This is a genomic window from Brevibacillus laterosporus DSM 25, assembly GCF_002706795.1.
GTDB classification, from domain to species: Bacteria; Bacillota; Bacilli; order Brevibacillales; family Brevibacillaceae; genus Brevibacillus_B; species Brevibacillus_B laterosporus.
This window is the reverse complement of sequence record NZ_CP017705.1, coordinates 2,748,015-2,805,685: the sequence shown is the minus strand read 5'-3', so window position 1 is coordinate 2,805,685 and position 57,671 is coordinate 2,748,015. Positions and strand designations below refer to the sequence as shown.

Below are 57,671 nucleotides of genomic sequence, written 5' to 3'. Positions count from 1 at the left end.
TGATCCCTTTGGGTTTCAGCCTGTTTCTTCAAATAATTAACAGATTATTTTGATTTTTATAAAACCCCTTTACAAATTGGATAAATTAACTAAAATGAAAAGTGTATAATAACTATACTGACCAGTCAAACTAAAAAGAGAGAATTGAAAAGAGGGACTAACATGAAAAAAGCTATGTTGACTCTAGGAGTAGCTGCCGTAGGATCTTTACTGATGGTAAGCTCTGCATTTGCTGCAGAAGCAAATTATTTGTTCCAAGTACCTGCTAACCCAGCTCAGACTGTAGCTGATCCAGCAGTGGACAAATCTATCGAAAAGTATTTTCCAGCAATGATGCCCACTACTCAGCAACAAAGCAACGCAACAGATTCAAGCTTCAGTAAGTTTTTCCCGGCTATGTTACCTGTAGCACCTCAAGCCGACCAGCCAGCAGCAGATACCATTCAAAAGTTCTTTCCAGCAATGATGCCAACACTAGAAGTAGCTCCAGCATCTGATGATGCTGCCATTAAAAAGTTCTATCCAAATGTACTTCCAGTAACGACACAAGAAGCACCAACACAAAAACCAAGCCATATCATTTTTGGCTAATATAAATGAAAATGCCCGCGAATATGCGGGCTTTTTTCTTTACGAAAATAAGTACTATTTATTGTTGTCTTCTTCTCGTATTTTTCGAGCATTTAGTCTATCCACAATAGAGCGTCCTCGCTCACGTATCGATTCTTCCCGCACCTTTAGGGGGTTTTTTTTCATCATCCCATTTTTAGAGGTGTCCGGTCGTCGGTCTTCTGGTTTCAAGAGTACTTGCTACCTCCTTTTTTCTCGTAATCCTCTAAAAGCTCACCAAAGCTTTTATTTTTCTCTCGCTCTTCTAATTCTTTGCGGCGTTGTTCCGCTTCTTCACGTGCTTGTCTTTCTTTTCCTTCCTTCAATTCCTTTTCCATTTGCTTTAACTTACTTAAAGCATTTTCGCCCAAAAGCTCCTTTAAGCTATTTCCAGATTTATCCGAAGCCAAATCGTCTTGTGCTGGCTTCGTATGATTTTGTGTGCGATTCCCACGTTTTTTTGCCATAGTAAATACCAACCTTTCCAACTATATCTCTCATTTATTGTACCACTTTAGGTCATACTACAAGCGAGAAAATCATTGGAGGGATTCATATGGTGCGTAACAAATCTAAAGACTTTGGAAAAACCGCAGACACACGAGGCCCAAAATCACAATCCGAAGCGGTACGCTCTGATGGGTCTATTAACGCCGAGCCTCAAGAACGCCTAAAAGAAAATCGCTAACCCTTAGTTCTCGCACACATTACGTGGTCATAAAAGGGAGGTTATCTATGAAAAGCAAGCCTCCAGCTGATAGGAATCCACTTGCTATTGATCAAACGATGCCACATCAAATCAATGCACCTGATTTTAAGCAGGCTCGCATTAGCATGCAGGCTCCCTTTGTTAATCAATACGGAATTACTATTGGCGACAGCGCCTATGATTCTGCCGATTCCCCTATGAACAATTGGTCTCGTGACGTGGACCCTGCTATTATGGCAGGGCCTGAATGGGTACATCCGACCAATGACATAGGCTGGAATACCAGCGAAAATCGTGAGCTGTTGGAAAAACAACGGCTTCGTAAGAAAAAAGGCATGTTTACCCATTTGGATAAAGACGTAAGCTATCACACCGATTAGATAAATGCCAGCATCTCCTCCAACAAAGGAAAGATGCTGGTTTTTTATGCTACAATAATAAAAGCAACCGGAATGACAGAAAGGAACGATACCAATGCTACTTCAATTAATAATAACGCCTGAATTTTCTAAGGCGTATCAAAAATATGCTGGGTTTATCCCCGGTGAAACCATTCGTTTGTATGTGAGAACCTCGGGACCAGGTACTGGAGGTTTGTTTTATGCTGTAGAAAAGGATCAATTTCAATCCGATGATGCTCTCTATGAAGTAGCTGGTTTGCGCTTTGTGATTCGTCCTAGTGATTTCTGGTATTTTGATGGCGGTACTTTATCGTATGATGAACAGCTAGGAGAATACGGTTTTATGTTCACAAATCCGGGTTTGCAACCTTAGGAAACCATTCGACGTGTTAAATCGTATTAGTAAAGAAACCACGTATTTCCAGGAGGAATTAAAATCATGTCCGCCAAATCCAAAAATGCAAATCGCTCCATTTTAGTAGCGATTGGGCTATTTTTACTGACAAAGTTTAAGTTTATTTTTCTCTTTTTGAAAGGATTTAAATTCACAGGAACCATTATCAGCATGGGATTTGCTCTTTATTTTTATGCTCTTGTCTTTGGGTGGAAATTTGGAGTAGCTCTTATTTATTTGATTTTTATTCATGAACTAGGACATGTAATTGCCGCGCGAATCAAGGGAATTAATACTGGTTTGCCAATGTTTATTCCTTTTGTTGGAGCTTTTATTAATTTAAAAGAAATGCCGCGCGATGCAAAAACAGAAGCGTTTCTAGCATATGGTGGTCCATTCGCTGGGTTACTCTCCTTTTTACCTGCTATCCCACTATACATCTATACAGAAGACCCATTCTGGGCACTAGTAATTCATTTGGGGGCGATTATTAATCTATTTAATTTACTTCCGGTTTCCCCACTTGATGGAGGCCGTATCGTAGGGGTTTTATCCCCTAACATTTGGTTTTTAGGTTTACTTGCTTTAGGTGCCTTTCTATTCATTTCGCCAAGCCCTATGATCGTGCTTATTTTCATCTTTGGTATGTTTTCTTGGTGGTCTCATCTTACCAGCGATTACAGACATAAACAGCTCCAATATGAACGTGATAAATGGGAGCAGCTCCATCAGGAAATTTCGCGTTGGATCAATCAACCTCCCACATCGCAGGAAAGATATGATCTGCAACGTGTATACATGCAAGCTCAACAAGCTCAACCAAAAAAACCCTTTACTTTTCCTTTGTTTCAGGAGGAGAAAAAACTTGCTTACAAAAAACTCCTACTTGATCGCGAATTCATCCTAAAACGCTGGGAGTTATTGGTTGCTCATGAGCAAGAGCAATATCGGAATGCATGGAATCAATATGCTGATACTACCGCATCGACCACAGAGGCCCAAGTCTCTCCTCAACATACCCCAAGCTCTGAGGATCACATTCACTCGACAGAGCAGGATACCTATCAGTCTGAGCAGGGAATTTTGCGACAAACGATCTCCACTGCTGAAACGAAGCTGGCTGATATGAATACAGAACTGGAGCGCCATGCTGGTTACTATGAAACAAACGCTGCTACACGTTGGAAAGTGCTACTTGCTTATCTAGTGTTGGCTGGACTGCTAGCTGCTTTTTACTTCTATTCCGATCAAATGTTATTGGAATTAAGACAGGTAATGAAAGCAGCCTAAATCGACAGTAAAAAAGACAAAATCACCGCTTGTTCGCAAGCAGAGATTTTGTCTTTTTGTTTGGAGAATGACCGAGTAAAGCAATCGGTCTATTGTTTCTTTTTAATGTGCGGTTGCATTTTTTTGACTAGTTCTTCTTCATTATTCCCAATAAACCAACGTCCATTTGCATAAATAAAAGCCCGCTTTAAGCAATGACCGCACATATTTTGACAGCCGATTTCTACCTTCGCATCCGGAACCATCTCTTTTAATCGTTCCGCGAATTCTTCGGCGTTGTATCCTTTGCACTCATCACAGATGCGTAGATCATTTGACATTCTACATGTTCCTTTCTACAGACGAAAGCCCAGTGTATCAGTAAACACTATAGCTGTTTTTTGCAATTGTCGCAACATCCTCATGGACATTCCACCAAGTTCCTGACTATTTGTGCCAGCTGCTTCATGCCGAATTCCATTTGTTCGTAACTGGCATACGAGTAAGAGAGCCGTAAATGAGTATCATCCAGTGGATCATATAGATTGCCTGGGTTTAAGATGATGGATTGCTGTTGGGCTTTTTTAAACAAGGAGCGCAAGGATATCTTGTCATTTGAAAATCTGAGCCAAACGTAAAAACCCCCTACTGGAATAGACCAAGTAGCCAGATCTCTAAAATATTGTTCGAGCAAGGCCAGCATAAAATCCCTTCTCGCTCGCAGTTGCTCTCTAACATAAAGTAAATGCTGTTCGTACAATCCGCTTGCCAACCACTCATACACAGTCCATTGGGAGAGAGAGCTAGCTCCATAATCCGTCTGCATCTTTAAATCAGCCAGACGATCTATCACTGTTTCTGGTGCCACCAGCCATCCAATGCGCAGACCAGGGCTAATCGTTTTAGACATACTGCCTACATACAGTACGGTCCCTTTTTGATCTAGCGCTTTAATCGGTAAAGGTGGCTCTTCCTCCAACCACAACTCCGAATAAACATCGTCTTCTATTAAAGCAATGCGCTCTTTCTGACACAGCTCCAACAATTGTTTTCTACCACTCTCGCTCATTACCTTACCTGTTGGGTTTTGAAAAGTAGGAATGGTATACAACATGTGAGCCGTCTGTTGCTGGATACCTGCTAGTAAAGCTCGCTGGGATATTCCTTCCGCATTAAGCTCAAGCCCCTTCATCCGGATACCCGTAGAGGGAAGTAGGTTTAATGAATATAAGTACGAGGGTTTTTCCATCAGCATGGTTGCTCCAGGATGCATCAGGCCTAAAGAAATTAACTGTAGCCCCTGTAAAGCCCCTGAGACGATCAAAATACATGAGGGAGATACATCTATCCCCTTTTTAGCCAAATGCCTACTTACCTCCCTACGGAGCTTGTACAGTCCTTTGGATTCTTCATAGCCAAGAGAAGGGATTTTTTCAGCAACCTGGGCTAGTACCTGTTTCATTTTGGCATGAGGATATAGATCACTAGATGGCTCTCCCGTTCCTAGACGTATCATGTTGGGTACGAATTCTAATCGATTAATCTCCTGAATGGTAGGAAGATTAGGATGAAACATGCCAGCATTCACATAGCTCGGCCAATGAAGTGTAGTGAACGGATCTGGCTGCTGTACGACCATAGTGCCACTTCCGCTTTTGCCTTGGATTAAGCCCTCCGCGGTCAATTCCTGAACCGCAGCAACCACAGTACTACGATTCACTTCAAAGGCAAGAGCTAGCGTACGCTCCGGCGGAATTTTATAACCGATCGGCCATTCACCAGCACTAATTTTTTCACGTATATAAGAAGCAATTTGACGATAAAGAGGGACCGGATCGTCACGTTTTGGTCTCCACTCTCCCAAGCCTATTAACATGCTTGGCTTCCTTTTTTTCTTCACATAGTTCCTCCCTGCGTTCAAGTAAAATCTAAACTTGGTTGGGTTACTAACCAACCAATTGGATGCAGACATTAGAAATTCCTCTAGGTAAGATACAAATAAAGAAAAAAAGAGGTGATAACTATGGCACTCGCTTGGCTACATGGTATGGTGCTAGCATTTGGATTAATCTTGCCCTTAGGCGTACAAAACATTTTTATTTTTAATCAAGGGGCCGCTCATAAGCAGTTTACCCGAGCCCTACCTTCGATTATTACAGCCAGTATTTGCGATACGGTTCTGACCTTACTTGCAGTTCTTGGAGTATCCATGCTATTGTGGAAAATTGTATGGTTAAAAACGGCATTAGTAGTAGTGGGAGCTTGCTTCTTGCTATACTTGGGGTATATGACTTGGAGATCAACGACCAACGCGGCGAACGTGACAACCCATGCTTCGTTTACTTGGCGAAAGCAGGTCATGTTCGCAGCATCTGTCTCACTTTTAAATCCGCATGCCATTATGGATACCATTGGTGTAATTGGAACCAGTTCAACAGCCTATACTGGTAATGAGAAAGTGGCCTTCACGGTGGCATGTATTCTTATTTCGTGGATTTGGTTCTTATCTCTAGCGTGGGCAGGTAAGATAGTAGGCAAAGTAGATAACACTGGTCGAATCATGCATGTCATTAATAAAATGGCAGCTATCCTTATCTGGTTGGCCGCCGCCTATCTCATTTACTCCGGTCTTTCTCTCTAGTGCAACACAGCAAATAGAAGAAAGATCAATAGTTGCAACGAGCTTATTAAATAAAATAGAAACAAGGCTTCTTTTGCAAATGTACTCTTCTTATCATGGCGTATCTGATAGAGATGATGAACCATCCCAATTATGAATAGAATGAGTAGCAACCACCAAATACTGTTCATAACTCCTCCCCTATCAGTTGGACCATTTTCATTACATCGTTGATTGATAAACTCTTCATGTTTTATAGAATAGCAGAAGATTGCTATCCGTATTCATAAAATTGCATAAAAGGTTATTCAAAAAGGTTTAGGGAAGTGAGCTTTTCACCCATCCGCATTTGTATTTTAATGTTACCAAACAAAAAAGACCGTTTCATAGCGGTCTTTTTTGTTTGATGCACTCATATTTATTTCTTACATGAGCTTATTTTTTTATTTCACTGCTTTTGTCCTTCTCAAAATTACGCAGAATCGCCACTTCAACACGACGGTTCGTTGCGCGACCATCATTCGTCTGATTGGAAGCTACTGGTTGGAATTCACCATAAGCACGTGCGCTAAACTTACGTGGGTCTAGCTTCTTGTTTTCCAATAGGATGGTCATAAAATTCAAAGCACGCTGAGAACTGAGCTCCCAGTTGGATGAGAATTGACTGTTTCTGATCGGTACAGTATCCGTATGACCAGATACTGTTACTCGTCTTCCATCTGGCTCCAACAGCTTAGAAATCTCAAACGCCAAATTCCTTGCTTCCTCTTTCACCTTTGCACTGCCTGATGCAAAAAGAGCATTGTCCATAATTGTGATCAATAATCCCTCGTCGGTGACTTTTGTATGCAATTTGCCTGTAAGATTATTCGATTCCAAGTAACCATCCAACTGTTTTTTTAGTTGGTCAAGCTTCTCGGTTTCCTGCAGATATTTCATTTGTTGTTCATACTGATTCTTGTCAACAATCTGCTCATTTCCTCCAGGCTTCATGAGGGATTGCTCTTCTGAATCGATTGGCTCAACCGGTGAAGGGAAATCTAGTACACTGGCTCCACCATTTAGAGCTACATTAAACGATGCAGCCATTTGGCTAAATTTCTTGGCATCTACGGAGCTAGCCGCGAACAGTACGATAAAGAGGGCTAATAGCAAGGTTAGCAAATCCGAATAAGGAATGAGCCATGTTTCATCAATATGCTCTTCATGCTTCTTTTTGCGTTTAGCCATTAATGCCGACTCCCTCCTCGCTAGATCCCTCTTTCACTGCTTGGCGTTCAACAACTGGGATGTATACCAGTAGTTTTTGCTCGATAGCAGTCGGAGAAACCCCCGCCTGAATGGATAGTAATCCTTCAATCATGATTCGTCTTACTTCAACTTCTCGTTGTGATTTACGTTTTAATTTGTTAGCAAAGGGATGCCAAATAACGTAACCTGTGAAAATACCTAGCAATGTTGCCACAAAGGCAGCCGCGATAGAGTGTCCCAATGCCTCTACGTCAGCAAGATTTCCCAAGGCCGCGATCAAACCAATAACCGCACCTAGAACCCCTAGAGTTGGAGCATATGTACCTGCTTGGGTAAAGATAAGCGCACCGCTATGATGACGCTCTTCCATAGCACTGATTTCTTCATCAAGTACATCTCGTACAAATTCAGGCTCTCCACCATCAATAATCATCTTCATGCCATTGCGTAAAAACGGGTCCTGAATCTCATCTGCTGTATTTTCCAAAGCTAGCAATCCTTCACGTCTGGCAATACCTGCCCACGTCATGAATTGGCTTATCAGTTCACGCTTATCAGGCTCCTTCTGATTGGTAAAAAGGACCTTCATGATTTTGGGAATCCTTTTTATCTCTACCATAGGGAAGCCTACAAAAATAGTAGCAACCGTTCCAGCAATAATTATTAGAAAAGCAGCCGGGTTAACTAGAGCACTAATACTGGCTCCCTTTAAGACCATCCCAACAAAGACAGCCACAAACCCAAGAATAATTCCTATTACAGAAGACTTATCCATCAAGACACTCCCTATTCCCCGAAAATAATATCCCTATTTCTTATTTCGGTAATCAAGCCAGTAAGTATGAGTATAACTTGTTAGATAACCACATTTTTCCGTTATAAAATAAATTCATGTTCACGTTTCAGTCGTTTTTCCTCCTTTTCAGATGGAAAAACCCCAGGGATGTTTCATCATCCATCCTGGGGTTTTTAGGATTTTTTCTTATTTTAAGAATTGTACTGTCTTACTTGTTGGCTGCAAAGACTCGAACGTAAATCCTAACTTCTGCAAATCTGCAATTACCTGTGGCAAGGCTTTCAATGTACTCTCTTTTGCCTTGGTATCATGCATAAGGATAACAACCTCATGTTTGTTTGCACTGCCGTTCTTCACATTTCTGATGACTTCCTGAGGGGAATAGCTATTCGATCTGGCATCACCTGAACTAACATTCCAATCAAAATAGGAATACCCCTGATTTTTAGCTTCTTTCACAATATCATTCATAACCCATTTGTTGGCTCCATAGATAGTGGTGTCTTGCGCTTTCTTACTAACACCATTATTACTACCACCAGGGAAACGAATCATGCTTGGTTTTTCACCTGTAATTTTTTGAATTTCTACTTCAGCTTGCTTTAAATCAGTAAAGAATGCCTGCGGATTTTTATAAATTTTATTGTAGTCATGGGAATACGTATGGTTACCAATGGTATGTCCTTCCGCTATCATTCTCTGCAAAATCGCTTCATTCCCTTTAACATTGCGTCCTAAAACAAAGAATGTCGCCTTAATATTGTGTTGCTTCAAAACATCCAGAATTTGGACAGTAACATTTGACGGACCATCGTCAAAGGTAAGATGTGCTACCTTTTGAGCAGATACCGGTTTCGTTGTTGTCGTGTCTGGTTTTTGTTCTGGTGTCTTTATATCTGGTTTTGATTCTGTGCCTGGTACTGGTGTTGTTACATCAGGTTTCGTGGTCGGTTTTGTCACCGGTTTCGTTGTACTTGTTTCTGGTTTTGACTCTGGTTTTGATTCCGGTTTTGATTCCGGTTTCGTTGTATCTGGCTTTGGTTCTACCGTCACCCTTTTTCCTGAATCCACAATTGCTCCCATATATTCCTTGCCAATATCTTCGTAAATTAAATAAGGCAAGCGTTCCATTTTAAAGGAATTGACTACTGGTGCATACAATGCTTCGAGTTCTTCCGGAGATGCCTTGCGGGCTAACGCTTTTCGAAGATCAGTACTTCCTATTACCTTGTCAAATTGATCCGTATCTGGCGATTTATCTTGCTTTTTCATAACAGATGAAGTTAGTTGGTTTGCATATGCCAAGACATACATCCCTGTGCGTGCCGGATTAAAAGAATGGTAATCGATAATTTGCAAACGAACACCACCAGCAACCCCTTTCGTCTCAGGAACAAACACAACCCCCGGTAAATCTGCATCGTTTAGCATCTTAGCCAGCTGATCGGCATGAATACCTTCTGCGCCTACCCATTTAAAGTTATCACTATGCTGCAATCCTACTCCCTCTCCAAGCCCCGTTGCTAGATAGCCAAAGACAGAGGCTAGGCTAGGAACCTGTGGAGAGCTTTTCACCCACTTAAGACCCGTATCCTGAAAAATCATTCCTCTTGCGTAGTAATCCATAGGGATAATGGTAAGATGGACACCAATTTTTCTATTAAAAAATTGTGCCAGTTCTCCTATCGTCATTCCGTGTGCCATTGGTAGCTCGTCCACACCAACGATACTTAGGTAAGGAGTCTTCAGTACTGGACCATCCACAATTTTTCCTCCTAATGGATTAGGACGATCCAGAACAATTAGTGGTTTTTTATTTTCCCGAGCCGCTTCCATCACATCATGCAAAGTGGATATAGATGTGTAGCTTCTCGCTCCTATGTCTTGCAAGTCAAACACCAGGACATCAACATTTTTTAACATATTGGCGGTTGGCTTTCTAGTTTTACCATATAAACTGTAGACAGGAATATTCCAATCTTTATGTATATAAGATTCCACATAGGCATCAGCCCGAGCCTGCCCATCTATTCCATGCTCTGGTCCATATAAAGCCGCCAAGGTGGCATTATGGTATTTGGCCAGAACATCTATGATGCTTTGTCCCTGACTATTAATTCCTGTTTGGTTGGTAATCAACCCGATCCTTTTCCCATCAATGAGATGATGATACTTCGTTATTAATACATCATCGCCTAGCCTGATACTTGGTGGATTCGCATAGGAATTTCGATCTGAGACGAACATCAGCATAATCAGACACGTGAGAAAAAGTATACCTTTGCGCATAATTTATAAATTCCTTCCTACGAAATAATTGCGAAATATATAAATAAACTTCTATGATAAATGAGACTCTTTTTTTAACAAATAGTTTCATCCAGTGTGAAAAAATAAGTCGATTGCTGTAAAACTTGGGTAAAACGTATTATTTTGCTGATATATTCAATTAAAAACTAGTAACAAACGACTGATTTTGACATCATATTTCAGTCGTTTCTGCTAGTTACAGCCCGACGAAGCAGCACATGATCATTAAGACAATAATCGCAAATCTTTCATAACGTTCCGCTAACATTAAGAACACTCCTTTTTTGGAATAAACCAGTTTTTTTAGGTACCGACAACAGTGTTTCCCTTGGTAAAATATATGAAAGCAATGGCAATGTTGCTATTATTTTGGGCAGTTGCCACAGAGTCTCCTCTTCTTTCATCATTTTTTGTATAATTCACCTGTAATTACTTCTAATGGAAGATGACTGTATGCAACAAAACCCTTTCTTACGTCCTAAAGTTCGGAGCAGTTTACGTATTTGGCTTGGCACAGCCTATTACCGTTTCAGACGATGTCTTGAATGGGAACGTCGATATGTGGCTTCAACACAATAAAATTCATAACCTACGTTTGGCCGTCCAATCTTTAGATGGCATCATTATTCAACCTGAAGAGACTTTTTCTTACTGGAGATTATTGAAAAAACCAACAAAGAGACGAGGCTATGTTGAGGAAATGCAACTTACACTTATTGACGATCTTTTTGTCGTTAGCAATCATGCGTTGATGATGTATGAGCCTCTATTGCCTCCAGCAAAAAACCCGACTCCTGAAGAAGCAGACGGGTCTTAGTTAGGTTTAGGATTTTCCGATAATATAGAAGTTTTACACTTACAAAATCATTTTTTGTAAATGTAGATCTCGTCTGTTTCTCAAATCTAAATATTCTGTTCCTTTTCGCACTAATGGTCGCATAGGCTCGTCTGCATAAATGAGGACAATTTCTACTTCGTCACCATTACTAAGCAAAGCACGACTTCCGATATACATTGAAATAATCGACTGCATGAAGCTGGAGACAATTCTTGGATTTAGTTTTCCTTCACATGCATCGTTCCATAATAATTGGGCTGCTTCAAACGGTGATGTACGTTCTTTATAAATTCGATCAGAACAAATCGCATCAAACATATCAGCGACCGCTACGATCTGACAGGATAATGGTATTTCATCACCCCTACGTTTCTCAGGATATCCACTACCATCCATACGCTCATGGTGAAGTAAAGCAATCTGAGCAAAAACTTCAGGAAACTCTTCTGATTTCTTGAAAAGGTCATATCCGTGAACCGTATGTAACTTCATGATTTCAAACTCTTCCTCTGTCAGTCGATCTGGCTTCATTACGATTTCTGCGGGAACCAGCATTTTACCAATATCATGTAATAAACCGGCAACCCCCATCATTTGTACTTGTTCTTGGGGCATGCCCATTAAATTAGAAATAATAGCCGATAAAATGCCGACATTAATGGAATGTCGATATGTGTAATTTTCTGACCCTTCCAGTAAATACAACGAGCGAAATAAATCCCTTTGGCTTATTACTTGATCACGCAATGTTTCATATAATTGCTCAAATTCATTGATGGGCGGCATGTACTGGTGTGTAACTGAGGTATATAAGTTCTTTAAGGTTTGTGTGGCATCCATATAAGTTTCAACCAAGTGCTTATTAGCAGAAATCTGCTGGAATTGCTTGCGTAGGTAACGATCATCTTCTTGATTATGGGGAATCTCTTTTACGTTAACCGATTGAAAGCCGTTTCCTTTTAATTTAGCGATTTCTTTGGAGGTTAGCACTGTGCCTTTTGATAAAAGAAGCACACCATATGCGTTATAAATATCCTCCGCCAGCACTCTCCCCTCCAGACTAAAATCCATATGTACCTGAACCAACGCCCTTTCCCCCCCTTTTTTGTATCCTCTTTACAAATATCGGCAAAATATAGTAACTAGTGAAATATTTTTCTAATAAGTAGAATAATAAAAATAACAAAAAGCTGGACTCTTTTTACGAGTTTCCAGCTTTTTCCTATATATCGATGGATTTTTTTCTTATCTTTGAACATGCTTCTGTTCAGTTGAATCAGGCACACAGCATGCTGATGAGCATTTTTTCTCCTCGCTACATCCAGCACATTTCCCCTTTTTACTCTTCTGAACATATCGCCACAAGGTCCATGCTGCATAACCAAAAATAAACGTCCCAATAACAAAATTAAGTACCATGTTAAGCATCATTTCCACCCCTTCTGTGGCTACTATACTACCTAAATCCTAGCCATGTCCCCCCCTGATAGACAATGAACGATACTACGTATGCAATACACAGTCCATAAAACACAGAGAACCATGTCCATCTAGTAGAGCCTGTTTCTTTCTTAATAACAGCTACTGTTGCCAAGCATGGAACATACAAGAGAACAAAGACCATAAAGCTATAAGCGCTTAAACCAGAGTACTGTATTTGAATGACTGCCTGTAATGTATCATCATCTGGTGCTGCATAAATAATATTCATCGTAGATACCACTACTTCTTTTGCTAAGAAGCCTGTAATGAGGGCAGCCCCAGCTTGCCACGTTCCAAAGCCAAGCGGTATCATCAACGGCGCTAATACCCCACCAATAATAGCAAGGAAGCTATCATTGAGCTCTACATCAAGCCCTGCTGGTCCAGCATAGCTCAAGAACCAAATGACAATCGAACCTCCAAAAATGAAGGTTCCCGCTTTACGGATGAACCCCTTTCCTTTTTCCCACGTGCTACGCAATAGCGTACGGCCTTGTGGTATCCGATAAGGAGGTAGCTCAATGAGAAACATAGAACCCTCCTGCTTTAATACAGTAGAAGAAAATAATTTTGCTAATAAGAGCGATAAGACAATTCCTAATACATAGATAGACAATACAATAATCGCTTGATTATCTGCAAAGAACGTTCCAACAAACAGGCTATAGATTGGCAAGCGAGCTGAACATGACATAAGGGGCGTTAACAAAATGGTTAAGAGTCGTTCCTTTGGCTGTTCAATTGAACGTGCCGCCATGACTCCCGGTACGTTACAGCCAAAACCGATAATCATTGGAATAAAGGCTTTTCCATTTAACCCGATCATCTCCATAACTTTGTCCATGACCATGGCAACCCGTGCCATATAACCTGAATCCTCGATAAGTGAGATGAGAAAAAATAGCACAAAAATCTGTGGAACAAAAACAAGCACGCCTCCTACTCCGGCAATAACACCATCCAATAGAGCGGCTTGCAAAAATCCGGAAACTCCGGCTCCTTCCAAAGAAGCTCGTAGCCAATCCGTAAATGGCCCACCTAAGAAATCATTAAAGGCATCCGAAATCGGTGCCCCAATCCATTCAAATGTTAATTTAAAGGTGAGATACATAAACAATAAAAAAATAGGCAATCCTAAAAATTTATGTGTTAAAAAGTAGTCAATTCGATCTGTCCAGGTTTTCTCGACCAGCCTGACCTGTTCTCTACAGCAAGAGATAATTTCTTGAATGATGTTACTACGTACCTTGCGTATATATTGCTGAAGTGTCCGATTTTGGTAACCCTCACTCTTTTTTATGTTGGATTCCGCTTGCTTGTAGAGTTTTTCTAATTCGGCTTTTGAAACATATTTTGTCAATAATTCATATACTAATTGGTTGCCTTCTAAAAACTGAAGAGCTAACCAGCGCTTGGGAGGTAATGGTTCCATGCTTGTTGGCAATAACTCCACAAGTGTAGTGATCGTTTCCTCAAGAACTTCTCCATAATTTATATAGAATGGCCGATTGGGCTGTTGTCCTACTTGCTTAAAGCTATCAGCTAGTTGCTGGCATCCAGCTCCTGTACGGGCAACAATTGGCAAGACAGAACACTGTAGCTTCTCAGCTAGCTTTGTCTCATCAATGATAAAGCCTCTTGCTTTTGCAACATCAGTCATATTTAGTCCAATAACCATTGGTGTCCCATATTCTAATAGCTGTAAGGTTAAATACAGATTCCGCTCTAATTGTGAGGCATCTACAATATTTAAGAGTACATCTGGGTGCTGATCTACTAAATATTGAGTCGCCACACCCTCGTCCTTGGACAGAGGATTTAATGAATAGATTCCCGGTAAATCGATCAGGCGACCTTCTTTATTACGGAGCAATCCTACCTTTTTCTCAACAGTTACACCTGGCCAGTTTCCCACGTATTCATATGAACCAGTCAAGATGTTAAATAATGTGGTTTTCCCAGTATTCGGGTTACCTGCAAGAGCAATCGTAATCATTCACACACGACCTTTATCTGTTTGGCTTCATTTCGTCTAATCCCGATAATTTGACCTCCTGCTTCCAATGTATATGGTCCGCCAAACGGCAGGATTTTTTTTATACGTACAATCGTTCCTTCCATAATGTCCAAATCGACTAAGCGACGCCTCACTAGAGCACTCACTTGAGTAATATCTACGATTTGTGCAGAAGTCCCCGCTTTAATATCTGCTAGTACCATTACCTATCACCTCGTCCTTAAAGCTGTGTTTCCTATGAAGCTGAATTACGATCCGAAACGATAATCATTATCAATCTAGTTGTATTATAGTAGACATCTAGTAGATTTAATGTGAATTAAATCACTACATGTAACAGAATTTACTTTCCTAACAAGAAAGACTACTCTTCAGATAAAAGGCAGAATAGATATCTTGAAGGTGGATTTAAAAAAACTAGGCTTTACCAGCACGTAGGAGCTAGCAAACCTAGTTATATGTAGAGGGAAACAAGCTTATGATTTCTCATCCTGCGCATAGCGTTTTTGCAATTTTTCTCGATGAGACTGAAAAATATCCTCTAAGGAAATATCATACTTATTCGCAATGACGATGATGTTACCTAGCACATCGCCTAGCTCTTCTTTTAACTCTTGTTTTCTTTCTATCAATGTTCCTACCTTTTCATCAGGTCGATCTCTACCAATTTCTAAAGCTCTGATTGCTCTTGCTACCTCACCCATTTCTTCTGCAAGAAAACCTATGCGAATAAAGATATCTAGTTCTGACCATCCTCTTTCTTCATAATACTCCTTGACCCATTTCTGAAATTCTACGTTGTTCAATCTAGTACCCTCCTTACCTAAACTATTGCTTACGTTTCTCAAAAAATTCTATATAATGTTACATGACAATACAACCCTACGTAATTGGTACAAACTGAATGGAGGTACTTGCATTGAAACGTTTAGCTGTTTATTGTGGTTCAAGTAATGGAGCGTCATCTGCTTATAAAGAAGGGGCTGTCCAATTAGGAAAAGAATTAGCCAGACGAGACATTACGTTAGTTTACGGTGGGGCAAGCGTTGGGATTATGGGCACAGTAGCTGACACAGTTTTAGAAGAGGGCGGTAAGGTAATCGGTGTCATGCCCCAATTGCTGATAGATCGGGAAATCTCTCATCAGCATGTAACGGAGCTTTTAATCGTAGATTCCATGCATGAAAGAAAAGCCAAAATGGCAGATTTAGCAGATGGATTTATTGCGTTACCCGGAGGTCCTGGTACGTTAGAGGAATTTTTCGAGATATTTACATGGGCCCAAATCGGGATCCATCAAAAACCCATAGGTCTTCTCAATATTAATCACTACTATGATCCTCTACTTGCTCTATTTGATCACATGGTAACAGAGCAATTCTTACATGAAAAATACCGTTCTATGAGCATCGTAGATTCAGATGCGAAAGCTTTACTTGATCAGTTTGAATCTTATCAGGCTCCAACTGTTAAAACCTATTAGTTTCGAACCTTTAGTATCGAATCAATTGACACTCCCCATACCTAAACGCAGGGGATTCTTGGGTAGTCACTCCTAACGGAGTGAAATTTACCAAGCTATCCCTGTGTGTCCCACAGTTCAGTTGGTTATGCCAACAATCGAAGTCCTTCTTGCTCAATATTGATGGCAGCGTTTTTGTCACGATCATGTTGTACGCCGCAGTTCGGGCATGTCCAATTACGCAAATTGAGATTCTTTACCTCTTTATTTTGGTATCCACAACCAGAACACAACTGCGAAGACGGAAATTGTTTCCCCACAACGGAAATTGTTCTTCCATACCAAGCTGCTTTGTATTCCAGCATGGTTCTGAATGCCGACCATGACGCATCTGCAATGCTTTTCGCAAGCTTGTGGTTCTTGATCATGTTTTCCACACGTAAGTCTTCCAAGCAGATCGTTTGATTTTCACGAATCAGTTGAGTTGACAGTTTATGTAGAAAATCGTTTCGTGTGTTCGATATTCTTTCATGTAGACGAGCTACTTGTTTTCGTGATTTTTCTCGGTTCTGACCACCTTTTTTACGTCTGGACAGTTTCTGTTGCCAAGTAGCAAGCTTCTTTTCGTAGTAGCGAAGAACCTTGGGATTGGCTATTTTCTCACCTGTCGAAAGAATGGCAAAGTCTTTGATGCCAAGATCAACTCCAACAGTCTTTTCTGCTTGTAATAGGGGTTGAATCTCTGTTTCGCACAAAACAGATACAAAGTATGTGCCTGAAGGATTTTTTCTAACGGTAGCCGAGAGAATGCGTCCTTCGACTTCTCTTGACTTCGCAAATATAACCCATCCAAGTTTAGGTAGTTTAATGCGATCCCCTTCCACTTTGATGTTCATCTTGCATGTGTAGGATTGCTTTGGATTCTTCTTGCTCTTGAATTTAGGATATCCTTTCTTTTCCTTGTAAAACTTTTTGTACGAAGAATCCAAATCTTTCAAAGTGGATTGCAGGGCAGTGGAATCTACTTCTTTCAGCCACTCTATCTCTTTTTTGAGTTGTGTGAGCAGGGCAGAGCAATCGTTGTAGTTGAGTGTTTTCTGTTCTTGTTCGTAAGCATCCTTTCGCTTCGCAAGAAAGTGATTGAATACAAAGCGAGTGCATCCGATAGTTTTGTTGATGAGTGTCGCTTGTTCTCTGTTTGGATACAAACGAAATTTGTAAGCTCTGTGCATGCTCAATCACTCCTTTCTTTTTGAGACTCAATGTATTTTTTAATCACATCCAGTTGAACAGTCCCAACTGTGGCAACAAAGTAGGAGTTTGTCCAAAGTGAGGGGAGTCTACTTTTGAGATGTCTAAATTCCATCCGCAAAACTCTGGATGTATAGCCCTTCAAATGTTTCATTATTCGATGGATTCCGAATCGAGGATCGCATGTGATGAGCAAATGAACGTGATCGGGCATGATTTCCATCTCAACCACTTCAGCACGCAATTCCTGTGCTTTTTCAAGAAACAATTCCTTTAATCGAACATCTACTGGTTCAATCAAAACCTTTTTGCGATACTTTGGACAAAAGACAACGTGGTATTTACAATCAAATACGATATTGTGGTTACTTTCCACTGATCTACTCAAAGCCATCACCTATGGCTAATTATACCACATGCTGTTAGATATATTTAGCATATCTAACGTAAATTAGCGAAAAAAAAGTACTCAGAGTGTTGAAAAAGCCCCCTGTCGCAAAAAAGAGGGCTTTTCATCTGTTTTTATGGGGTACAAATATGGCTCCTCACCATCGAAAAGCTCCTTAGAAACGATTCTGGAAGGCCAAATTTTTTCTACCCAATCAGCGGAATTCGTAGAGGGGGTTTCTCGACAGCCTGAAGTACTCTTTTTTTGTTTGCTCTTAGCACCCTCTTTTGAGGATGCAGAGCAAATTGCCTTATATCCCCATAGCTAAAGCAAGGGGTTTTACGGCACGGTTGATAAAAAAGGGAGGGCTCAATCGCCTTCCCCTCTCCCTATATATCTATTCTTGATTTCCTTCCTACACTGCCTTCTTATTCCACTGTAATCTTCTTCATTACCGTTTCGTGCAGTTGTGGTGTATACACATGGACAGTAACATCGTACGTGCCAGGTTTAGAGAATTTTTGCTTTGCCGCATATACAGCCCTCTCACCCTGCTTGGCTTTAACTAGCTCACGAGTACGTTGCCCCTCCAATTTTAATTCAATATCCACGTACACTTCATCATAATTCTCTAGCCCACCCAATTTAGCAGTTAAAATCGTTTGCTCTCCTACCTTAGGTGGTGCTGGCTCACTACTAAATTCTGCTGTTATATCTGGTTTAGGCCCTCTTGCTCCACACCCAACTAGCGTTAATACGCATAGGCTGAGAATGAAGAGGGAAAGTAGGCTTCTTTTCCTCTTTTCAGGATGTCCCATCACTTTCAACCCTTTCATCCCTTCAGTACTCTTTCGCCGGAAAAGTGTGACTATCTTGGTTTTTTATCCTGCCCTACACGTTGTCCAAATGGAAAGATTTCTGCGAACGCTCCCTGTAAACCGAGAGTTCCATATTTTTGTTGAAAGTGCTCTACACTTCCTTGCTGTATAATGCGTCCTTTTTGTAAAAAGATAGCCCGATCACACGCCAGTTCGGCAATATTAAGCTGATGTGTTGAAAAAATAACGCTACTTCCTTCACGCTTAATTTGTTGAACTAATTGCACAAACTCTTCCATCCAATAAGGATCAAGTCCGTTGGTAGGTTCGTCTAGTACTACCAAGGCTGGTTTCGCTAAAATGGCCTGCGCAAATAACAAGCGCTGCTGCATACCTTTTGAAAATGTACTGACACGTTTGTCTTGTACATCCGTAAGCCCTACCAATTCGAGCACTTCTTCGGTTCGTGTCACATTAATTTTACGCAGGGAAGCATAGAATTGTAAAGTCTCCCGTGCTGTCAGTCCATTGCCAAAGTTGAACTGATCGGGCATATAGCCGATCTGGTTAGAATACTCAGTGCGGTTTTCCTTCCAGCTCATACCATTTACTGTAATGTCACCTTCAGAAGGTTGCGTAATACCAACGATCATACGTAAAACCGTGCTCTTGCCTGCTCCATTGCCGCCACATAGAGCCACGATCTCACCTGCATCCATCGAAAGCTCAAATGGCTCAACTAATGTTTGCTGTTTGATCCGTTTACTAATACCCTTAATAAGCAAACGTTCCTTAATCAATGCACGAGAATTTGAATCGTACGTATCTACCACTTTATCTACTGCTTCAGATCTGCTACCCACGGTATCGCCTTCTTTCCCAGGCCAAAATAGATCCCGCCATCATCAATACCACCCAAAGTAAGCAAAAAACAGCGAACAAAGTCGTACCCATACTGGTCTTTAACCAATCTACCCATTGATAATACTCTGGACCAAAAATAGAACCGCCACCCATTTTGATGACCATAAAAATACGAACTAACTCGGCTGGATTTAATATGGTTAAAATTTGTACCGCAGGATTAATCGCTTGATAAGGTAACCAGCCTAGGACGGAAATTAATAGAGTAGGCCAGGCTAAAATAAACAAAAACCAAATGCTAACACCAACCGTTAAAGCTTGCCAACGATTCTGGCAGAAGGTTCCGATCCATACTGCGATTCCTAAAAACAACAAGATTAATAAGATAGAAAAAAGGAAGAAAAAGAGTAACAGCGAGAGCGTAAATCCTTTGCCAAACAAAGCTCCTACCAATCCAGATAAGCCGTATCCAAAACTGATAATCGCAATTAAAACGGCAGCTAGCCCCAGATATTTTCCACCAAGAAACGCGGATGTAGAGAGCGGATACGTGGAAAGTAACTGCCAGCTTCCCTCTTCCTTTTCCGAAGTAATAGAAAAGGAGCCGAGTAGCAACGTCATCAGTGGTAATAAATACAAGATTAAATTAAGCATAGCTCCTGTCGTATGGGTATAACCCTCCATGTAAGCTTGAGCTTGTATCAACAAAAGAGCTAGGCTAAATAGCGAGAATAGGGCCAAAAATGAATACGCCCACGGATTGCGAAATCCAATTTGTATCTCCCGCTTGGCGATGTGGATAGTTTGCATATCAACACTTCCTCTATCTGTAGTCCCTCGGGCAAGTGTGCTTTATTAAAACGTCCTAGTGCCCTGTGCCACTTGCTGGTGTTTCAGTAGATGGATGAGAACCGCCATGTTCGCCCGCGCTTTTACCTGCATCGTGTTGTTGAACTGAATGATCGCCTTCTTTACCTGCATCATGTTGTTGTTTTGAATGATCGCCATCTTTGCTTGCATCGTGTTGCTGTGAATGGTCGCCAGCCTTGTCTCCCTCTTTATGCTCCATATCACCGTGATGTTTCATATCCTTCATTTGATCCATATTCATTTCCCAATTATGGCTATTAAGCTGTTCGGCTGTCAGGATTTGACCTTTACCCTGTTCTTTTACAAAAGCTTCCGCTGATTGTTTATCTTTAAAAGAATATACTCCATAAGCCATTGGTGTTTTAAATTCTTTATCGTAAGCAAAAGTAGCATCGTTTAGATTCATCCACTCTTTGCTGTGATAATCACGTACGAATTTAACGTCAATTTTTTCGGTTCCGTTCTTTTTAATCCAAGCGAACAAATCGCCGATATCATCAAATTTAAGCGCTTTTCCGTCCTTTAAAATAATCTCCGTTGCATTGTGATCATCAGCAATTTGCATGTTACAGATATCGCATTTATCAACGCTTTCATTAATCGCCACTGGTTGTGCTGATTGTCCTCCACAACCTGTCATTAAAGCAGAAACCAATGCAATGCTTGCCCAAATCATATGTGTTTTTTTCATTTTGTACGAACCCCCATTAGATAGATAAAATAGATGCTCCCTGCCAACATAATCGCACTAATCACAATGATAATCGGCGAATGGGTTGTAGGTGCTTGATTTTGTTGCTCGATTGGCGCCATCAAAGGCTGTGGATCTTGCAGAAATGCGCCAGAATGGTCATCAAACATGCTCTCTAGAAATAATAGTCCCGGTGATTGAAAGAAAATCTGAAATGCCTCTACTTGATCTGTTAATGCGAAGAAGAATGGATTAATACGGTAGGACAGATCACTTTTGCCATCTCCTTGCAAATCTACACTTTGAGCACTGTCCCAATAATTCAGCTGCAAAAGGTTATCTGTACTGCTCTGAGCCTCTGCCTGCGTTACATTTCCGATAAAATGATTGCCTGTAAATGAATTGTCTTTCGATTCTTTCAATTGCAAACCGATATAATTTTGCAATATTTGATTGTAGGAAATCTCATTCTTTTCCGCTGCTTCTACATAAAGCCCCACGCGGTTTCCTTCCACGTAATTGCGTTCCACTTTTGCCTTTTGCACATCGAACAGCAGAATACCTTGCGAGTTAACGCTCTCATTTTGCTTAGTGAATCGATTATCTGTAACGACTGCATTGTCTGAGCCCATGACCATACCGCCTGTTACATTCCGATCCCCCTGATTGTGAATCAAGGTAACATCATTACTAAACATGAGATGGTAGCCATAACGGGAATCGTAGACCATGTTTTTCTCCACACGGTTGTAGTGACTAGTCTCTACATAGATACCATCAAACATATTTTCGACCAAATTCCCCATAATGGTATTGTTGTTGGCCTCTTTTAAATCAATTCCATTGCCTTTTTTCCCTGGGCTGCGTGTTTCATTTAAGCCAGTAGGAATAGCCTTTCCTGCCAACAAACCTTTGATCTTGTTGCCAATGATCTGGTTATGCTCACCCTTGCGTAGCTGTAGACCTGTTCCCTTTGTTTCAATAGTGAGCTCTTTTAGTACATTTCGGCTTCCTTCCACTACTAGCGTAGCAGTCTCTGCACCTTGACGCTCATCTAATAAAGTAAGACCACGAAGACCTGCTTGGTTACTTTTCAAAGTGACTACGGGAGCATCCCCTTGGCTACGTACAGTTACGGTACCCTCTGCCTCTACATGAATCGGCTTAGTGATCAGGATAGGTCCACTGTATTCCCCTGCTGGCACTTTAAGAATCGTATCCTGCTGAGCTTGGTCAATCAGTTGTTGTAACTCATTTTTCATCTCCTCGGCTTGTGCTGGTTGTATGATGAAACCACTAGCTACCAAACAGGCCAGCATCAGAACCAAGCAAATATGACTACCTATCCTGAAAGCTGTATGTCGCCGCATAAGTCCCCTCCTTTTTGGGGTATGGTAAGCGCAGTCATCCAATCACGCCATTACTATGATAAATATGCCACTATGACACAGCATGACTCGAAAGGGCTATGGGGGTATATCAAATGTGCTCGTTTTTGTAAAGATTTAATAATTTGGACATTATTTACTGAAAAGTAAGGAAAATCACAAAAAAATAAGCCTGTCTTATTTTTCTTTAGACAGAGCTTATTTCATTAGATTTACATTTATTTACCTTCTACTGCACGGTATGCAGAATGACACGTTGGTCCCACATGCTGATTTAACGGAAATGCTTGGCGAATGGCTTCTGTAATGAAAGCTTTCGCTGTTTTAACAGCATCTTTCACTTCCGCTCCTTTTGCCAATTCAGCAGTAATCGCAGCGGAATACGTGCAGCCTGCTCCATGTGTAAATGTAGTATCGAATTTTTCTGTTTCTAAGATTTCGAATGACTCTCCATCAAATAGTAGGTCTACAGCTTGACTATCCTCAAGACGACCGCCGCCTTTGATCAAGACATATTTGGCTCCCATCTCATGGATTTTCTTCGCAGCTGCTTTCATATCTTCAACCGTATTAATTTTTAGACCACTAAGAAATGCGGCTTCGGGCAAGTTAGGTGTTACAACCATTGCTCTTGGGATTAACTCTTCTCGCATCGCTTTAATAGCTTGCTCATCTAAAAGAACCGTGTCTTCCCCTTTGCAAATCATGACTGGGTCAACAACAACCTTCGTTACATTATATTCAGCAATTTTGCGGGCAGCCAGCTCAATTACTTCTTTGGTTGCCAGCATTCCTGTTTTCAGAGCATCTACTCCCACATAATGCATAGTTGTTTCCAATTGCGCCTCAATCGCTTCAAGAGGTTGCGGATAAACGAGATGGGCCCAGTTTTCATCCATAGCTACCAATGCTGTAATAGAAGTCATTCCATAAACGTTACGTTCCTGAAATGTTTTTAAGTCTGCCTGAATTCCTGCTCCACCGCTTGAATCTGAACCCGCGATAGTCAGAGCTTTATGCATAGTCATGTGCTTAAATCCCCCTTGTACTTTTCCTGCTTTATACCTGCTAGTATGATTGCTATTCTTCTTATATTGTAAACCTGATGCTCTCAACATAACAGAATAAATTTTAGAGAAGTATACTTTCTGATCATACTTTGATAAGGTTTTCTTTTTGCTTTCCTGTACGATACAAGCTCCTTATGTTACTTTACAAATAGAAGCCTATTTTCGCTTGGAGGAGATACTTTTGCAAGTCAAAGACCAAGTAAGAAACATGCTCAACCAACATCTACAAAAGAACAAACCCTTAATTGGTGTTGCGGCAGGTTCTGGCTCTTCCGCAAAACAGGCGATTGCTGGAGGTGCCGATTTTTTACTTGCACTTAACGCAGGGCAATTTCGATCGGCTGGTGTATCAACCCTTGGCTGTCTGCTCCCTTTTGGCAATAGCAATCATACCGTCATGTCGTTTGGCATACGAGAGATTCTTCCTCATGCCTTGCACACACCGGTTATTTTTGGTGCTTGCGCGACTGATCCAACCATAGATCACCAACGCTTGCTGGATCAAATTAAGCAATCCGGGTTTCATGGTGTAAATAATTTTCCATCTGTTGGTTTAATTGATGGCACATTTCGTGATGCATTGGAAGCTGAAGGTCTTGGCTTTGAACAGGAGATTTCCTTTTTAAGAGAAGCCTCTCGCCAAGGATTGTTTACGGTAGCCTTCGTTTTCAATGAGAACCAAGCCACTTTGATGGCACAAGCTCAGGTGGATATGATTTGTGCCCATTTAGGCTGGACTTTAGGTGGAGAAACCGGAGTACAACACAGCATGACTCTGGAAGAAGGAGTTAAACTGGCCAATCGTATCTTTCAGGCTGCTCGGACCGTTAATCCTACTTGTTATCATGTGGTTTACGGAGGGCCTATTACATCTCCTGAGGATGCGTTTTTATTTTATAAACAAACAAGTGCTATTGGTATAATTGGCGGCTCTAGCTTTGAACGGCTCCCTACTGAAAGCAGTATCAGGAAAATCACTGATCAGTTTAAAAACTACGCTTCGTTAGAAGAAGAAAATCTTTATCTAAAAAAAGAACTTCAGAAAAAACTTGGCTTCGACGAAATTGTGGGGAAAAGCCGTCCTATGCAAGAAATTTATGCACTAGTAAAAAAAGTAGCCAATAAAAATGTCAATGTATTAGTACATGGGGAAAGCGGAACGGGAAAAGAGCTACTTGTCAGATCAATCCATTACAATAGCGACCGTTATAATCAAGCATTCGTAAAGATCAACTGCGCCGCCTTACCAGAAACCCTTTTAGAAAGTGAACTATTTGGTCATGAAAAGGGAGCGTTCACTGGTGCAATCCAGCAACGTCTTGGTCGGTTTGAACTAGCGGATAAGGGAACGTTGTTTTTGGATGAAATCGGTGAAATGAGCTTATCTACGCAGGCGAAGCTCCTTCGCGTCATTCAGCAGCAGGAATTCGAACGGGTAGGCGGTTCGACAACCATTAAAGTAGACGTGAGAATTGTATGCGCTACCAATGTTAATCTGCGAGAGGCAGTTGAGCAGGGAAGGTTTCGGGAGGATCTCTACTATCGTTTAAATGTAGTCTCCATCCAGACTGTTCCATTGCGAGAACATAAAGAAGATATTCCTTTGCTCATCAGCCATTTCATCCAAAAGATCAATCAGAAGTTTCATTGTGAGGTACAAAGTGTAACCCCTGCTGCACTAGATGCGATGCTCAGCTATGATTGGCCAGGTAATGTGCGAGAGCTAGAGAATACACTAGAACGCGCAGCCATTTTGAGTAATTCGTCCATTATAGGTTTAAGCTCCCTTCCTCCATCCTTACAACAACATATTCAGCTACATGAACAAGCTAATCGTGCTCTCTATGTTCAGGATGTTCCTTATGCTTCGTCTCAAAGCATTCAATCATTGGAAAAACAGTGTATCCTTGACACGCTCGCACTCTGCTCTTGGAATCGTACCAAGGCAGCTGAACAGCTGGGGATTACACGCCGAACCCTTTATAACAAATTAAAAAAGTATGACATTAAGGTTCCTTAAAGCCTTTTAGGAAATGAATATACAAGAACGGATATCCTCCTATATTTACGTACAAGTCTGTGTGGGAAAATATTTCTCGTTATTTTTTAATCGAGAAATATTTTCCCGCTTTATTTTACACATGAGAACTTTTTTCTCGATCAACACCTACAAAACCGCATCATTTCATTTGGCACGGTGGTTGCAATTAGTAGTCAGTGTAAGCAGGGCGATAATCAAATGAGTGGGGTGTGGGTTATGGAAAAAAAACTGAATCGAAAACCAGTTGTTGCTCTACTAGGTACCCTTGATACAAAAGGAATAGAGTATCGATATATTAGAGAGCGTTTACAAGAACAGGGTGTTGATTCTCTTCTGATTGATGCTGGTATTATAGGTAAGCCCCAAATCGAGCCAGAAATCACACATGAACAGGTAGCAGAAGCCGCTGGTACTTCCCTTGAACAGCTTTTACAAGCTAATGATCGCGGTCTAGCAGTTGAAACCATGGCGAAAGGGGCGGCCAGCCTTTTACATCAGCTTTACACAGAAAATCGAATAGATGGCGTTCTTGGGCTTGGTGGTTCGGGAGGTACCTCTTTAATCACCCATGCCATGCAGGCTCTACCGATTGGCGTTCCTAAAATGATGGTTTCCACCATGGCCTCCGGAGATACTCGTCCATATGTGGGAGCGGTGGATATTGCCATGATGTATTCAGTCGTAGACATCGCAGGTATTAACAAAGTATCTGCTCAGATTTTAAGCAATGCCGCTGGAGCCATTGCCGGCATGGTGAAGGCTGTTGTTCCAGAAATGGCAGAAGAAAAACCGTTACTCGGCGCTACAATGTTCGGAGTTACCACCCCTGCTGTAGACGTGGCCCGAAAAAAACTGGAACAGCTCGGCTATGAAATCCTAGTGTTCCACGCTACAGGAACAGGTGGACAATCTATGGAAGCGCTTGTGAAAAATGGTTACCTCAAGGGCGTTCTAGATCTAACAACAACGGAACTAGTTGATGATCTGGTTGGAGGCGTATTATCAGCAGGGCCAAATCGCTTGGAGGTTGCTGGTCAATTAGGGATTCCACAGGTCGTTTCTCTAGGGGCATTAGACATGGCGAATTTCGGTTCGTTGGAATCTGTCCCTCTGCCATATAAAAATCGTTTGCTCTGCGTCCATAACTCTACGGTAACCCTAATGCGAACAACACCGGAAGAATGTGCAGAACTTGGCAAACGCATTGCTCGAAAGCTCAATCAAGCAAAAGGACCTGTCTCCTTATTCATTCCATTGAAAGGAACTTCCGTAATTGCTACAGAGGGACAAATTTTCTATAATCCTGTGGCTGACCAAGCTCTATTTCAAGCAATACATGAGCACATTGATCCACAGGTCGTGAACATTGTTGAATGGGATACAGATATCAATGACCCAGCTTTTGCACTTGCAATGGCTGAACACCTGCACGAAATGTATCAGGTCTGGCTAAATAAACCTGGCACAACAACAAAATAAACACCTGATGACTTTAGAGGAGGAATATCTATGATTACGAGAGAAGAAGCATTGGAACGATTACAAGCGGAGATAAAAGCTAATAAACCGATTATTGGGGCAGGAGCAGGTACAGGCCTGTCAGCGAAATGCTCTGAGGCTGGAGGTACTGACCTCATTATTATCTACAATTCCGGTCGCTATCGTATGGCAGGACGTGGTTCATTAGCTGGGTTACTACCTTATGGAGATGCTAATGCGATCGTGATGGAGATGGCAGGAGAAGTACTACCTGTCATAAATAGCACACCTGTGCTTGCCGGAGTATGTGGCACCGATCCCTTCCGACTGATGCCTGTATTTCTGCGTCAGTTAAAAGAGAGTGGATTTACTGGGGTCCAAAACTTCCCTACGGTCGGCCTTATTGACGGTAATTTCCGTGCTAATCTTGAAGAAACAGGAATGGGCTATGATAAAGAGGTGGAAATGATTCGCTTAGCTCATGAAATTGGCTTACTAACTGCTCCTTATGTATTTGATGAGGAGCAAGCAGAAAAAATGGCGAGAGCAGGTGCGGATATATTAGTTCCACACATAGGACTCACTACCTCTGGAAGCATTGGGGCTAAAACAGCAGTGACATTAGATGAGGCTGTAGCACGTGTTCAAGCAATGCATGATGCCGCTAAAAAAATAAATCCCGATATTATTGTTTTATGTCATGGCGGTCCAATTGCTACCCCAGAGGATGCCGCTTATGTCTTAAAACATACGACAGGTGTTGTCGGATTCTTCGGGGCATCTAGTATGGAACGCCTCCCTACAGAAACAGCCATTACGGAAAACATGCGTCAATTTAAAAAGATAATGGAATAAGATACTATAAAAAAACTCTCCCGCGCCTTCACCTGAACTGTGACCCTATTTGTAGACAGTTTTAAAAGAATACCTAACTAGGCAGCTAAAAGATGACTTCTGAATTCATCAGGGGTCATCTTTTTTAATGACCACTGGTAACGTTCAGAATTGTAATAATCAATGTAACTGTCTACTCGATCCCTCAACTCTTGTATCGTTTGACATGTCTTATATTCCAAATCGTCTTTCATATGACCAAAAAAAGTTTCCATGGAAGCATTATCCCAACAGTTTCCCTTACGGGACATGGACTGCCTAAAGCCTGCTTTCCTGATTAAGCGACGGGTTTTAAAGTGGGTATAATGCAGACCTTGGTCTGAGTGTAGAATGGCTTCGGGGTGAATGTTGCCATCTAGACGTTGGAACAGTCGTTTCAAAGTAATCCTCACCAATGGAAGCTTTAAAGAAGAAGAAAGATAGTGAGCTAAAATCTGTTTTGTTGCCCCATCCTTGACTACCGACAGGTAGGCACATTGACCATTACCGTAATACATATACGTAATATCGGTGAGCAGTACTTTTTCAGGTTCTCCCTGATCAAACTGACGCTGCAACAGGTTGGGACATGTTTGGTGCTCTTGCGTTGCCTTAGCTAATTTTCTATAGGGATTGGCTTGGCGAATGGTAGCAACAAGTTTATACTTTCGCATCAATCGACGAATCTTTTTATGATTCATGATCACTCCACTTTCACGCTCAAGTCGCATCTTAATAACTAATGCTCCTGCTTTACCACGAAGAGCGTCAAAGTGCTTCTTGATAAGTTTAATGTCATGCTCGTCCGCATCCTCTCGTAGCTGTCTAGTTTTCTCCGCACGAAGCCAACGGTAGTAGCCACTCGCACTAACACATGCAAGTTTACAAAGATATCGTGTTACATCACGCAAATTGTACTGACGTATGGTGCGATTAATGATTTGATAGCGCTCGGAGGGGGATAACGTTACCTCTGCAACTTCTGCTTTTCGAGCGCGTCGAGCTTTTTTAAAAAGTCGTTCTCCGCCTCTAAAAACTTGATACGCGCCTCAGCTCGTTTAAGCTTTTCCTCTACGGACAACTCCGTTGTCGAGGGTCTACCCGTACTTTTCTTTCCTCGTTGTTCTTCTAAAAGGCCGATCTCTCCATGAATTTGATACACATTACGCCAACGTTTTAAGCATGTTTTTGGTTTGTCATGACCAATAACGTCTATGTCAAAACCAGCACCACAAAAAATTTCCATAGGTGTTTGTCCCTCTTGATACGCTTTGACAGCTGCTACCTTAAATGCTGGTGCATAAGTAATACTTTTGTACGTTACATGCTGAACATAAGGGTTAGCTTCAAGATGTTTCATTTCTTGTTCCGTGAAAACCTTTGAATTAGCTCTTGTTTTTCCCACAATTCTTTCCTCGCTTTATTTTAATAAGTTGATTAAAACACAAAAGACCCGTAAGAAGGTCACTTTTTTCAAAATGTCCATCTTACGGGTCACAGTTCAACCAAAGCGCTAGGAGAGTTTTTTTCGTTCTTATATCTTATAGTTTAGCAAATTTCATTGTGTCGCGAGCAATCATTACCTCTTCGTTTGTCGGGATAATGAAAGCTTTAACTGGAGAATGATCAAAAGTAAGATCAGTTTCTTTACCACGTACGTTATTTTTAGAACGGTCGAAGTATACACCCATCCACTCCAATTTATCCAATACGCGACCACGGATGGTATCACTGTTTTCACCGATACCAGCTGTGAAGATGATTGCATCTACACCGTTCATTTGCATTGCATAAGAACCGATGTAGTTACGGATTTTTTCTACAAAGATTTGTAGAGATAGCTCGGAACGCTCGTCATTGTTTTCTGCTGCAGACTCGATGTCGCGAAGATCGCTAGACAGACCAGAAACAGCTAAAAGACCAGACTTTTTATTTAGTACTTCAACTAATTGGTCAACAGAAAGTCCTGTTTTTTGTTGTAGATAAGGAAGCAATGCTACGTCGATATCACCAGAGCGAGTACCCATTGGCAAACCAGCAAGTGGTGTAAAGCCCATAGATGTATCAATGGATTTACCACGGTAGATAGCAGCCAAGGAAGCACCGTTACCCAAATGGCAGCTAATCAAACGTAGTTTTTCTGCTGGGCGATCCAACAATTCAGCCGCACGCTGCATCACATACTTGTGAGAAGTACCGTGGAAACCGTATTTACGGATACCGTACTCTTCATAGTATTCAGTTGGAATACTGTACAAATAAGATTTAGCAGGCATTGTTTGGTGGAAAGCTGTATCAAAAACTGCAACCGCAGGAACGTTTGGTAGAATTTTTTGGAATGCAGTAATTCCCATGATGTTAGCTGGATTGTGTAGAGGAGCTAGTTCAGAAAGCTCTTCTAGTCTTTTAATTACTTCATCTGTTACCAATACGGAATCTTTAAAGGTTTCGCCACCATGAACTACACGATGACCAACGCCATCCAAATCTGTAATATCTTTAATAGCGCCTTTTTCTGGATCAGTTAACAAAGCAATTAGTTTTTTTACAGCTACTTCGTGGTCTTTCAGATCAAGCGTTTCTTTTAGTTTCTCTCCATCACCTACTTGGAAGGAAGACATGGAATCCTCCATGCCAATACGCTCCATTAGACCTTTTGCCAATACACGCTCAGAAGGCATGTCAAATAATTGGTATTTCAAAGAGGAGCTACCACAGTTTACGGATAGTACGATTGCCATATGATCACCTTTATCCTATCTTGTTGTTTGTCTTTCGTTGTCTCTCGATTAATGAAAAAATCAGTATAGACCAATTTCATCACAATCTCTAGTAATCTACTTTAGCATGAATCATCGCATCTGTGAATGTTATCACATGAAATTCAGACTCTTTCAAAAACTATTACTTTTAGTATGTCCAAAACCACACGATCGTACTCAGCGCTCGTTCATCATACTTCTCCTCGTACCTCGGCAATGCTTTTTCCTCCACGAAAAGCATGTCCGCTTTTCACTTTCGTACCAAGGGTTTTAAACCCACAACGTTCATATACTCGTGCCACCTGTTCTGTAATGGGAGAGACAAACAAGCTCTGTATTCCACGTTCTATTAGACCCTTTTGCATATGAGCAATCAGCTGACGGATGAGTCCCTTTCCTCTAAATTTGGGTAGTGTGGCAACATTTTCTAACATGATCGTATCTTTATGCTGAATCATATACATGAATCCTTGTTCTTGCAATAACTGAAGAAACAGTAGATTCTCATCTACATTTTCAACGTGTGCATGATTAGCATCATAGCCCCCTAGTTCAAAATTATAGAAAATGAATTGATATCCTTAGCAATTAATTGTTAATTTTCTAAAAACCTTTTACATAACTCTTTACACTGCCTATACCTTTTTAATATATCTTAGTTGCTTCTAACAAATTTGATCTTTGTAGAATCTCGCCCAGTAATAGGCTCCATCCATCTCTATTCTTCCTAAAAATGAAATTGCTTTTGTAAAAAAAACCGCTGCTCTTTCATATAAACTTCATCCCAGCTTAACCTCTTCTCCTGACAAGCTCTTTACAATGAAAGCGAAAACGAGCTTTTAACAGGAAAAGGAGCGATTCAACCAATGGAAGTAAATCGTCGTCAGTTTTTAACATTTCTTGGAACCGGCACTGCTGCTCTAGCTTCATTGGCAACGGGGATTCCAGCCCTTGCAAAAGGAGAGTCCATTTCTGGGAAAACAGCGGATCACCTATTTGGCCTACAATCTCCTCCTAAAGCCTTTCATCCTAAATTCACCCCGATTAAACCAAGCACAAAGGATGATGTCATCCTTCCTCAAGGCTTCTCTTACGATGTAATTGCCCTTTATGGTGATAAAATTAACGCTTCCGGCGACACTTTTGGTTTTAATGCTGACTTTAACTGTTTTATACCAATTAATGGAAGATCATATCATGGTTTGCTCTGGACGAATCATGAATATTGCGGAGAGCTAGAATACTATGTAAATGGGTATGATAACCTACACGCTGATCCCAAAAATAATAAACGCACACAAGAACAAATCAGTAAATACCTATACGCACTAGGTGGCTCTGTCATTGAAATTAAAAAGGAGCAAGGTAAATGGAAATTAGTTCAAAACTCGAAATATGGTCGCCGAGTCAGTGGATTAACCAAGCACGTAATGACTGGGCCTGCCGCTAGCCTTGCTAAAGAAGTAGTCGGTACATTTGCTAACTGCTCGGGTGGTGTCACCCTATGGAATTCTATTTTATCCTGTGAGGAGAATTTTCAAGATGTAGTCAGCGATTGTAAACTTGCCGATGAGCGACACTATGGCTGGGTGGTGGAGGTTGATCCATTCGATCCAGGCTCTGCTCCTAAAAAGCATACGGCACTCGGACGTTTCTCGCACGAAAATACTGCAATGACACTAGCTCCTGGCGGTCAATTAGTTGTATACATGGGCGACGATGCTACAGATCAATATGTGTATAAATATGTATCTAAAAGCAAGTACGATAAGTCGAAAGGTAAAGCAAATAGCAGGCTACTAGAAGAAGGTACGCTGTATGTTGCCAACTTCGCAAAGGGTAAATGGATAGCTCTCGATTATAGCAAGACAGAAGCCCTGAAAAAAGCTGTAGATAAAGAAAATAAACCGCAATTTACCTCCCAAGCAGATGTATTGATCAACTGCCGTATTGCAGCAAAAGTAGCTGGTGGGACACCGATGGATCGTCCTGAGGATGTGGAGGTTCATCCGATTGATGGTTCTATCTTTATTTCTCTAACGAATAATAAAAATCATAGCAACTTTTATGGTCACATAATGCGACTGTTTGAAAAGAATAACGATCACGCTGGTGTAGAATTTGATTTTGAAATCTTTGCTACAGGTGGTCCACAAAGTGGTTTTGCTGCTCCGGATAACATGGCCTTTGATAGCGCAGGGAATCTGTGGGTCGTAACTGACATATCCTCTGGTTCCATGAATGCGGGAATCTACCGTTCCTTCGGGAATAATGGTGTCTATTTTATTCCTACCTCTGGTGAGCATAAGGGGGTAGCTAGTCAATTTGCTTCGGCTCCAATTGGTGCAGAGATGACAGGGCCTTGGTTTACACCGGATGAAAAAACATTATTTTTATCTGTTCAGCATCCTGGTGAAAATTTAGAGGCTTATGATAAACCAACCAGTCACTGGCCGCGCGGAGCATCCTCTCTCGCTCTGCCAGGAGTAATTGCTATTAACGGATTTTAACCTTACCTTCGCCCTGTAAATAGACACAGTATATAGGAAAGGAGGAAACACCCACATGCTATCATCTATTGGGATTCCAGGTCTTATCCTGATTTTAATTATTGCATTGGTTATCTTTGGCCCAAGCAAGCTACCTGAGATTGGTCGTGCATTTGGACGTACCTTGAGTGAATTTAAAACAGCTGCCAAAGATTTAACCAAAGATGAGGAACCACCAGACAAACCAGTAGAATCAGTTAAAGCAGCAGAGGCAACCAAATCTATGGAACCAGCTAAAAAAGAAGTTTCCTAACCGGTTCGTTCGAATCTAGTTGAAAGAGGTAGAATTTCATTGAACCCTTCCAACACTCCAAGTCATATCATTGACCATCTAAGCGACATGCGAAAACGGATTATTATTGTCATTGCTACATTTTTACTTAGTTTTATTATCTGCTTTTTATATGTAGATTTTATTTATCAGTTCCTCACCAATCGTTCTGGAGAAAAGCTGACCATCCTGGGTCCTACCGATGTACTAAACATTTACATGAAACTATCTGCATGGGCCGCAGTCGCGATTACAATTCCGATTGCTGCCTTTCAGATATGGGGGTTTGTTTCCCCAGCTTTAACCGCGAGAGAACGACAGGTAACATTGATGTATATTCCCGCTCTGTTTCTGTTGTTCATAATTGGGGCAACGTTTGCCTATTTTGTCTTGTTTCCGATGGTGTACAAGTTCGTACTGGGATTGTCCAACAATAACTTTCAGCTCATGATTACGGCAAGTGACTACTTCAGCTTTATGCTCGCTTTTTGTCTACCCTTCTCGGTATTATTCGAGCTTCCGCTGGTGGTTTTATTTTTAAGCCATTTGGGTATTGTGAATCCGCATCGGTTAGCAAAATTACGCAAGCCCGCTTATTTTATATTATCCATCATTTCTATCTCGGTGACTCCCCCAGATATCATATCGGATATCTTGGTGCTTGTACCACTGATTGGGTTATACGAATTAAGTATTGGAATATCAAGAATGGTGTATCGTAAGAAGCTAGAGAAAGAAGAGATTACCCTAGGTTAGTCGATATTGTAAAAGAGGCGATCCTTCTCCGACAATAATTCGGATGAAGACCGCCTCTTTTGCTATACATGATTACTCTCTATCGATTATCCACTTTTTCCGGATACATGTCATGATTCATCATGCGATGTTCTGCCATCTCTTCATATTTGGTACCTGGCTTCCCGTAATTGCAATATGGATCAATCGAAATTCCTCCGCGTGGAGTAAATTTCCCCCATACCTCGATATATCTCGGGTCCATTAGCTTGATTAAATCGTTCATAATAATATTCATACAATCCTCATGGAAATCACCATGATTGCGGAAACTGAATAGATAAAGCTTTAATGATTTACTCTCTACCATTTTCTTATCAGGTATATAGCTGATATAGATGGTAGCAAAATCTGGCTGTCCCGTCATTGGACAAAGACTAGTAAATTCAGGGCAGTTAAATTTAACCCAATAATCACGATATGGGTGCTTATTGTCAAACACTTCCAAAACACTTGGATTATATTCATAATGATACGCTGTTTGTTGATTACCAAGCAGCGTTAAATCTTTTAATTGTGGGTTTGTAGATTGATTATTATGGGTCATCTCTTTTTAACTCCTTTAGCTCTTTTTCTCGGATCTGCAAGGCAGCTTGCTACGGACGTTGTTACACGCCCCGCTTATTGCCCCACAACAGGGTGTGTAGCTGCGGTAGCACTTTGGCATTGTTAAACTCTTTAGTCATAGCTACTTTGTCTACTAACCATTCCAGTGATTGTAGTAATCGATCGCGCAAGCCTTCTCGATCACTTTCGATATCAGCTAATTCCGCATTTCCTACTTGCAAATAAAATGGCACCTGCGGATAACGCTGATGTAACTCTTTTGCATACTGGAAATCCTCTTCGTCAAATACAACCACCTTCATGCTCACCTGTTGATTCGTTGCTTTAATAGAGTCGTCAGTTAGCTTGGCAACAATCTCATCTAGTCGACCTATATTCGTCGTCATACCGGAGCTAGGTGGTTTCGGAGATAAGGTAATATCATCCACTTCAGCTAACCACTCCTGCCACTTGCTACCCTGGGTTTCCACACCAATGCGAATGTGGTGGGAATGTAGCAACTGGACTAGTTCTCCAAGTGGGACAAGCAATAATGGATTACCCCCTGAGATCGTGACATGCGAGAAGCAGTCCCCGCCAAGCTCCTGTAGCTGATTCCAAATCTCTTCTGCTGTCATCATGCTGATTTGCTCTTTAGCTGAGCCATCCCATGTAAAAGCAGAGTCACACCAACTGCAACGATAATCGCAACCAGCCGTACGTACAAACATGGTTTTTTGCCCAATAACCATTCCTTCTCCTTGGATCGTCGGTCCAAAGATTTCCAGCACAGGGATGTTACTCATTATACATCCACTCCCTGCGCATCTCGGCATAGCTAGTTGGTGTCTCAAATAGCCTTACAAATTCCACACGTACGCCCTGTTCCTGATAAATAGAGATATTGGTAAGAGACTCTTCCATTTTTTCAAATATCCACGCTACCATATTTTCTGCTGTTGTATTCATTTGTGGTAACGTTTCATTTAAATAACGATGATCTAAATAAACCTCGATTTGTTCTTTCCAGATGGTTTTGATGTCTCCGAAATCTACGGTAATCCCAATTTCATTGGGACGACCACTAATGCCAAACACAACCTTATAGGTGTGTCCATGTAAATTCTTACATTTACCCTCGTAAGCATGTAGATGATGAGCAGCATCAAAAGTGAATTCTTTGCTTACTAGCACTCGCTTTTGATGATAACGTAGCTCTTCCTTCTGGATATCCTGTTCATATCGTTGCAAGCGTTCGACAATGTGAAAATCATAGAAGTTTCCCATTGTTCGCTCGCTCCTCTTCGTATGCTTTAAGGCCTGCCGCACGTAACTGGCAAGCTGGACATTCACCACATCCATCGCCAATCACTCCGTTGTAGCAGGTCAAGGTTTTTTCACGGACATATTCAAACGCTCCCAGTTCATCGGATAGCTTCCATGTCTGCGCTTTGTTTAACCACATAAGTGGTGTATGGATTACAAATGGATAATCCATTGCTAGCTGCAGAGTCACATTGAGCGATTTGATAAAGGAATCCCGACAGTCTGGATAACCGCTAAAATCGGTTTCGCAAACACCGGTGATGATATGCCGAGCACCAATTTGCTTAGCATAGACCGCTGCGAACGACAAAAAGAGCAGATTGCGTCCATCCACAAATGTATTGGGAATTTCACCTTCTACCTGTTCAATCGCTACATCATCGCGAGTCAACGCATTAGGAGCCAATTGGTTTAACAGACTCATATCCATAATCGTCTGCTTGACGCCTTGCTCTCTGGCAATTCTCTGTGCACATTCAATTTCTTGCTTGTGACGCTGGCCATAATCAAAAGTGACTACTTCCACCTCACCAAACTGTTTTTGTGCCCAAAACAAACACGTCGTGCTGTCTTGGCCACCACTAAATACAACCACCGCTTTGTCTTTTTTCATGTCGCTTCATCCCTTTCGTGTTCTTGAAGAATCGTGTCTTCAAGGGTCTACGAAGAAAGAGCGTTCTTGAACTATCATAGAAACTTGTCCCCAGGTAGTTTTTTATAGAGGGAGTTCGCGAACCTCTCCCATGCACAAAGGCATGGAATTCTTCTGGTTGTCTGCTTGCGGTAAACAGACTTCTCCATTATACGCTGTTTTTATAGAAAGCATAAGTGTTTTACAAATTACAAATTTTGACTGATGCAATATTGCTAGCTATAATAAAACAAACCTTTCCCTATTACCAAAGGAGTATCTCTATGTCTTTTCTTAAACAAAAACCATTGCTGTACTTGTTTAATGTAATGGTTCTTATGTCGGCAGGCTCGGCCATTTTGTGGATGTATCGTGTATTTGACACAGGTCGCCTGACTTTTCGTTGGCTACTTATTCCAAATCTAGTGCTAGCTTGGATGCCCTTTATCATGGCTTTGATTTTATTTGACTGGTACCAACGCAAGCAGCGTTTTTCGATTGGGATGCTACCGATAGCTGGCGTGTGGCTGTTTTTTCTTCCCAATGCGGCCTATATTGTGACGGATATTGTACATCTGACCACGTTAAATATTCGCTACTTCATCTATTATGATGTGACGCTAAACTTTTATTTTGCGCTAACTGGGATTATACTCGGCTTTTTATCTCTAGCCTTGTTGCATCAAATCTTGGCCCAACGCTTTGGTTCTTTGATCGGGTGGCTCTTCGTTTTGATAACACAGCTATTAACAGGTATTGGTGTTTACTTAGGTCGTTTCCTACGTTGGAATAGCTGGGATATCATCCAGCATCCAGTAAGCATCCTCAACCATGCGATAGAGGCGATTTTTAATCAGGAAGCTGTTCTATTTATTGTTCACTTTAGTATATTTGTAGCTTTTGTATATCCACTGTTTTATGTTCTCATTCGACCATATGTAAGCTCTTTACACCCTTCACAGGTACAAGCTAAACCCCATCAGTAATAAAAACACCAACAAGGTAGAATGAATTCCTACCTTGTCTGATAAAAAATTTTAGTTATTTTATCTAAACAAATCAGTGCATGCTTTCTTCTTTACTCTGTTCCTCTTGGATTCAGACATAAAGATTCTGCCTGCTGAGCTATTTCATTGTTATAAGTTTGATCAAATTAGGCTGTAAACAAAAAACATTCCACGTTCCGTTCCAAGGACACGTGAAATGTTTTTTTGCTTTTTACTCAGCTATTTATAATCAAAATGATCGGGATCTGGACCAAAACGTTGATCTCGATTCAAGCTGTCTAACATAGCCATGTCTTCATCTGTAAGCTCAAAATCAAACAAGCCCGCATTTTCGATAATCCGTTCTTTTCTTACCGATTTAGGTATGACCAAAACCTTATGCTGTAAATCCCAGCGTAACACGATTTGAGCAGGCGTTTTCTGATAGCGCTCTGCCATTTCTTGCACCAGTGGAACCTCCAGATTACCTCGCATCAGCGGACGCCATGCCTCTACATAAATTCCATGCTGCTCGCAGTACTGACGCAATTCTTCCTGAATTAAATAGGGATGCATCTCTATCTGATTGAGCATTGGTTTCACTTCACATACTGACAATAAATCTTCCAAATGATGAATATGAAAATTACTTACACCAATCGAACGGACAAGCCCTTTTTTATAAAGAGTCTCCAAAGCTCTCCACGTCTCTTTATATTTACCAGGAACCGGCCAGTGCACCAAATATAAATCAATATAATCCAGGCCTAATTTTTGAAGACTAGTATCAAAGGCTTGTAAGGTTGACTCATAGCCTTGCTCCGTATTCCACACCTTTGTCGTGACAAAAATCTCTTCACGTGGAATCTTGCTATCTCTAATCGCTTTTCCCACTCCTGCTTCATTTTCATAAATCGCCGCTGTATCTATACTGCGATAACCAGCCTCTAGCGCCATACGAATGGCTTGCTCCACCTCAGCACCGTCATCCGCCTTATAGACTCCAAGCCCCAACCAAGGCTTTACTACTCCGTTTGCTAATGTTGCTCCATTTGTAATACGTAACGTCATATCTATCCCTCCGCTCACAAAAGTCTCAACGTTATGATAGCATACAACAATCTTTTTAAAAGTTTTTTCAAAAAGTGTGAAAGAAAATCCTCCCTCCTTCGTTATAGCTTATGATAACGCACATACACCTTTAAAAAAGTAAAGGTAGATACGGAAAATAAAAGCGTAGATCTTGAAATCGACAGCGTTTTGGGCAAGAACGTTGTGAATACATCGATGTGGAGAGCAATCGATGAAACCGGTAAATCCTATCGTATCTATCAAGCATCTGATAACACATTAACCATTCACGAGCTAACTACAATGCCAAAAGAGCTGACTATCAAGTATCACTTTGCTAAAAAGGAGTATAGAAATGTCGATTGGGAAGTAAACCTCACTGATAAAAAGCGGCAATAGATTAGAAAAAGAGCCAGACATGCTGGCTCTTTTCCTTATTAGTAAGTAGCTTCTCTTTCGTTTTACGCTAATACTTGCTTAATTCGTTCAATCGCCCAATCCAGCTCTTCTTTACTAATGACAAGAGGTGGTGCGAAACGAATAGTCGTATCATGGGTTTCCTTGCACAGCAATCCTAATGTTTTTAAGCTTTCACAATACGGACGCGCTGTTGTATCTAACTCTAAACCGATAAACAACCCTTTCCCACGAACCTCTTTAATATGAGGGTTCTTAATCTCTCTCATTTTTTCCATAAAATAAGTGCCAAGCTCTAAAGAGCGTTCCACTAGTCTTTCTTCTTCCAACACGTCCAACGCCGCCACTGCTACTGCACAGCCCAATGGGTTTCCACCAAAAGTAGACCCATGGGACCCTGGTTCAAATACACCTAATACCTCGCTATCAGCCGCTACAGCAGAGATTGGGAAAACTCCACCGCCTAGCGCTTTTCCCATGATGTACATATCTGCTTTTATACCTTCCCAATCTGTAGCAAACATTTTTCCGGTACGTCCAAAACCAGTTTGAATTTCATCCGCTAGCAGTAATACATTATGCTCGTCACAGAGACGACGCGCTTCACGTAAGAAGCCTTCCTCTGGGATGACAATCCCTGCTTCCCCTTGAATCGGCTCTACTAAAAATGCAGCTGTATTAGGAGTAATGGCTTCTGCTAATGCCTTGCTGTCACCATACGGAATAACTTTGAAGCCAGGGGTAAATGGACCAAAGCCTCGTTTGTACTCATCAGCGGAAGAGAAGGAAGTAATCGTAACTGTACGTCCATGGAAGTTCCCTTCACAAACAATAATTTCCGCTTGATTCGCTGGTACTTTTTTACTATCATACGCCCAACGACGTACTGCTTTTACTGCTGTTTCTACTGCTTCCGCTCCCGAGTTCATCGGTATAACCATGTCTTTACCTGTCAATGTAGCAACTTTTTCATAGAAATGACCAAGTTGGTCGTTGTAAAAAGCTCGCGAGGTTAAGGTTACTTTATCCGCTTGATCCTTTAGCGCTTGAATGATTTTCGGATGACGATGTCCTTGATTCAAGGCAGAATACGCACTTAACATATCTAAATAGCGAGTGCCTTCTGGGTCTTCTACCCAAACGCCCTCTGCTTTGGAAATTACAATCGGCAGTGGGTGATAATTATGTGCTCCGAACCGTTCTGTCTGATCAATAATTTGTTTTGTCGTTGTCATAAATAACCCTCCTATATCTAGCTGCTTATATTTTTATGCATTTTCTATGCCAACAAAAAATTGTAAAGAAATAAGCTTTTTTTTGCACGAAATAAGCTTACTACGCAAAAAAAGTTTGCACAAACAGTTTCAAGCAGTTTTCATAGCAAAATTATTTTGCACCTCACTCCATCTATGTTAGAATGACTACACCAAATTGGAGAAAATACGAAATGAGGTGAGCTGCTATGTCCACGTCTCCGTTGATGGACGGAACAACCTTTCTAGCAATGGTTGCTCATATTTTGGACGAAATGAATGAAGGTGTACACGTAATCGACGCGGATGGCACCTCTATTTTATATAATCGTAAAATGGCAGAACTAGAAGGCATGCAAAAGGAGGACGTTCTTGGCAAGAAGTTGCTAGACGTTTTTCAATTTTCTCCTGATCAGGAAAGCACTTTGCTTCAAGCTCTACATAAAGGAGAGAGCTTGCGTCAGATCAGACAAACCTATTTAAACGGTAAGGGTAAAGAGATTACTACCATTAATAACACGCTCCCCTTGCAACAACATGGAACGAATATTGGAGCAGTGGAAATTGCAAATGATGTAACTAAAATGGAGCGCATGATACGTGAAAATTATTTCGCTAAAAAAGAGATAGGTAGCACGCGTTATACCTTTGCAAGCATCATTGGAAATAGTCCCGCCATTTGCGAAATGATTGAACACGCAAAACGAGTAGCCCGTACCTCCTCCTCCGTTCTGATTGTCGGAGAAACCGGAACGGGCAAAGAGCTGTTTGTGCAAAGTATTCATCATGCTAGTATGCGAGCCAAATCCCCTTTTATTTCGCAAAATTGTGCAGCTCTGCCAGATAGCTTAATCGAGGGGCTACTATTCGGTACAACAAAGGGTGCCTTTACAGGAGCTATAGAACGACCTGGTTTATTTGAGCAAGCAGAAGGCGGGACCTTATTTTTAGATGAATTAAACTCTCTTAACCTCCCCCTCCAAGCTAAATTGTTGCGCGCCTTGCAAGAGAAAACGATCCGACGTATTGGTGATACAAAGGATCGCGCAATTAACGTTCGCATTATCGCTGCCATTAATGAAGATCCAATCGAAGCGATCTCAAGAAACCAATTGCGGAAGGATTTGTATTATCGCCTAGGTGTAGTCACCCTACTCATTCCGCCACTTCGTGAACGTCGTGAGGATATTCCGACTTTAGCTAATCATTTCATCAATAAATATAACCGTCTGTTTCAAATGGATGTAGAAGATATAAACGAAGATGTACAGCGTTTTTTCGGAGATTATGATTGGCCCGGAAATGTTCGTGAATTGGAGCACTTCATTGAAGGTGCAATGAATTTAATGCTGACTGATGAAACCATCATTGCACTTGAGCATCTGCCTCTCCATCATATTCGCCGTAAACTACCTGGATCAGCCTCAATTCCTTCTTCATCAGCACCTGGGGTTCAGGCAAAAACGATTATAAGTCATAGAGCTTATTCGACAGAAACTACCAATACTCAACCAAATTTGCATGACTCTCATATACAAGATACCCTACACCTCTTACAGCAGGATTCATTGCCATTAAAAGAAGTGCTACACACCTTTGAAGGGATCTATCTTCGAAAAATATTAGATCAGTTTGCAGGAAATATATCCCATGCCGCAGAACATATAGGGATGAGTCGACAAAGTTTGCAATATCGCTTACGTCGTTTACAAAAAGAAAACCTGTAAGTATCAAATGCAAAAAAAATTGGCAGCAAAGTTTTTCACACAAAAAGCGACAATTTTTTTTGCATGCCCTTTTATTTATCTTTATAATTCAGAAAATTAGAATTGGTACGAATGTTGCATAATATTTAATTTGTAAACGCATACATCTCATTCTCACTGTGAGATCATAGAGAAAGGAGAGATGGACATGTCCCAACAACGTTCCTCTCATGAATTGCAACGTACGCTGAAAAGTAGACACTTATTTATGATCTCACTCGGCGGAATTATTGGTACAGGACTCTTCCTGGGCTCCGGCTATACCATTAGCCAAGCAGGTCCGATCGGGGCCGTCATTTCCTATCTTGTAGGTGGCTTTATCATGTATCTCACCATGCTATGTCTTGGTGAATTATCAGTTGCTATGCCTGTGTCTGGTTCGTTCCAGACGTATACAACTAAATTTATTAGTCCAGCAATGGGTTTTACCATTGGGTGGCTATACTGGTTGGGCTGGGCCGTAACAGTAGCCTTAGAGCTTCTATCTTCTGGTCTACTCATGCAACGATGGTTCCCAGATTCACCGGTCTGGATGTGGTGCGCAATTTTTGGCATTGTACTATTTTTACTCAATGCTCTTTCAGCCAAAGCTTTTGGTGAGACCGAATTCTGGTTTTCCAGTTTCAAGGTAGCGGCTATTTTAGCCTTTATCGTGCTCGGCGGAGCAGCAATGTTTGGTGTGATCCCATTCCGTAGTGGTGAGACTGCCCCTATGCTAAGTAATTTTGCTGAAACCTCTTGGCTACCTAATGGAATTACTGGTCTGTTACTCACAATGATAACGGTGAATTTTTCCTTTCAAGGAACAGAACTTATTGGCATTGCCGCTGGTGAGAGTGACAATCCAGAGAAAAACATTCCAAAGTCAATTCGGGCTACCGTTTGGCGGACACTCATCTTTTTTGTGTTAGCGATCACCATTCTAGCTGGTCTAATTCCCCATCAACAAGCAGGAGTGGTTGAAAGCCCATTCGTCATGGTATTCGACAAAATTGGTATTCCATATGCCGCCGATATTATGAATTTTGTTATCCTAACAGCATTACTATCCGTAGCTAATTCTGGTTTATTCGCAGCCACTCGGATGCTGTGGTCTTTATCTAAAACAGATATGGCCAGTCCAACACTTGGAAAAGTAAACAAAAAAGGCGTCCCAATGAACGCCCTGTTACTCACGTTTTCCATTTCCCTGTTATCCTTGCTTTCTAGTGTGTTTGCTGAAAATACCGTATATCTCTGGTTGATTTCGCTTGCAGGATTAGGAGCACAGGTAGGTTGGATTTCAATTTCTGCCTCTCAATTAGCATTCCGTAAACATTATCTAAAGAATGGCGGGAAGTTACGCGATCTCAAATTCCGGACCCCGTTTTATCCGATCCTGCCACTAATTAGTTTGACCCTCAATCTAGTTGTACTTATCAGCTTAGCATTTGATAAAGATCAGCGAATCGCCTTATATTGCGGTGGAGTGTTCGCTCTTTTCTGCTTACTCTATTACTTCCTACGGATTAAAAGAAAGCCCATGACGAATAACCCGCCAGAGGATGATAAAACGTACCACATCATCTAGCTACCATTTATACGCAGCCCTCTGATGTACATATCGAGGGCTTTACTTTTCCCCCTAATGTAAAAACCCTGCAATCGCTGATGCTAAATCAGCAGGTTAAACAAGGTTGGATTATGGTTGATTTCCATAAAAGGGAAGTTTTTTTGTCTCATCCGTTCCATTAATGCCCCATAATCATCTTTTTGTTTTAATTCGATGCCTACTAATGCAGGTCCATTATCCTTATTATTTTTCTTGGTATATTCGAATCTAGTAATATCATCTGTAGGCCCTAGTACTTCATCAAGAAATTCTCGCAGGGCCCCCGCACGTTGAGGAAAGTTAATGATAAAGTAATGCTTGAGTCCCTCAAAGATTAGAGAACGCTCCTTAATATCTTGCATACGATCAATATCGTTATTCCCTCCGCTGACGATACAGACTACATTTTTCCCTTTAATTTTATCCTTGTACTCATCCAATGCCGCGATGGTAAGTGCACCAGCAGGCTCAGCTACAATTGCATTTTGATTATATAAATCAAGGATTGTACTACATACTTTTCCCTCTGGTACCGTGACGATGTCGTCGATAACCTCTTTACATAGTTCGTATGAGAGTTGCCCTACTTGCTTGACCGCAGCTCCATCCACAAATGTCTCAATCTCTTGTAAAGCTACCACCTGATTCTCTTTAAAGGACTGCTTCATAGAAGCCGCTCCCTGCGGTTCTACCCCAATGACATCTGTTAGAGGGCTAATCCCTTTGACACATGTTCCAACGCCTGCTGCTAGGCCTCCCCCTCCGATACCTACAAACAGGTAATCCAATGCTTCTGACATATCATTTAGAATCTCCATTCCAACCGTACCTTGACCCGCAATGATTTTTTCATGATCAAAGGGGTGAATGAATGTTATATCATGTTCTTTACCATATTTGATCGCCTCAGAAAAAGAATCATCAAAGGTATCGCCTACCAATACAATCTCTACTAAATCACCGCCGAATAACTTCACCTGTGACACCTTTTGGCGAGGTGTTGTGCTAGGCATAAAAATCATGCCACGCGCTCCTAAGGCTTTACAGGAATAGGCAACCCCTTGCGCATGATTACCCGCGGAAGCACAAACGACACCGCGTTTCATTTGCTCTTCCGATAACGTACGCATGAGATAATAAGCTCCACGCAATTTAAATGAACGAACGACCTGTAAGTCCTCCCGCTTTAAGAACACATTGCATTGGTATTTTTCTGACAGAACCGCATTGTGCTGCAGAGGTGTTTTGATAATAACTTCTCGCAATAGATGGCTCGCCACCAGAATATCTTCTATGGTTAGTTTGCTGGTTGTTACATTCATCAGTTTCTCCGCCTCTCTATTTTTTTCGATAACAAAAAAACTCGCCTAGCATGAAAGCAGGTTACTTCCATTGCTTAGGCGAGAGTCGCGATACCACTGAGCATTCTCCGTTTTTTCACAAAAACGGACTCCACAAGTCTTATTCCACCTCAATCCATGGTACTCACATCTAGAGCTATCCATCTTCACACACGAGAGAGCAGGTTTGGAATAGACTTTAGTCCGATAACGTGAACAATTCGTTGTTATGTACTAATGATCCCAGAGACTGAGAGTTCGGTGTTTAATCTGACCCTACTCATGCTCTAATCTGTTCCACAACAAAGCTCTGAGGTGATTTTCAAGGAAAGATAGCGACCATCTTTGCAGCACATTGAGACGGCTCTCTGACACTAGAGCTTTCTTTTACTCTTCCTCTTCACGGCTTCATCCATATTTTTTCATAACATTCAAATACTTATTGTTCAGAATTATAGTGAGATGTCACAGGCTTGTCAACCTTACAAAAAAAGTGCCGCCAAGGACAAAGTATTTGTCTCAAGGCGACACTTGATAAGGAAACAGAGCAAAAGGGCTGTAAGAAAAGGCCGTAATTTCCTTACACCTCTACTTGTTTCTGCATTTGATTATTATAAATAGTGGTATCTAATTCCTTTGTTACACGGCTAGTAACCACACCTGCTACCATACTTCCGCTCACATTTAAAGCTGTACGCCCCATATCAATTAATGGTTCTACAGAAATTAACAAACCAGCTAATGCAATTGGCATGTTCATTGTAGATAGTACCAAAAGCGCAGCAAAGGTAGCTCCACCACCTACACCTGCAACTCCAAAAGAACTAATCGCTACGACAGCAATGAGAGTTACGATGAAGGAAGGTGTCAATGGATCAATTCCAATTGTAGGGGCAATCATCACAGCTAGCATTGCTGGATAAATACCTGCGCAACCATTTTGCCCGATGGACAAACCAAAAGATCCAGCAAAGTTAGCAATGCCTTCCGGTACTCCTAATTTATCACGTTGCGTTTCTACGTTTAATGGTAAAGCTCCAGCACTTGAACGTGAAGTGAACGCAAATGTCAAAACGGAAAACGTCTTTTTCAAATAAGAAATAGGGTTAAGTCCAGTAATAGCGAGTAAAATCAGATGAATCACAAACATAATCAGAATCGCAACATAGGACGCCAGAACAAACTTCCCTAATTTGAGAATTGCTAAGTAATCGCTGGTAGCTGTTACTTTTGTCATTAAAGCTAGTACCCCATAAGGAGTTAAGCGCAAAATAATGCTCACTACTCGCATAATAATCGTGTAAAATGTATCTACAATTTTTGCAAAGAATGTAGCGTGTTCTGGTTGTTTCCCCTTTATACCTAAGAACGCAACGCCAAGCAAGGCAGCAAAAATAACAACAGCAATCGTAGATGTAGAACGTTGTCCTGTTAAATCAAGGAACGGGTTAGCTGGTAATAATTCCACGATTTTTTGAGGAAGGGATAAATCCTGAATTTGGCCAAACGTTTTTTCTAATTGAGCAGCCCGAGATGTTTCCTGATCACCTTGCTGAATTTGCACAGCTTCTAAATTAAAAGCAAGTGTTGTTCCAATCCCAATAGCGGCAGCTAATGCAGTTGTTGCAATCAGGATACCGATAATTAAAGAACTGATTTTACCAATATTATTCGTGAGCTTAACCTTTGTAAAAGCAGCTAAAATAGATATAAATACCAGTGGCATTACAATCATCTGTAAAAGCTTAATGTAGCCTTTACCTACGACATTAAACCATTCTATAGAATCTTTTACAATGTCTGTTTTGGCCCCATAAATAAGTTGTAAACCAACTCCGAAGACAATCCCAACAGCCAGTGCAGTAAATACACGCTTCGAAAAAGAAATATGTTTCTTTTGCATGGTATATAGTCCAAAAATAATGAGTAACATGATAGCAATATTAAGTAAAATCCAAACTGTTGACAATGGATTCCCTCCGTTCTTTCTGATAAATTCTCATGAAGGTAACTAAAGCATATTCAAGTTATAATACATTAATTCCTATATGTAAAGTAGGATTTAAACTTTACCATATTTTTTTTGAAAATACCATATAAATAGGCATGACCCCTATCTGTTAAAAAGATAGAAACCATGCCTCTATGATCTAGGCGCCCACAAAATAACAGCCACACCAACTATACAAATCGCTGCTCCGAGCCAGTCATACATATCTGGGGTCTTTTTATCCACCAACCAGCCCCAAATAATCGCTAGAATGATAAATATACCACCATAGGCTGCGTATACCCGTCCAAATGTAGGGAATTTTTGCAAAGTTGGAACAATCCCATACGCGATAAGAACTAAGCCCCCTACAAGACCATACCAGGCTGGTTTTGCTTCTCGTAACCATAGCCAGATAAGATAACCGCCACCAATCTCAGCCAGACCAGCTGTGATAAATAAGAGAATTGCTACTAACAATGATCTCCTCCTTGAAGGAATGTCTTTTATTTATTTATACCATATAATTGTATCGTTTTATTCCATTTGCTAATTTCCTTTTTCCATGTCATCCCAACATTCTCTGCTACGCGTCTGGATGCTACGTTCCTTTTATCAATAAGAGAAATCAAACGGTCATACCCTAGTTTATGGAAACCATATTCTCTACAAGCAATCGCACATTCTGTAGCTAGTCCTTGTCCCCAATATTTTCGGACAACCAAATAACCAATCTCAATTTCTTGTTGAAGATTAATTTCTTGAGGTACCAAGCCACATTGCCCTATGAATTCCCCATCCTGTTTATTCTCAGCAATCCAAAAGCCTATTCCATATTTCTCATAGTTCCCCTGATTCCACTTGATCCACGCAACCGTCTCCTCTTCATTTTTTGTAGAAGGATAGAATTGCATAGCGATAGGGTCAGTAAATATCCGGCTTAATCTTTCCACATCTGATAAATCCATTTTTCGCAAGATCATTCTGTTTGTTTCTAATCGAAACATAGCCTGTCACCTCTTTTCAATAGTTTCCATCCCTTATGTAATACGTAGCAAAACCAAACAAAGATACCTCTCAAATCCTTATATATCTTTCTATTATAATTGGCACTATATTATAATTATTCGGGATATTCAACTCTTCCTTACAATTATATGTGTAAATAATTATATATTTATTTATAGAGATATTGCATGGATATATTCTAGTAAAAAAAGCATGATAAAAGTAACAAATGATTTATGTGTAAACATTAGAAAGCTTCTTTACGAATTTAGGATACTATCTATTTCATCAGGAAATTCTTCTGTATGCTCATTCTCGTTTGCTTTATGCATTGAGAAGCTGATGGTAGTTAAGTGAATAGGAGTAAAAACACAAGAGGAGTCTAGCAAGTTGGTATATACCTATTATTTCCTAATTTCACACAAATTAGCAACATTAAAATTTGTAGAGATTTCTCAACTGTTCACGAAGTACTATATACTAGGATATGTATAAAGCTGCCCTCCATATTTCAGAAGGGCAGCTTTTTTACATACAAATCTTGATCTAGCTTAAACGAATAATCGTGATACTCGTTGGTATAGTCGCAGCTAAGGTTGCTAACGCTGCTACACCGAATAGTTGTACCTGAATGTTTCCTCCAGCTGGTACAGGAACAATTACCTGTGCTTCGAATGAAGTTAGACCAACTAGCGGTGAAACAACGCTACCCGCTACTGGAACTCCATTGACTAAGATACGCGAGCTTACAAGAAGTGACAAAGTAATGTTAATGGAATAAGCAATGAGATAGTTACCGGCAGCTGCTACAGTAAATGTATCATTGGTTGCATTGACTGTAATGCCCGGTCCAATATCCTGAGCGTCAGGGAATGGAATAAGCGTACCACCTACCAATACAGCAATTTCGGTACCACTCGTATTGGCTGCAAAAGCAAAGGTTTGGGTAGCAAGTGCTCCTGTTGGGCCGGTTGGGCCGGTTGGACCGGTTGGGCCTGTCGCTCCGGTGGCTCCAGTCGCTCCGGTGGCTCCAGTCGCTCCGGTTGCCCCAGTTGCTCCAGTTGCTCCAGTCGCTCCGGTATCTCCGGTTGCCCCAGTTGCTCCGGTATCTCCGGTTGCCCCCGTTGCCCCGGTTGCTCCAGTCGCTCCAGTCGCTCCGGTATCTCCGGTTGCCCCGGTTGCCCCGGTTGCCCCCGTTGCTCCGGTATCTCCGGTATCTCCGGTTGCCCCGGTATCTCCGGTCGCTCCGGTATCTCCGGTTGCCCCGGTTGCTCCAGTCGCTCCGGTATCTCCGGTTGCCCCGGTTGCTCCAGTCGCTCCGGTATCTCCGGTTGCCCCGGTTGCTCCAGTCGCTCCGGTATCTCCAGTCGCTCCGGTGGCTCCAGTCGCTCCGGTGGCTCCAGTTGCCCCGGTCGCTCCAGTTGCCCCGGTCGCTCCAGTCGCTCCAGTTGCCCCGGTCGCTCCAGTCGCTCCAGTTGCCCCGGTCGCTCCAGTCGCTCCAGTTGCCCCGGTCGCTCCAGTCGCTCCAGTTGCCCCGGTCGCTCCAGTCGCTCCAGTTGCCCCGGTCGCTCCAGTCGCTCCAGTTGCCCCGGTCGCTCCAGTCGCTCCAGTTGCCCCGGTCGCTCCAGTCGCTCCAGTTGCCCCGGTCGCTCCAGTCGCTCCAGTTGCCCCGGTCGCTCCAGTCGCTCCAGTTGCCCCGGTCGCTCCAGTCGCTCCAGACGGTGTAAGGTTAGTTAGAATGATTTGAAGCTGCTGCAATAAACTTAAAAGAGTTTGTAATGTGACTGGGTCTACTTGGAAGAGTAAAGTAAATTCTAGCAGCGTATTGAGTAAGGATTGGAATTCAGTAGCAAAAGCACTTGGGTTAAATGGCTGCGTGTTTAATATAGTTAGTAATCCGGTAATGACAGAATTTAATTCTGCCAATTGACCAGGACTAAGACCAGCCTGAGTTCCAAACGTACTTAATCCTCGCAATAGTTGTACCAATGTGGCGATGTTATCTGGACTTGGCTCTGCAAAAACAGCTGGTACTGCGGTAATTAAACCATTTAGCAGTGAAATAAAGGGAGGAATTAGTCCCGGTGGTATCGAAATTGGGCCGCTTCCTGGACCGGTTGGACCAGTTGGACCGGTTGGGCCTGTTGAACCTGTTGGACCAGTTGGACCGGTTGGACCTTGAATAAAGGAAATAAAGGTTGACCTGCAAGTGTTAGAAGAGCTAGAACTCGAGCTGCAATGTTTATGTGCAAACAATGGGTCTCTTCTTAAATAAAGATCTAATTCTGTTTGAATAATGCTTTCGTAAATCTTGTCAATTTCAAAACGATTATCCAACCCAATAACACCTTCCTTTCTCCTTTACAGTATTCATTTTTTTTAAAATGGAATTGTGTAAACAAACTATTTTTCTAAAAAATGTACTTTTATCCAATCAAATAGCAATTCAATACTCTTTATCAAAAAAAAAGAAGCGCCCAAATTTATGATTTAGACGCTTCTTCACTTATGTAATTAACTCTGTGGCAATAGTAGTGATGATAGATAGATAGATTGATTCATTCCCTATCTTTTTTAAGACATAATCTCTTTAATAATCACTGCTGGATTTCCACCAACGACAACATTATCCGGCACGTTTTTCGTTACGACTGCTCCTGAGGCGACAACCACATTATGTCCAATCCTAACACCTGGATTAATGATAGCCCCCCCACCAATCCATACATGATTGCCAATAACGACCGGTTTACCATATTCCAGACCACTCGCCCGTTCTAAAGGGTGTAGAGGATGCATAGCCGTATAAATATGAACACCTGGCCCCAGCATACAATGCTCGCCTATACGTATTTCACAAACATCTAGCATGATGCAATCATAGTTGGCAAAGAAATGTTCTCCCAGATGAATATTGTATCCATAATCACATCGAAAGTTAGGTTGAATGATACAATCCTCTCCTTTCGAGCCGAATAGCTGAGATAATATACCCTTGCGTACTTCCTTTTCGGTTTCCAACGACTGATTGTACAACCTCGTCAACCTACTAGCCTGTTGACGTTCTTCACACAACTCTACATCAGAGGCGTCGTATAATTCACCGTCTACCATCTTTTGTTTTTCTGTTTTCATTACGTCACTCTCCTTATTTCTACACACAAATACAGTCACAGTCATGTTATCACGAATAAAATAAATATTGGTACAGCAATAAACGTTATGAAAAATCCATCCCTTCAATAATTATCAGGGATGGATTTGGTTATTACTGATCATTGTTAGATTGGATAAAAGAACCGATCCTTACATCTCTACAGCCTTTTTCATTTCCAAGTACGTAGGCTGTCCAATCAGCCCAATTCGCCATAGCGAAACACCTTTTAAATTGTATCGCTTAGCTAAACCAATTTTACTGTTAATGGTACTAGCATTTTCACTCCCCATAGAGATACCCAGGATCAGTTTCTCTTTTGGTACCAGCTTTAAAGCAAGCTGGATAGCCTCATTGACTTTGTCCAAATTCTCCGGCTGTCCTTTTTGTCCGTAGTCATAGGCCATGATAATCAAATCGTCTGCTAAAGTACCTAATTGTGCATAGTCGTAGCCTTTATAAGAACTGTTAGGAGGATGCAACACCAGTGACAGTTTTTTGCCTTCCTGATGCAGCACAGAAGCTAGTTGCCCAACAAATTCTGTATACATACGTTTCTCAAGCTCGATATCTCCGCTCAAGCCTAATCCCTCAAAATCTAAGGCAACCCCTTCAAATGCTTGATTACGCACAGCTTGTAAAATTCCATCGATCGTTTGTTGGCGTAGCTGCTCGGTTTGAAGCATCTTCATCAGTTCACCTTTGCCATCCGTAGAAAAAACCATGAAATAAGGCTGTGTTCCACCTGCTTTTGCCTCACTTACGATCCCCTCTGGTGTTACATCTCCTGCTGATTGAGGCCAATAAAAATCTTTGCCCTGAAGTGTAAATTCCCCTTTTTCATTGATTCTTGCCCATCCAAAGGACACTGCATCAAAGGAAGGGATAAGTTGTCGCTCACTAAATGAAGAAATGGCATAGAAAGCCATGGTATATATATCCTTTGGTGGAGATTGCAGTAATACAGTTTGGTTAGCCCCGTCCCAGTTAACCGTAGCCCCAAATTGCTCGCTGAAGACTCGCAATGGGATTAATGCACTTCCCTTGTACAACGTAGGACTTACAGCCAATGTGATTGGTTGATTATTCACATAAGCAGTAGCATTGTTGATTTGTAGTCGAAGCTCTGTTCCAGTTGTGTCATTTGATTTAGTTGCAACGATCGTCTGTGTTGCATTTTCCCATTGCACCTGAATTCCCATCGCTTCTGCAATCGCTCGGAACGGTACTAAAGTTGTTCCTTTTACTAACTGGGGCTGTACCGGAAAGGTTAATGGATAACCATCTAACAAAATTTTCGAATTACCACTTGCTAAGGACTGGAACGGCTGTAGGCTAAATAGCAACAGCAGTAATCCAGATAGCAAGAATGTCTTTACCCATATTTTCATCTCTATTTTCTCCCTGTCCTTATCCTTTTTTCTTTTGTCTATCTATTTCGCCATCATTTGCACATGCAAAACTCATTCAATCTATATTCCGAATCCTTTACCAGTCCAACACTTTTCGCCAATGTAGCCGTAGCATCAACCCTTGCTACACTCCAATAAAGCTCTTCTGTATTTTTTAGAAATGGGTAACCTTAATTTAATAACATAGCAAGGTTTCCACAACAGAACGACGGTAAGGTTTCAATTTTAATAGAATGGGGTTTTCCTGATACAAATGCTGACATAACATATGCTCACGATCAATTGTTCATGAACAATGCTCCAGCCATACCCTATCTGCATAAAGGCCCCTTAGGAATCCCAGAACAGCTCCAGCTTTTTTAACAAGAACCCTTTATTTTTAGAAGAGCGGAGTCTTGTAACAATTCAACTCGAAATGATCTATTTCGAAAAGTAGCTGAAATCTGTTCATCAACGAATTCGTTTCACATTGCTAAAATAACTAATTAGCTAAGTTTGCGACTAAGTGAAATTCTCCAATGCCTTGTAACCACAGAGGTAGGTTTGGTCTGGATCGTCAACAAAGACAAGTCTTTCGGATTGGTACCTTCAATCACTGCTTTGAAGAACAAGTTACATTCTGGCTTCAAAATCGATTGAAGCTTTAGAAAATCCTGTTTCTCCAGCTCCGTAATCATAGGCCGCCTACTCCTTCGTCTTTATTGGCTTATTGTAGATCATACCAAAAAATCACAAATGTTACTCTGTAAAATTACACATATCTAAAATTTTTTTTATTTTTTTAATAGAATTTGCTTTTTTTTTATCAATATGTTATGATTATTCTTGTGTTTTTCATATTAAAGATGATTTTTTTACCTTCACCCAACCAATTCTTTTTTCCTCGAAATGAATTACTCTCACTTGTTTTTCAAATCTCACGTCCAAAAACTATTTTCACAAAGAAGCGATTCATTTTACAGGCAAGCTTTTTGATTTACCCGATTCACACTGGCACGGTCATTGGAGCCGTAAGGACGGAAGAGAGGTAGGGCTTTCGTTGTTTTGAGGTTCAAATTGCTATATCTATCTTTTTCCAGATAAAATGTCGTAAGGGAGAAAGAATTCGAATAAGGTTATAAAACACCGACATGAAGTCATGTGGGACAACTACAATATGGAAACCATAAAGCCGCCTATAATGGTGGCTTTTTCTATTTCTTCCATCTCCCTTCCTCTTTTGAGAAAAAATAAGTATTTTACTGAAATATACTTGCTGTTACACAGCTATAACTTTAAAATAGAATTCCACGACACATTGAGTTGACAGATTCCTACCATAATTCATATGAACACGGGAATGTGGGTCATACTAACTGGCAGTGCCCCTGTCTTGGTATGTTATTCAAGTTATTTTTATAATGAAAGGGGAACATCTGAGATGAGCCCAAGTATCTTGGCACCGTCAGAAACAGAGCAACATCAGCAAGTATCCTCTCAATTGTTACATTGGATTGACCAATTTAAAGAAGCAACTTCCCAAGGGAAGTGCGCTGATTATATACCTGCCCTAGGCAATATGAACCCTCATCAGCTAGGCGTTACCGTAATAGGTACAGATGGAACTATGATTACCGCTGGTGATTGTGAGGCACCATTCACATTGCAAAGTATCTCAAAAGTACTCAGTCTGGTCGCGGTATGTATAGAATATGGTATTCCTCATGTATTGCAGCGAGTTGATGCAGAGCCTACTGGCGATGCCTTTAATTCCATTATTCGATTAGAAATGAGCAAACCAGGGCGTCCCTACAATCCGATGATTAATGCAGGAGCCATTACAGTTTCATCCATGCTCGCTGGTGATTCTGTTGCCCAGAAAATGAGTTCACTTAATAAGCTGTTTATCCAACTAATTGGTACCGCTCCCGTGCTAAATGAAGAGGTTTTCGAGTCAGAATGGAATACTGCTCACCGCAATCGAGCTTTGGCTTATTATCTGAAGGATATTGGTTTCTTAGATGGAGATGTGGAGGGTGCCCTTGAGGTTTATTTAAAACAGTGCGCTCTAGAGGTAACGACCAAGGATACAGCTCTGATTGGCTTAATCCTGGCTCTGGACGGCTACCATCCGATTCGTCAGGAACAAGTGATTCCTAAGGACGTAGCTCGTTTCACCAAATCCTTAATGCTAACATGCGGAATGTATAACGCGTCTGGTAAATTCGCTGCCTTTGTTGGTGTTCCAACGAAAAGTGGGGTCTCTGGAGGTATCCTATCCGCCGTACCACCTCGCTATCGTTCCCGTGACTTACCTTTTGCCGATGGTTGTGGAATCGGGATTTTTAGCCCTTCAATCGATGAGGTTGGCAATAGCGTGGCTGGTTCCCTCTTGCTAAAAGAAATGGCTCAGCAATGGGATTTGAGTATATTTTAGACAACGAGAAAAGTAGGTTAGACTCCGATAGATACAATCGGAGTCTTTTTTATGCTACTTTCATACCTACATATACAGAAAATGGTATTATATAAAATAAAAAGGTGGCGGCATTATGGTACGTCAGCGTAAAAATATCCGATCACTGTTACTCCTGTTTGCAATTACATTCAGCTTGCTCGGCTGTTCACAAGATCACCTTCTTCCAACAGTACAAGGAAGTGGATTTGCTAGAAGTGAGCATACCCCTCTCTCTCACAACATTAAAAATGTCACCTATTTCCAGCCAGTAACCCCAAAAGAGATTGCCCCCTATCTGCCTACACAGATGAAGCCTGTAAATCAGCTTATCGATACGTCCAATCTCCCTTTCCCTGTAGGAAAAGAATTAGCCTTTTTAGTAACTTTTCAGCAAGGACATGAAAAAGAGCTTTTCCAGCAAGTGCAACTAACTTATGTAAAAGAAAGAGACGAGTATGATAAAGCCAATAATGAGTTTGTTATCTTACGAATGACCGAGAGTAAAGAAGATCCCTTCGCTACGATAGACAGGACCAATCAACATACTTCTAAATCAGTAGATATAATCGGAAATGAAGTTCGTATCGAGAAAGCCCAAAATGGAGTTCCTCTCTTTCAACACATCAAAACAACACCTAGCTCAATTGTCTATTCCTACTATGAGTGGGATGAATCCGCACTCTCCGTTCACTTACACAATACTGTAGCAGACGAGATTATTTTTTATCATCAAGGGATTTTGTATCAGATCGCTTACTCTGTTAATGAATATAAACGGAATGAGAAGGTACACCAGCAAATGATACAGTTGGCTAAAACGTTAGTAGACAAACAATAACTCCGAATAGAACGCCTTTTAAAGTGTTTCACTCAACGGCTCATCTTTGTATAATTGGAAATAGAAGCTTTTATACGCCTTTCCGATCTCTTCTTTCATAGAAATGATCAGTTTTATATAATCATTCAAAAGTTCACGTTATGGTTTACATGAAAAGGAGATTGTTCACATGAATCAAGATAAACAAGTAGAAATTTCTTCGGGTACATTTGTAAACTCGAACAATCCATCCTCACTATCACTAAAACGTATACTTATCGTCACCTCTGTACCAGCCGAACAAGAAGCGGTAATCCGTGGGTTAAACGGTGCAGAAGGCTTCGATGTTTTAGTAGGTGGCGTTGGTGCAGTCTTTGCCGCAGCTAGTACAGCACGCACCTTAGCAACTACCAAATATGATGTGGTTATTTGTGCTGGCATTGCTGGTGGATTTATAGGTAAAGCGGATGTAGCTTCAGTGGTTGTAGCAAATGAAATGATAGCCGCTGATCTCGGTGCCGAAACCCCTGAAGGGTTCTTAAGTTTGGACGAACTTGGGTTTGGTTCTGTTCGAATCCCTGTAGACATTATGCTGGCAAAGCGTGTAACAGAAGCACTGAAGGTATCTGGTTTGCCAACGCATACAGGTTCAATTCTCACTGTTTCCACAGTAACAGGTAGTGCCGAGACAGCCGCAGCTATAGCCTCCAGAGTAGTGGGGGCGACTGCCGAAGCGATGGAAGGATATGGAGTAGCCACTGCCGCACAGCAATTCGAGATTCCCGTGTTGGAAATTCGCACTATTTCTAATCCTGTAGGTCCACGCGACCGATCTGCTTGGCGTATAAAAGAAGCATTAGAAGCTCTTGAAAAAGTAAGTTCAGTACTTGTGGAGGTGTTACGATGAAAATCGCTTTTTCCCCTTGCCCTAATGATACATTTGTTTTTCATGCGTGGACTCATGGACTAATTCCTGGAGCTCCTACCCTAGATGTTATGTATGCAGATATTGATATCACGAATGGACTTGCTGCTAGTTTCACTGGACCAGAAGTACTCAAAATTTCCTACGCCGCACTTCCTTGGGTATTGTCGGAATACGCCCTGTTGCCATGTGGTGGAGCGTTAGGTAGAGGATGCGGTCCCTTAGTCTTAACGAAAAACTCGTCTGCTATTGATCAACCATCCCACCAACAAGCTGACCCCTCCACCTTATCTGGTAAACGTGTAGCAGTTCCTAGCGAGCGCTCCACTGCTTATCTACTATTCCGTCTATGGGCTGCACAAAATGTACCTGGTGGAGTAGGAGAAATCATTGTAATGCCTTTTCACGAAATTATGCCTGCTGTACGAGATGGTAAAATTGACGCCGGTCTAGTAATCCATGAAGCACGTTTTACCTACCCTTCATACGGTCTTACACTAATGACAGACTTAGGTAATTGGTGGGAAGTGGATACTGGCTTACCAATTCCACTCGGTGCAATCATTGCTCGACGTTCGCTGGACTTGGATGCTATTGCTAGCTGGACTCGCGCATCTGTGGAATATGCCTGGGCACATCCAGAAGCGTCCAGAGAGTATATCATGCACCATGCTCAAGAAATGGACCCAGCAGTAGCGCAAGCTCATATTAATTTGTATGTAAACAAATTTAC

Annotated in this window: 56 protein-coding genes and 4 pseudogenes (1 of these 60 only partly in view); 21 read left to right on the top strand and 39 right to left on the bottom strand. The window is 41.4% G+C overall.

Features of this window, described 5'->3' with window-relative positions:
- Positions 1-162: 162 nt before the first annotated feature.
- Positions 163-591 carry a hypothetical protein gene (locus BrL25_RS13540; protein ID WP_018674354.1) on the top strand — a complete coding sequence of 143 codons (429 nt, stop codon included), beginning with the start codon at positions 163-165 and terminating at the stop codon, positions 589-591.
- 206 nt (positions 592-797) lie between these two features.
- Here the strand turns inward: BrL25_RS13540 and BrL25_RS13535 are convergent, their stop codons facing one another.
- Entirely contained in the window at positions 798-1,076 is a 279-nt protein-coding gene (locus BrL25_RS13535; RefSeq protein WP_018674356.1) for a YqkE family protein, read from the bottom strand.
- Between the two features lie 268 nt (positions 1,077-1,344).
- Here BrL25_RS13535 and BrL25_RS13525 point away from each other — a divergent pair, with 268 nt between their 5' ends.
- The 3 genes from BrL25_RS13525 (at position 1,345) to BrL25_RS13515 (ending at position 3,403) form a co-directional block, all read left to right on the top strand.
- A complete protein-coding gene (locus BrL25_RS13525; RefSeq protein WP_018674358.1) occupies positions 1,345-1,698 on the top strand; it encodes a DUF3905 domain-containing protein in 354 nt (117 codons plus the stop codon).
- Between the two features lie 94 nt (positions 1,699-1,792).
- Positions 1,793-2,092 carry an iron-sulfur cluster biosynthesis family protein gene (locus BrL25_RS13520; RefSeq protein WP_018674359.1) on the top strand — a complete coding sequence of 100 codons (300 nt, stop codon included), beginning with the start codon at positions 1,793-1,795 and terminating at the stop codon, positions 2,090-2,092.
- A gap of 66 nt (positions 2,093-2,158) precedes the next feature.
- The gene (locus BrL25_RS13515; protein ID WP_018674360.1) at positions 2,159-3,403 is read left to right on the top strand and encodes a site-2 protease family protein; all 1,245 of its coding nucleotides are present in this window, start codon (positions 2,159-2,161) and stop codon (positions 3,401-3,403) included.
- 89 nt (positions 3,404-3,492) lie between these two features.
- Here BrL25_RS13515 and BrL25_RS13510 read toward each other — a convergent pair whose 3' ends face one another.
- The gene (locus BrL25_RS13510; RefSeq protein WP_018674361.1) at positions 3,493-3,723 is read right to left on the bottom strand and encodes a DUF1450 domain-containing protein; all 231 of its coding nucleotides are present in this window, start codon (positions 3,721-3,723) and stop codon (positions 3,493-3,495) included.
- Between the two features lie 80 nt (positions 3,724-3,803).
- Positions 3,804-5,282, bottom strand: coding sequence for a MocR-like pyridoxine biosynthesis transcription factor PdxR (pdxR, locus tag BrL25_RS13505; RefSeq protein WP_018674362.1), 1,479 nt, complete (start codon positions 5,280-5,282; stop codon positions 3,804-3,806).
- A gap of 123 nt (positions 5,283-5,405) precedes the next feature.
- On the opposite strand from pdxR, the gene BrL25_RS13500 reads away from it, so the two are divergent.
- Positions 5,406-6,023 carry a LysE/ArgO family amino acid transporter gene (locus tag BrL25_RS13500; RefSeq protein WP_018674363.1) on the top strand — a complete coding sequence of 206 codons (618 nt, stop codon included), beginning with the start codon at positions 5,406-5,408 and terminating at the stop codon, positions 6,021-6,023.
- Here the strand turns inward: BrL25_RS13500 and BrL25_RS24805 are convergent.
- The 4 genes from BrL25_RS24805 to BrL25_RS13485 form a co-directional block, all read right to left on the bottom strand.
- On the bottom strand, positions 6,020-6,193 hold the full coding sequence (locus BrL25_RS24805; protein ID WP_018674364.1) for a hypothetical protein: 174 nt from the start codon (positions 6,191-6,193) through the stop codon (positions 6,020-6,022). The two genes, BrL25_RS13500 and BrL25_RS24805, sit on opposite strands and share 4 nt — an antisense overlap.
- A 244-nt stretch (positions 6,194-6,437) precedes the next feature.
- The gene (motB, locus tag BrL25_RS13495; protein ID WP_018674365.1) at positions 6,438-7,232 is read right to left on the bottom strand and encodes a flagellar motor protein MotB; all 795 of its coding nucleotides are present in this window, start codon (positions 7,230-7,232) and stop codon (positions 6,438-6,440) included.
- Positions 7,225-8,028 carry a flagellar motor stator protein MotA gene (motA, locus tag BrL25_RS13490; RefSeq protein ID WP_018674366.1) on the bottom strand — a complete coding sequence of 268 codons (804 nt, stop codon included), beginning with the start codon at positions 8,026-8,028 and terminating at the stop codon, positions 7,225-7,227. Before motA ends, motB begins: the two co-directional genes overlap by 8 nt.
- A gap of 207 nt (positions 8,029-8,235) precedes the next feature.
- Complete coding sequence (locus BrL25_RS13485; protein WP_018674367.1) at positions 8,236-10,338, bottom strand: exo-beta-N-acetylmuramidase NamZ domain-containing protein; 2,103 nt, start codon at positions 10,336-10,338, stop codon at positions 8,236-8,238.
- A 474-nt stretch (positions 10,339-10,812) separates the two neighbouring features.
- Between BrL25_RS13485 and BrL25_RS13480 the strand changes: the two are divergent.
- Positions 10,813-11,068, top strand: a pseudogene (locus BrL25_RS13480) (VanW family protein); the annotation flags it as partial.
- Positions 11,069-11,215: 147 nt separating this feature from the next.
- Here BrL25_RS13480 and BrL25_RS13475 read toward each other — a convergent pair.
- The 5 genes from BrL25_RS13475 to BrL25_RS13455 all read right to left on the bottom strand — a co-directional run bounded on the left by BrL25_RS13475 (position 11,216) and on the right by BrL25_RS13455 (position 15,502).
- Positions 11,216-12,283, bottom strand: a complete 1,068-nt coding sequence (locus BrL25_RS13475; protein WP_018674368.1) for an HD-GYP domain-containing protein — start codon at positions 12,281-12,283, stop codon at positions 11,216-11,218.
- A gap of 159 nt (positions 12,284-12,442) precedes the next feature.
- Positions 12,443-12,616, bottom strand: a complete 174-nt coding sequence (locus BrL25_RS13470; protein WP_081621669.1) for a FeoB-associated Cys-rich membrane protein — start codon at positions 12,614-12,616, stop codon at positions 12,443-12,445.
- Positions 12,617-12,653: 37 nt separating this feature from the next.
- On the bottom strand, positions 12,654-14,675 hold the full coding sequence (feoB, locus tag BrL25_RS13465; protein ID WP_018674370.1) for a ferrous iron transport protein B: 2,022 nt from the start codon (positions 14,673-14,675) through the stop codon (positions 12,654-12,656).
- Positions 14,672-14,899 (bottom strand): FeoA family protein, encoded by a 228-nt coding sequence (locus tag BrL25_RS13460; protein ID WP_018674371.1) that lies wholly within the window; start codon positions 14,897-14,899, stop codon positions 14,672-14,674. Before BrL25_RS13460 ends, feoB begins: the two co-directional genes overlap by 4 nt.
- A gap of 273 nt (positions 14,900-15,172) precedes the next feature.
- On the bottom strand, positions 15,173-15,502 hold the full coding sequence (locus BrL25_RS13455) for a MazG nucleotide pyrophosphohydrolase domain-containing protein (RefSeq protein WP_018674372.1): 330 nt from the start codon (positions 15,500-15,502) through the stop codon (positions 15,173-15,175).
- 113 nt (positions 15,503-15,615) lie between these two features.
- On the opposite strand from BrL25_RS13455, the gene BrL25_RS13450 reads away from it, so the two are divergent.
- Positions 15,616-16,179 (top strand): LOG family protein, encoded by a 564-nt coding sequence (locus tag BrL25_RS13450; protein WP_018674373.1) that lies wholly within the window; start codon positions 15,616-15,618, stop codon positions 16,177-16,179.
- 125 nt (positions 16,180-16,304) lie between these two features.
- Here BrL25_RS13450 and tnpB read toward each other — a convergent pair whose 3' ends face one another.
- The 8 genes from tnpB to pdxK form a co-directional block, all read right to left on the bottom strand.
- Positions 16,305-17,390, bottom strand: coding sequence for an IS200/IS605 family element RNA-guided endonuclease TnpB (gene tnpB, locus BrL25_RS13445; RefSeq protein ID WP_099327255.1), 1,086 nt, complete (start codon positions 17,388-17,390; stop codon positions 16,305-16,307).
- Between the two features lie 2 nt (positions 17,391-17,392).
- A complete protein-coding gene (gene tnpA, locus BrL25_RS13440; protein WP_157775861.1) occupies positions 17,393-17,803 on the bottom strand; it encodes an IS200/IS605 family transposase in 411 nt (136 codons plus the stop codon).
- 422 nt (positions 17,804-18,225) lie between these two features.
- Entirely contained in the window at positions 18,226-18,633 is a 408-nt protein-coding gene (locus BrL25_RS13430) for a hypothetical protein (protein ID WP_018674392.1), read from the bottom strand.
- A 32-nt stretch (positions 18,634-18,665) separates the two neighbouring features.
- Positions 18,666-19,478, bottom strand: a complete 813-nt coding sequence (locus tag BrL25_RS13425; RefSeq protein ID WP_018674393.1) for an ABC transporter ATP-binding protein — start codon at positions 19,476-19,478, stop codon at positions 18,666-18,668.
- Positions 19,471-20,289: an ABC transporter permease gene (locus BrL25_RS13420; RefSeq protein WP_018674394.1), complete on the bottom strand. Its 819-nt coding sequence runs from the start codon at positions 20,287-20,289 to the stop codon at positions 19,471-19,473. Before BrL25_RS13420 ends, BrL25_RS13425 begins: the two co-directional genes overlap by 8 nt.
- Before the next feature lie 55 nt (positions 20,290-20,344).
- Positions 20,345-21,040, bottom strand: coding sequence for a nitrous oxide reductase accessory protein NosL (locus tag BrL25_RS13415; protein WP_018674395.1), 696 nt, complete (start codon positions 21,038-21,040; stop codon positions 20,345-20,347).
- Positions 21,037-22,410, bottom strand: coding sequence for a right-handed parallel beta-helix repeat-containing protein (locus BrL25_RS13410; RefSeq protein ID WP_018674396.1), 1,374 nt, complete (start codon positions 22,408-22,410; stop codon positions 21,037-21,039). The genes BrL25_RS13415 and BrL25_RS13410 overlap by 4 nt, the downstream gene beginning before the upstream one ends.
- 236 nt (positions 22,411-22,646) lie before the next feature.
- Positions 22,647-23,456: a pyridoxine/pyridoxal/pyridoxamine kinase gene (gene pdxK / locus BrL25_RS13405; protein ID WP_003335527.1), complete on the bottom strand. Its 810-nt coding sequence runs from the start codon at positions 23,454-23,456 to the stop codon at positions 22,647-22,649.
- Between the two features lie 223 nt (positions 23,457-23,679).
- Here pdxK and BrL25_RS13400 point away from each other — a divergent pair, with 223 nt between their 5' ends.
- The 3 genes from BrL25_RS13400 to BrL25_RS13390 all read left to right on the top strand — a co-directional run bounded on the left by BrL25_RS13400 (position 23,680) and on the right by BrL25_RS13390 (position 27,873).
- On the top strand, positions 23,680-25,518 hold the full coding sequence (locus BrL25_RS13400) for a phosphoenolpyruvate hydrolase family protein (protein WP_018674397.1): 1,839 nt from the start codon (positions 23,680-23,682) through the stop codon (positions 25,516-25,518).
- A gap of 237 nt (positions 25,519-25,755) precedes the next feature.
- Positions 25,756-27,018, top strand: coding sequence for a Tm-1-like ATP-binding domain-containing protein (locus BrL25_RS13395; protein ID WP_018674398.1), 1,263 nt, complete (start codon positions 25,756-25,758; stop codon positions 27,016-27,018).
- A gap of 30 nt (positions 27,019-27,048) precedes the next feature.
- Positions 27,049-27,873, top strand: a complete 825-nt coding sequence (locus tag BrL25_RS13390; protein WP_018674399.1) for a phosphoenolpyruvate hydrolase family protein — start codon at positions 27,049-27,051, stop codon at positions 27,871-27,873.
- 77 nt (positions 27,874-27,950) lie between these two features.
- On the opposite strand, the pseudogene BrL25_RS13385 reads toward BrL25_RS13390, so the two are convergent.
- The 4 genes and pseudogenes from BrL25_RS13385 to BrL25_RS13375 form a co-directional block, all read right to left on the bottom strand.
- Positions 27,951-28,841: pseudogene (locus tag BrL25_RS13385) on the bottom strand (IS3 family transposase); the annotation flags it as partial.
- 17 nt (positions 28,842-28,858) lie between these two features.
- Entirely contained in the window at positions 28,859-29,296 is a 438-nt protein-coding gene (locus tag BrL25_RS25685) for an HTH domain-containing protein (protein WP_104033844.1), read from the bottom strand.
- A 136-nt stretch (positions 29,297-29,432) separates the two neighbouring features.
- Entirely contained in the window at positions 29,433-30,632 is a 1,200-nt protein-coding gene (locus BrL25_RS13380) for an acetate kinase (RefSeq protein ID WP_018673555.1), read from the bottom strand.
- A 212-nt stretch (positions 30,633-30,844) separates the two neighbouring features.
- On the bottom strand, positions 30,845-31,111 hold the full coding sequence (locus tag BrL25_RS13375) for a GNAT family N-acetyltransferase (RefSeq protein WP_018673554.1): 267 nt from the start codon (positions 31,109-31,111) through the stop codon (positions 30,845-30,847).
- 408 nt (positions 31,112-31,519) lie between these two features.
- Here BrL25_RS13375 and BrL25_RS13370 point away from each other — a divergent pair, with 408 nt between their 5' ends.
- From BrL25_RS13370 to tatC, 3 genes are read left to right on the top strand one after another with little or no spacing between them, the layout of a single operon-like run.
- On the top strand, positions 31,520-33,163 hold the full coding sequence (locus BrL25_RS13370) for a PhoX family protein (RefSeq protein WP_018673553.1): 1,644 nt from the start codon (positions 31,520-31,522) through the stop codon (positions 33,161-33,163).
- Between the two features lie 55 nt (positions 33,164-33,218).
- The gene (gene tatA, locus BrL25_RS13365; RefSeq protein WP_018673552.1) at positions 33,219-33,455 is read left to right on the top strand and encodes a twin-arginine translocase TatA/TatE family subunit; all 237 of its coding nucleotides are present in this window, start codon (positions 33,219-33,221) and stop codon (positions 33,453-33,455) included.
- A gap of 39 nt (positions 33,456-33,494) precedes the next feature.
- Complete coding sequence (tatC, locus tag BrL25_RS13360) at positions 33,495-34,229, top strand: twin-arginine translocase subunit TatC (RefSeq protein WP_018673551.1); 735 nt, start codon at positions 33,495-33,497, stop codon at positions 34,227-34,229.
- Between the two features lie 79 nt (positions 34,230-34,308).
- Here tatC and queF read toward each other — a convergent pair whose 3' ends face one another.
- From queF to queC, 4 genes are all read right to left on the bottom strand, one after another.
- Positions 34,309-34,815, bottom strand: coding sequence for a preQ(1) synthase (gene queF, locus BrL25_RS13355; RefSeq protein ID WP_018673550.1), 507 nt, complete (start codon positions 34,813-34,815; stop codon positions 34,309-34,311).
- 61 nt (positions 34,816-34,876) lie between these two features.
- Positions 34,877-35,620, bottom strand: coding sequence for a 7-carboxy-7-deazaguanine synthase QueE (gene queE, locus BrL25_RS13350; protein ID WP_018673549.1), 744 nt, complete (start codon positions 35,618-35,620; stop codon positions 34,877-34,879).
- A complete protein-coding gene (gene queD / locus BrL25_RS13345) occupies positions 35,613-36,101 on the bottom strand; it encodes a 6-carboxytetrahydropterin synthase QueD (RefSeq protein ID WP_018673548.1) in 489 nt (162 codons plus the stop codon). The genes queE and queD overlap by 8 nt, the downstream gene beginning before the upstream one ends.
- On the bottom strand, positions 36,085-36,753 hold the full coding sequence (gene queC, locus BrL25_RS13340; RefSeq protein ID WP_018673547.1) for a 7-cyano-7-deazaguanine synthase QueC: 669 nt from the start codon (positions 36,751-36,753) through the stop codon (positions 36,085-36,087). The genes queD and queC overlap by 17 nt, the downstream gene beginning before the upstream one ends.
- A 302-nt stretch (positions 36,754-37,055) precedes the next feature.
- Here queC and BrL25_RS13335 point away from each other — a divergent pair, with 302 nt between their 5' ends.
- Positions 37,056-37,757 carry a DUF1361 domain-containing protein gene (locus tag BrL25_RS13335; protein ID WP_018673546.1) on the top strand — a complete coding sequence of 234 codons (702 nt, stop codon included), beginning with the start codon at positions 37,056-37,058 and terminating at the stop codon, positions 37,755-37,757.
- Positions 37,758-37,997: 240 nt separating this feature from the next.
- Here BrL25_RS13335 and BrL25_RS13330 read toward each other — a convergent pair whose 3' ends face one another.
- Positions 37,998-38,828 (bottom strand): aldo/keto reductase, encoded by an 831-nt coding sequence (locus BrL25_RS13330; protein WP_018673545.1) that lies wholly within the window; start codon positions 38,826-38,828, stop codon positions 37,998-38,000.
- Positions 38,829-39,032: 204 nt separating this feature from the next.
- On the opposite strand from BrL25_RS13330, the gene BrL25_RS13325 reads away from it, so the two are divergent.
- Positions 39,033-39,227, top strand: coding sequence for a hypothetical protein (locus tag BrL25_RS13325; protein WP_099327252.1), 195 nt, complete (start codon positions 39,033-39,035; stop codon positions 39,225-39,227).
- 62 nt (positions 39,228-39,289) lie between these two features.
- Here BrL25_RS13325 and BrL25_RS13320 read toward each other — a convergent pair whose 3' ends face one another.
- Positions 39,290-40,480 (bottom strand): ornithine--oxo-acid transaminase, encoded by a 1,191-nt coding sequence (locus BrL25_RS13320; protein ID WP_018673543.1) that lies wholly within the window; start codon positions 40,478-40,480, stop codon positions 39,290-39,292.
- A gap of 227 nt (positions 40,481-40,707) precedes the next feature.
- Here BrL25_RS13320 and BrL25_RS13315 point away from each other — a divergent pair, with 227 nt between their 5' ends.
- Positions 40,708-42,225: a sigma-54 interaction domain-containing protein gene (locus tag BrL25_RS13315; RefSeq protein ID WP_018673542.1), complete on the top strand. Its 1,518-nt coding sequence runs from the start codon at positions 40,708-40,710 to the stop codon at positions 42,223-42,225.
- Between the two features lie 187 nt (positions 42,226-42,412).
- Positions 42,413-43,834, top strand: coding sequence for an amino acid permease (locus tag BrL25_RS13310; protein WP_018673541.1), 1,422 nt, complete (start codon positions 42,413-42,415; stop codon positions 43,832-43,834).
- An 83-nt stretch (positions 43,835-43,917) separates the two neighbouring features.
- Here BrL25_RS13310 and ilvA read toward each other — a convergent pair whose 3' ends face one another.
- From ilvA to BrL25_RS13270, 9 genes and pseudogenes are all read right to left on the bottom strand, one after another.
- Positions 43,918-45,177 carry a threonine ammonia-lyase IlvA gene (ilvA, locus tag BrL25_RS13305; protein ID WP_018673540.1) on the bottom strand — a complete coding sequence of 420 codons (1,260 nt, stop codon included), beginning with the start codon at positions 45,175-45,177 and terminating at the stop codon, positions 43,918-43,920.
- Between the two features lie 598 nt (positions 45,178-45,775).
- Complete coding sequence (locus BrL25_RS13300; protein WP_018673539.1) at positions 45,776-47,164, bottom strand: L-cystine transporter; 1,389 nt, start codon at positions 47,162-47,164, stop codon at positions 45,776-45,778.
- Between the two features lie 174 nt (positions 47,165-47,338).
- On the bottom strand, positions 47,339-47,665 hold the full coding sequence (locus BrL25_RS13295; protein WP_018673538.1) for a YnfA family protein: 327 nt from the start codon (positions 47,663-47,665) through the stop codon (positions 47,339-47,341).
- A gap of 26 nt (positions 47,666-47,691) precedes the next feature.
- The gene (locus BrL25_RS13290; RefSeq protein WP_018673537.1) at positions 47,692-48,192 is read right to left on the bottom strand and encodes a GNAT family N-acetyltransferase; all 501 of its coding nucleotides are present in this window, start codon (positions 48,190-48,192) and stop codon (positions 47,692-47,694) included.
- A 547-nt stretch (positions 48,193-48,739) separates the two neighbouring features.
- Positions 48,740-49,696 (bottom strand): annotated as a pseudogene (locus BrL25_RS26665) (BclA C-terminal domain-containing protein); the annotation flags it as partial.
- A gap of 285 nt (positions 49,697-49,981) precedes the next feature.
- Positions 49,982-50,449: pseudogene (locus BrL25_RS26660) on the bottom strand (collagen-like repeat preface domain-containing protein); the annotation flags it as partial.
- Between the two features lie 318 nt (positions 50,450-50,767).
- Positions 50,768-51,328, bottom strand: a complete 561-nt coding sequence (locus tag BrL25_RS13280) for a sugar O-acetyltransferase (RefSeq protein ID WP_018673535.1) — start codon at positions 51,326-51,328, stop codon at positions 50,768-50,770.
- Between the two features lie 171 nt (positions 51,329-51,499).
- Complete coding sequence (locus BrL25_RS13275; protein WP_018673534.1) at positions 51,500-52,738, bottom strand: stalk domain-containing protein; 1,239 nt, start codon at positions 52,736-52,738, stop codon at positions 51,500-51,502.
- A gap of 506 nt (positions 52,739-53,244) precedes the next feature.
- Positions 53,245-53,436 (bottom strand): hypothetical protein, encoded by a 192-nt coding sequence (locus BrL25_RS13270; RefSeq protein WP_018673533.1) that lies wholly within the window; start codon positions 53,434-53,436, stop codon positions 53,245-53,247.
- Positions 53,437-54,191: 755 nt separating this feature from the next.
- On the opposite strand from BrL25_RS13270, the gene BrL25_RS13265 reads away from it, so the two are divergent.
- The 4 genes from BrL25_RS13265 to BrL25_RS13250 form a co-directional block, all read left to right on the top strand.
- Positions 54,192-55,175 carry a glutaminase gene (locus BrL25_RS13265; protein ID WP_026315318.1) on the top strand — a complete coding sequence of 328 codons (984 nt, stop codon included), beginning with the start codon at positions 54,192-54,194 and terminating at the stop codon, positions 55,173-55,175.
- A gap of 115 nt (positions 55,176-55,290) precedes the next feature.
- Positions 55,291-56,034 (top strand): hypothetical protein, encoded by a 744-nt coding sequence (locus BrL25_RS13260; RefSeq protein ID WP_018673531.1) that lies wholly within the window; start codon positions 55,291-55,293, stop codon positions 56,032-56,034.
- A gap of 169 nt (positions 56,035-56,203) precedes the next feature.
- Positions 56,204-56,920 (top strand): futalosine hydrolase, encoded by a 717-nt coding sequence (locus BrL25_RS13255; RefSeq protein ID WP_018673530.1) that lies wholly within the window; start codon positions 56,204-56,206, stop codon positions 56,918-56,920.
- Positions 56,917-57,671 carry the 5' portion of a 1,4-dihydroxy-6-naphtoate synthase gene (locus BrL25_RS13250; protein WP_018673529.1) on the top strand. Its footprint extends 103 nt past the window's final position, so the window shows 755 of its 858 coding nt (coding positions 1-755); the start codon lies at positions 56,917-56,919; the stop codon falls past the right edge of the window. Before BrL25_RS13255 ends, BrL25_RS13250 begins: the two co-directional genes overlap by 4 nt.

Excerpts from the sequence above, each read along its gene's own strand:
- BrL25_RS13375 (WP_018673554.1), bottom strand. The coding sequence starts at position 31,111 with ATGATTCAGCATAAAGATACGATCATGTTAGAAAATGTTGCCACACTA.
- BrL25_RS13255 (WP_018673530.1), top strand. The coding sequence starts at position 56,204 with ATGAATCAAGATAAACAAGTAGAAATTTCTTCGGGTACATTTGTAAAC.
- BrL25_RS13515 (WP_018674360.1), top strand. The coding sequence starts at position 2,159 with ATGTCCGCCAAATCCAAAAATGCAAATCGCTCCATTTTAGTAGCGATT.
- BrL25_RS13335 (WP_018673546.1), top strand. The coding sequence starts at position 37,056 with ATGTCTTTTCTTAAACAAAAACCATTGCTGTACTTGTTTAATGTAATG.
- BrL25_RS13510 (WP_018674361.1), bottom strand. The coding sequence starts at position 3,723 with ATGTCAAATGATCTACGCATCTGTGATGAGTGCAAAGGATACAACGCC.
- BrL25_RS13500 (WP_018674363.1), top strand. The coding sequence starts at position 5,406 with ATGGCACTCGCTTGGCTACATGGTATGGTGCTAGCATTTGGATTAATC.
- queF (WP_018673550.1), bottom strand. The coding sequence starts at position 34,815 with ATGACCCATAATAATCAATCTACAAACCCACAATTAAAAGATTTAACG.
- BrL25_RS13260 (WP_018673531.1), top strand. The coding sequence starts at position 55,291 with ATGGTACGTCAGCGTAAAAATATCCGATCACTGTTACTCCTGTTTGCA.
- feoB (WP_018674370.1), bottom strand. The coding sequence starts at position 14,675 with ATGATTACGATTGCTCTTGCAGGTAACCCGAATACTGGGAAAACCACA.
- tatA (WP_018673552.1), top strand. The coding sequence starts at position 33,219 with ATGCTATCATCTATTGGGATTCCAGGTCTTATCCTGATTTTAATTATT.
- BrL25_RS24805 (WP_018674364.1), bottom strand. The coding sequence starts at position 6,193 with ATGAACAGTATTTGGTGGTTGCTACTCATTCTATTCATAATTGGGATG.
- BrL25_RS13535 (WP_018674356.1), bottom strand. The coding sequence starts at position 1,076 with ATGGCAAAAAAACGTGGGAATCGCACACAAAATCATACGAAGCCAGCA.
- motB (WP_018674365.1), bottom strand. The coding sequence starts at position 7,232 with ATGGCTAAACGCAAAAAGAAGCATGAAGAGCATATTGATGAAACATGG.
- queD (WP_018673548.1), bottom strand. The coding sequence starts at position 36,101 with ATGGGAAACTTCTATGATTTTCACATTGTCGAACGCTTGCAACGATAT.
- BrL25_RS13540 (WP_018674354.1), top strand. The coding sequence starts at position 163 with ATGAAAAAAGCTATGTTGACTCTAGGAGTAGCTGCCGTAGGATCTTTA.
- BrL25_RS13410 (WP_018674396.1), bottom strand. The coding sequence starts at position 22,410 with ATGCGGCGACATACAGCTTTCAGGATAGGTAGTCATATTTGCTTGGTT.
- BrL25_RS13395 (WP_018674398.1), top strand. The coding sequence starts at position 25,756 with ATGGAAAAAAAACTGAATCGAAAACCAGTTGTTGCTCTACTAGGTACC.
- BrL25_RS13290 (WP_018673537.1), bottom strand. The coding sequence starts at position 48,192 with ATGTTTCGATTAGAAACAAACAGAATGATCTTGCGAAAAATGGATTTA.
- tnpB (WP_099327255.1), bottom strand. The coding sequence starts at position 17,390 with ATGCACAGAGCTTACAAATTTCGTTTGTATCCAAACAGAGAACAAGCG.
- BrL25_RS13390 (WP_018674399.1), top strand. The coding sequence starts at position 27,049 with ATGATTACGAGAGAAGAAGCATTGGAACGATTACAAGCGGAGATAAAA.
- BrL25_RS13320 (WP_018673543.1), bottom strand. The coding sequence starts at position 40,480 with ATGACAACGACAAAACAAATTATTGATCAGACAGAACGGTTCGGAGCA.
- BrL25_RS13520 (WP_018674359.1), top strand. The coding sequence starts at position 1,793 with ATGCTACTTCAATTAATAATAACGCCTGAATTTTCTAAGGCGTATCAA.
- BrL25_RS13315 (WP_018673542.1), top strand. The coding sequence starts at position 40,708 with ATGTCCACGTCTCCGTTGATGGACGGAACAACCTTTCTAGCAATGGTT.
- BrL25_RS13380 (WP_018673555.1), bottom strand. The coding sequence starts at position 30,632 with ATGGCAATCGTACTATCCGTAAACTGTGGTAGCTCCTCTTTGAAATAC.
- BrL25_RS13280 (WP_018673535.1), bottom strand. The coding sequence starts at position 51,328 with ATGAAAACAGAAAAACAAAAGATGGTAGACGGTGAATTATACGACGCC.
- BrL25_RS13415 (WP_018674395.1), bottom strand. The coding sequence starts at position 21,040 with ATGAAAAAAACACATATGATTTGGGCAAGCATTGCATTGGTTTCTGCT.
- pdxK (WP_003335527.1), bottom strand. The coding sequence starts at position 23,456 with ATGACTATGCATAAAGCTCTGACTATCGCGGGTTCAGATTCAAGCGGT.
- BrL25_RS13330 (WP_018673545.1), bottom strand. The coding sequence starts at position 38,828 with ATGACGTTACGTATTACAAATGGAGCAACATTAGCAAACGGAGTAGTA.
- ilvA (WP_018673540.1), bottom strand. The coding sequence starts at position 45,177 with ATGAATGTAACAACCAGCAAACTAACCATAGAAGATATTCTGGTGGCG.
- BrL25_RS13460 (WP_018674371.1), bottom strand. The coding sequence starts at position 14,899 with ATGGTACTAGCAGATATTAAAGCGGGGACTTCTGCACAAATCGTAGAT.
- BrL25_RS13430 (WP_018674392.1), bottom strand. The coding sequence starts at position 18,633 with ATGAAAGGGTTGAAAGTGATGGGACATCCTGAAAAGAGGAAAAGAAGC.
- BrL25_RS13525 (WP_018674358.1), top strand. The coding sequence starts at position 1,345 with ATGAAAAGCAAGCCTCCAGCTGATAGGAATCCACTTGCTATTGATCAA.
- BrL25_RS13270 (WP_018673533.1), bottom strand. The coding sequence starts at position 53,436 with ATGATTACGGAGCTGGAGAAACAGGATTTTCTAAAGCTTCAATCGATT.
- motA (WP_018674366.1), bottom strand. The coding sequence starts at position 8,028 with ATGGATAAGTCTTCTGTAATAGGAATTATTCTTGGGTTTGTGGCTGTC.
- BrL25_RS13370 (WP_018673553.1), top strand. The coding sequence starts at position 31,520 with ATGGAAGTAAATCGTCGTCAGTTTTTAACATTTCTTGGAACCGGCACT.
- BrL25_RS13310 (WP_018673541.1), top strand. The coding sequence starts at position 42,413 with ATGTCCCAACAACGTTCCTCTCATGAATTGCAACGTACGCTGAAAAGT.
- BrL25_RS13485 (WP_018674367.1), bottom strand. The coding sequence starts at position 10,338 with ATGCGCAAAGGTATACTTTTTCTCACGTGTCTGATTATGCTGATGTTC.
- BrL25_RS13470 (WP_081621669.1), bottom strand. The coding sequence starts at position 12,616 with ATGGTACTTAATTTTGTTATTGGGACGTTTATTTTTGGTTATGCAGCA.
- queE (WP_018673549.1), bottom strand. The coding sequence starts at position 35,620 with ATGAGTAACATCCCTGTGCTGGAAATCTTTGGACCGACGATCCAAGGA.
- BrL25_RS13420 (WP_018674394.1), bottom strand. The coding sequence starts at position 20,289 with ATGCAAACTATCCACATCGCCAAGCGGGAGATACAAATTGGATTTCGC.
- queC (WP_018673547.1), bottom strand. The coding sequence starts at position 36,753 with ATGAAAAAAGACAAAGCGGTGGTTGTATTTAGTGGTGGCCAAGACAGC.
- BrL25_RS13275 (WP_018673534.1), bottom strand. The coding sequence starts at position 52,738 with ATGAAAATATGGGTAAAGACATTCTTGCTATCTGGATTACTGCTGTTG.
- tnpA (WP_157775861.1), bottom strand. The coding sequence starts at position 17,803 with ATGGCTTTGAGTAGATCAGTGGAAAGTAACCACAATATCGTATTTGAT.